Source organism: Kribbella sp. NPDC023855, from assembly GCF_040639475.1.
In the GTDB taxonomy this organism is placed as follows: domain Bacteria; phylum Actinomycetota; class Actinomycetes; order Propionibacteriales; family Kribbellaceae; genus Kribbella.
On sequence record NZ_JBFAAA010000021.1, the window covers coordinates 1 to 54,305 of the forward strand.

The 54,305-nt window shown below is 68.3% G+C and carries 63 protein-coding genes and 1 pseudogene (1 of these 64 running past the window's edge); 32 read left to right on the forward strand and 32 right to left on the reverse strand.

Features of this window, described 5'->3' with window-relative positions:
* Positions 1-40 precede the first annotated feature (40 nt).
* The gene (locus AB0F51_RS38115; protein ID WP_360288453.1) at positions 41-580 is read left to right on the forward strand and encodes a dienelactone hydrolase family protein; all 540 of its coding nucleotides are present in this window, start codon (positions 41-43) and stop codon (positions 578-580) included.
* A gap of 3 nt (positions 581-583) precedes the next feature.
* Here the strand turns inward: AB0F51_RS38115 and AB0F51_RS38120 are convergent, their stop codons facing one another.
* Positions 584-1,525 carry an AraC family transcriptional regulator gene (locus AB0F51_RS38120; RefSeq protein ID WP_360288455.1) on the reverse strand — a complete coding sequence of 314 codons (942 nt, stop codon included), beginning with the start codon at positions 1,523-1,525 and terminating at the stop codon, positions 584-586.
* A gap of 92 nt (positions 1,526-1,617) precedes the next feature.
* On the opposite strand from AB0F51_RS38120, the gene AB0F51_RS38125 reads away from it, so the two are divergent.
* The 4 genes from AB0F51_RS38125 to AB0F51_RS38140 all read left to right on the forward strand — a co-directional run bounded on the left by AB0F51_RS38125 (position 1,618) and on the right by AB0F51_RS38140 (position 4,820).
* Positions 1,618-2,466, forward strand: a complete 849-nt coding sequence (locus AB0F51_RS38125; protein WP_360288457.1) for an NAD(P)H-binding protein — start codon at positions 1,618-1,620, stop codon at positions 2,464-2,466.
* Complete coding sequence (locus tag AB0F51_RS38130) at positions 2,463-2,948, forward strand: anthrone oxygenase family protein (RefSeq protein ID WP_360288459.1); 486 nt, start codon at positions 2,463-2,465, stop codon at positions 2,946-2,948. The genes AB0F51_RS38125 and AB0F51_RS38130 overlap by 4 nt, the downstream gene beginning before the upstream one ends.
* A gap of 32 nt (positions 2,949-2,980) precedes the next feature.
* Positions 2,981-3,418: an SRPBCC family protein gene (locus AB0F51_RS38135; RefSeq protein WP_360288461.1), complete on the forward strand. Its 438-nt coding sequence runs from the start codon at positions 2,981-2,983 to the stop codon at positions 3,416-3,418.
* 97 nt (positions 3,419-3,515) lie between these two features.
* Positions 3,516-4,820, forward strand: coding sequence for an erythromycin esterase family protein (locus tag AB0F51_RS38140; RefSeq protein WP_360288463.1), 1,305 nt, complete (start codon positions 3,516-3,518; stop codon positions 4,818-4,820).
* A gap of 48 nt (positions 4,821-4,868) precedes the next feature.
* Here AB0F51_RS38140 and AB0F51_RS38145 read toward each other — a convergent pair whose 3' ends face one another.
* A complete protein-coding gene (locus AB0F51_RS38145) occupies positions 4,869-5,681 on the reverse strand; it encodes an ABC transporter permease (protein WP_360288465.1) in 813 nt (270 codons plus the stop codon).
* Positions 5,678-6,652: an ATP-binding cassette domain-containing protein gene (locus AB0F51_RS38150; RefSeq protein WP_360288467.1), complete on the reverse strand. Its 975-nt coding sequence runs from the start codon at positions 6,650-6,652 to the stop codon at positions 5,678-5,680. Before AB0F51_RS38150 ends, AB0F51_RS38145 begins: the two co-directional genes overlap by 4 nt.
* Before the next feature lie 90 nt (positions 6,653-6,742).
* Between AB0F51_RS38150 and AB0F51_RS38155 the strand changes: the two genes are divergently transcribed.
* Positions 6,743-7,714 carry a YafY family protein gene (locus AB0F51_RS38155; protein WP_360288469.1) on the forward strand — a complete coding sequence of 324 codons (972 nt, stop codon included), beginning with the start codon at positions 6,743-6,745 and terminating at the stop codon, positions 7,712-7,714.
* 363 nt (positions 7,715-8,077) lie between these two features.
* A complete protein-coding gene (locus AB0F51_RS38160; protein ID WP_360288471.1) occupies positions 8,078-9,748 on the forward strand; it encodes a heparinase II/III family protein in 1,671 nt (556 codons plus the stop codon).
* Positions 9,749-9,777: 29 nt separating this feature from the next.
* Here AB0F51_RS38160 and pip read toward each other — a convergent pair whose 3' ends face one another.
* On the reverse strand, positions 9,778-10,734 hold the full coding sequence (gene pip / locus AB0F51_RS38165; protein WP_360288473.1) for a prolyl aminopeptidase: 957 nt from the start codon (positions 10,732-10,734) through the stop codon (positions 9,778-9,780).
* Between the two features lie 49 nt (positions 10,735-10,783).
* Between pip and AB0F51_RS38170 the strand changes: the two genes are divergently transcribed.
* On the forward strand, positions 10,784-11,272 hold the full coding sequence (locus AB0F51_RS38170; RefSeq protein WP_360288475.1) for a MarR family transcriptional regulator: 489 nt from the start codon (positions 10,784-10,786) through the stop codon (positions 11,270-11,272).
* On the opposite strand, the gene AB0F51_RS38175 is transcribed toward AB0F51_RS38170, so the two are convergent.
* The 3 genes from AB0F51_RS38175 to AB0F51_RS38185 are packed head-to-tail and all read right to left on the reverse strand — an operon-like array spanning position 11,225 to position 13,787.
* Positions 11,225-11,896, reverse strand: coding sequence for a 2OG-Fe(II) oxygenase (locus tag AB0F51_RS38175; RefSeq protein ID WP_360288477.1), 672 nt, complete (start codon positions 11,894-11,896; stop codon positions 11,225-11,227). The two genes, AB0F51_RS38170 and AB0F51_RS38175, sit on opposite strands and share 48 nt — an antisense overlap.
* 34 nt (positions 11,897-11,930) lie before the next feature.
* Positions 11,931-12,851: a UbiA family prenyltransferase gene (locus tag AB0F51_RS38180; protein ID WP_360288479.1), complete on the reverse strand. Its 921-nt coding sequence runs from the start codon at positions 12,849-12,851 to the stop codon at positions 11,931-11,933.
* Between the two features lie 57 nt (positions 12,852-12,908).
* Entirely contained in the window at positions 12,909-13,787 is an 879-nt protein-coding gene (locus AB0F51_RS38185; RefSeq protein WP_360288481.1) for a virginiamycin B lyase, read from the reverse strand.
* Positions 13,788-13,916: 129 nt separating this feature from the next.
* On the opposite strand from AB0F51_RS38185, the gene AB0F51_RS38190 reads away from it, so the two are divergent.
* Together AB0F51_RS38190 and AB0F51_RS38195 are read left to right on the forward strand one after the other, a co-directional pair.
* Positions 13,917-14,675 carry an NAD(P)H-binding protein gene (locus tag AB0F51_RS38190; protein WP_360288483.1) on the forward strand — a complete coding sequence of 253 codons (759 nt, stop codon included), beginning with the start codon at positions 13,917-13,919 and terminating at the stop codon, positions 14,673-14,675.
* A 402-nt stretch (positions 14,676-15,077) separates the two neighbouring features.
* Positions 15,078-15,950: a DUF3152 domain-containing protein gene (locus tag AB0F51_RS38195; RefSeq protein WP_360288484.1), complete on the forward strand. Its 873-nt coding sequence runs from the start codon at positions 15,078-15,080 to the stop codon at positions 15,948-15,950.
* Here AB0F51_RS38195 and AB0F51_RS38200 read toward each other — a convergent pair.
* On the reverse strand, positions 15,947-16,498 hold the full coding sequence (locus tag AB0F51_RS38200) for a MarR family transcriptional regulator (RefSeq protein ID WP_360288486.1): 552 nt from the start codon (positions 16,496-16,498) through the stop codon (positions 15,947-15,949). The two genes, AB0F51_RS38195 and AB0F51_RS38200, sit on opposite strands and share 4 nt — an antisense overlap.
* Before the next feature lie 256 nt (positions 16,499-16,754).
* Between AB0F51_RS38200 and AB0F51_RS38205 the strand changes: the two genes are divergently transcribed.
* From AB0F51_RS38205 to AB0F51_RS38215, 3 genes are all read left to right on the forward strand, one after another.
* Positions 16,755-16,985, forward strand: coding sequence for a hypothetical protein (locus tag AB0F51_RS38205; RefSeq protein WP_012924486.1), 231 nt, complete (start codon positions 16,755-16,757; stop codon positions 16,983-16,985).
* Between the two features lie 414 nt (positions 16,986-17,399).
* Positions 17,400-17,765, forward strand: coding sequence for a VOC family protein (locus AB0F51_RS38210; protein WP_360288489.1), 366 nt, complete (start codon positions 17,400-17,402; stop codon positions 17,763-17,765).
* Positions 17,766-17,893: 128 nt separating this feature from the next.
* Complete coding sequence (locus AB0F51_RS38215) at positions 17,894-19,018, forward strand: epoxide hydrolase family protein (protein WP_360288491.1); 1,125 nt, start codon at positions 17,894-17,896, stop codon at positions 19,016-19,018.
* On the opposite strand, the gene AB0F51_RS38220 is transcribed toward AB0F51_RS38215, so the two are convergent.
* The 3 genes from AB0F51_RS38220 to AB0F51_RS38230 form a co-directional block, all read right to left on the reverse strand.
* On the reverse strand, positions 19,015-19,656 hold the full coding sequence (locus AB0F51_RS38220) for a M23 family metallopeptidase (RefSeq protein ID WP_360288640.1): 642 nt from the start codon (positions 19,654-19,656) through the stop codon (positions 19,015-19,017). The two genes, AB0F51_RS38215 and AB0F51_RS38220, sit on opposite strands and share 4 nt — an antisense overlap.
* Before the next feature lie 131 nt (positions 19,657-19,787).
* Entirely contained in the window at positions 19,788-20,453 is a 666-nt protein-coding gene (locus tag AB0F51_RS38225) for an excalibur calcium-binding domain-containing protein (RefSeq protein ID WP_360288493.1), read from the reverse strand.
* An 83-nt stretch (positions 20,454-20,536) separates the two neighbouring features.
* Entirely contained in the window at positions 20,537-22,801 is a 2,265-nt protein-coding gene (locus tag AB0F51_RS38230; protein ID WP_360288495.1) for an ATP-binding domain-containing protein, read from the reverse strand.
* A gap of 165 nt (positions 22,802-22,966) precedes the next feature.
* On the opposite strand from AB0F51_RS38230, the gene AB0F51_RS38235 reads away from it, so the two are divergent.
* A complete protein-coding gene (locus AB0F51_RS38235; protein ID WP_360288497.1) occupies positions 22,967-23,500 on the forward strand; it encodes an NAD(P)H-dependent oxidoreductase in 534 nt (177 codons plus the stop codon).
* A 10-nt stretch (positions 23,501-23,510) separates the two neighbouring features.
* Here the strand turns inward: AB0F51_RS38235 and AB0F51_RS38240 are convergent, their stop codons facing one another.
* The 7 genes from AB0F51_RS38240 to AB0F51_RS38270 form a co-directional block, all read right to left on the reverse strand.
* The gene (locus AB0F51_RS38240; RefSeq protein ID WP_360288499.1) at positions 23,511-24,389 is read right to left on the reverse strand and encodes an alpha/beta fold hydrolase; all 879 of its coding nucleotides are present in this window, start codon (positions 24,387-24,389) and stop codon (positions 23,511-23,513) included.
* Entirely contained in the window at positions 24,386-24,889 is a 504-nt protein-coding gene (locus tag AB0F51_RS38245) for a nuclear transport factor 2 family protein (protein ID WP_360288501.1), read from the reverse strand. Before AB0F51_RS38245 ends, AB0F51_RS38240 begins: the two co-directional genes overlap by 4 nt.
* Positions 24,886-25,290, reverse strand: a complete 405-nt coding sequence (locus tag AB0F51_RS38250; RefSeq protein ID WP_360288503.1) for a nuclear transport factor 2 family protein — start codon at positions 25,288-25,290, stop codon at positions 24,886-24,888. The genes AB0F51_RS38245 and AB0F51_RS38250 overlap by 4 nt, the downstream gene beginning before the upstream one ends.
* Positions 25,291-25,370: 80 nt before the next feature.
* On the reverse strand, positions 25,371-26,282 hold the full coding sequence (locus AB0F51_RS38255) for a hypothetical protein (RefSeq protein ID WP_360288505.1): 912 nt from the start codon (positions 26,280-26,282) through the stop codon (positions 25,371-25,373).
* An 18-nt stretch (positions 26,283-26,300) separates the two neighbouring features.
* Entirely contained in the window at positions 26,301-27,827 is a 1,527-nt protein-coding gene (locus AB0F51_RS38260; protein ID WP_360288507.1) for a carotenoid oxygenase family protein, read from the reverse strand.
* Between the two features lie 27 nt (positions 27,828-27,854).
* Complete coding sequence (locus AB0F51_RS38265) at positions 27,855-29,222, reverse strand: FtsX-like permease family protein (protein WP_360288509.1); 1,368 nt, start codon at positions 29,220-29,222, stop codon at positions 27,855-27,857.
* Positions 29,219-29,986, reverse strand: coding sequence for an ABC transporter ATP-binding protein (locus tag AB0F51_RS38270; protein ID WP_360288511.1), 768 nt, complete (start codon positions 29,984-29,986; stop codon positions 29,219-29,221). Before AB0F51_RS38270 ends, AB0F51_RS38265 begins: the two co-directional genes overlap by 4 nt.
* Before the next feature lie 165 nt (positions 29,987-30,151).
* Here AB0F51_RS38270 and AB0F51_RS38275 point away from each other — a divergent pair, with 165 nt between their 5' ends.
* From AB0F51_RS38275 to AB0F51_RS38295, 5 genes are read left to right on the forward strand one after another with little or no spacing between them, the layout of a single operon-like run.
* Positions 30,152-31,363 carry a histidine kinase gene (locus tag AB0F51_RS38275; RefSeq protein ID WP_360288513.1) on the forward strand — a complete coding sequence of 404 codons (1,212 nt, stop codon included), beginning with the start codon at positions 30,152-30,154 and terminating at the stop codon, positions 31,361-31,363.
* A gap of 20 nt (positions 31,364-31,383) precedes the next feature.
* Positions 31,384-32,040 (forward strand): response regulator transcription factor, encoded by a 657-nt coding sequence (locus AB0F51_RS38280; protein WP_360288515.1) that lies wholly within the window; start codon positions 31,384-31,386, stop codon positions 32,038-32,040.
* Positions 32,041-32,072: 32 nt separating this feature from the next.
* On the forward strand, positions 32,073-32,936 hold the full coding sequence (locus tag AB0F51_RS38285; RefSeq protein ID WP_360288517.1) for a GNAT family N-acetyltransferase: 864 nt from the start codon (positions 32,073-32,075) through the stop codon (positions 32,934-32,936).
* 29 nt (positions 32,937-32,965) lie between these two features.
* Positions 32,966-33,985, forward strand: coding sequence for an LLM class flavin-dependent oxidoreductase (locus AB0F51_RS38290; RefSeq protein ID WP_360288519.1), 1,020 nt, complete (start codon positions 32,966-32,968; stop codon positions 33,983-33,985).
* Positions 33,986-34,030: 45 nt separating this feature from the next.
* The gene (locus AB0F51_RS38295) at positions 34,031-34,753 is read left to right on the forward strand and encodes a DUF899 family protein (RefSeq protein WP_360288521.1); all 723 of its coding nucleotides are present in this window, start codon (positions 34,031-34,033) and stop codon (positions 34,751-34,753) included.
* A 14-nt stretch (positions 34,754-34,767) separates the two neighbouring features.
* Here the strand turns inward: AB0F51_RS38295 and AB0F51_RS38300 are convergent, their stop codons facing one another.
* Positions 34,768-35,265, reverse strand: a complete 498-nt coding sequence (locus AB0F51_RS38300; protein ID WP_360288523.1) for an Lrp/AsnC family transcriptional regulator — start codon at positions 35,263-35,265, stop codon at positions 34,768-34,770.
* Between the two features lie 128 nt (positions 35,266-35,393).
* Between AB0F51_RS38300 and AB0F51_RS38305 the strand changes: the two genes are divergently transcribed.
* Positions 35,394-36,548, forward strand: coding sequence for a PLP-dependent aspartate aminotransferase family protein (locus AB0F51_RS38305; protein ID WP_360288525.1), 1,155 nt, complete (start codon positions 35,394-35,396; stop codon positions 36,546-36,548).
* Between the two features lie 122 nt (positions 36,549-36,670).
* Here the strand turns inward: AB0F51_RS38305 and AB0F51_RS38310 are convergent, their stop codons facing one another.
* On the reverse strand, positions 36,671-37,249 hold the full coding sequence (locus AB0F51_RS38310; RefSeq protein WP_360288527.1) for an ATP-dependent Clp protease proteolytic subunit: 579 nt from the start codon (positions 37,247-37,249) through the stop codon (positions 36,671-36,673).
* Between the two features lie 132 nt (positions 37,250-37,381).
* On the opposite strand from AB0F51_RS38310, the gene AB0F51_RS38315 reads away from it, so the two are divergent.
* Genes AB0F51_RS38315 through AB0F51_RS38325 form a run of 3 tightly spaced genes read left to right on the forward strand, consistent with a single transcriptional unit; the run spans position 37,382 to position 39,117 of the window.
* A complete protein-coding gene (locus AB0F51_RS38315) occupies positions 37,382-37,738 on the forward strand; it encodes a helix-turn-helix transcriptional regulator (protein WP_360288529.1) in 357 nt (118 codons plus the stop codon).
* 3 nt (positions 37,739-37,741) lie between these two features.
* Complete coding sequence (locus tag AB0F51_RS38320; RefSeq protein WP_360288531.1) at positions 37,742-38,725, forward strand: pyridoxal-phosphate dependent enzyme; 984 nt, start codon at positions 37,742-37,744, stop codon at positions 38,723-38,725.
* Positions 38,722-39,117, forward strand: a complete 396-nt coding sequence (locus AB0F51_RS38325; RefSeq protein ID WP_360288533.1) for a GNAT family N-acetyltransferase — start codon at positions 38,722-38,724, stop codon at positions 39,115-39,117. The genes AB0F51_RS38320 and AB0F51_RS38325 overlap by 4 nt, the downstream gene beginning before the upstream one ends.
* Here the strand turns inward: AB0F51_RS38325 and AB0F51_RS38330 are convergent.
* Positions 39,104-39,985, reverse strand: a complete 882-nt coding sequence (locus AB0F51_RS38330; protein ID WP_360288535.1) for a hypothetical protein — start codon at positions 39,983-39,985, stop codon at positions 39,104-39,106. The two genes, AB0F51_RS38325 and AB0F51_RS38330, sit on opposite strands and share 14 nt — an antisense overlap.
* A 71-nt stretch (positions 39,986-40,056) precedes the next feature.
* On the opposite strand from AB0F51_RS38330, the gene AB0F51_RS38335 reads away from it, so the two are divergent.
* Positions 40,057-40,629, forward strand: coding sequence for a DUF4865 family protein (locus AB0F51_RS38335; protein ID WP_360288537.1), 573 nt, complete (start codon positions 40,057-40,059; stop codon positions 40,627-40,629).
* A gap of 5 nt (positions 40,630-40,634) precedes the next feature.
* On the opposite strand, the gene AB0F51_RS38340 is transcribed toward AB0F51_RS38335, so the two are convergent.
* From AB0F51_RS38340 to AB0F51_RS38355, 4 genes are all read right to left on the reverse strand, one after another.
* The gene (locus AB0F51_RS38340; RefSeq protein WP_360288539.1) at positions 40,635-41,471 is read right to left on the reverse strand and encodes an NAD(P)H-binding protein; all 837 of its coding nucleotides are present in this window, start codon (positions 41,469-41,471) and stop codon (positions 40,635-40,637) included.
* Entirely contained in the window at positions 41,468-42,622 is a 1,155-nt protein-coding gene (locus AB0F51_RS38345) for an FAD-dependent oxidoreductase (protein WP_360288541.1), read from the reverse strand. Before AB0F51_RS38345 ends, AB0F51_RS38340 begins: the two co-directional genes overlap by 4 nt.
* A gap of 57 nt (positions 42,623-42,679) precedes the next feature.
* Positions 42,680-43,579 carry an NAD(P)-dependent oxidoreductase gene (locus AB0F51_RS38350; protein WP_360288543.1) on the reverse strand — a complete coding sequence of 300 codons (900 nt, stop codon included), beginning with the start codon at positions 43,577-43,579 and terminating at the stop codon, positions 42,680-42,682.
* Between the two features lie 208 nt (positions 43,580-43,787).
* Positions 43,788-44,705, reverse strand: a complete 918-nt coding sequence (locus tag AB0F51_RS38355) for a LysR family transcriptional regulator (RefSeq protein WP_360288545.1) — start codon at positions 44,703-44,705, stop codon at positions 43,788-43,790.
* Positions 44,706-44,923: 218 nt separating this feature from the next.
* On the opposite strand from AB0F51_RS38355, the gene AB0F51_RS38360 reads away from it, so the two are divergent.
* Positions 44,924-46,096 carry an MFS transporter gene (locus AB0F51_RS38360; RefSeq protein WP_360288547.1) on the forward strand — a complete coding sequence of 391 codons (1,173 nt, stop codon included), beginning with the start codon at positions 44,924-44,926 and terminating at the stop codon, positions 46,094-46,096.
* On the opposite strand, the gene AB0F51_RS38365 is transcribed toward AB0F51_RS38360, so the two are convergent.
* Both AB0F51_RS38365 and AB0F51_RS38370 read right to left on the reverse strand, forming a co-directional pair.
* A complete protein-coding gene (locus tag AB0F51_RS38365) occupies positions 46,067-46,879 on the reverse strand; it encodes a hypothetical protein (protein WP_360288549.1) in 813 nt (270 codons plus the stop codon). The two genes, AB0F51_RS38360 and AB0F51_RS38365, sit on opposite strands and share 30 nt — an antisense overlap.
* Before the next feature lie 36 nt (positions 46,880-46,915).
* Positions 46,916-47,617: a TetR/AcrR family transcriptional regulator C-terminal domain-containing protein gene (locus AB0F51_RS38370; protein WP_360288551.1), complete on the reverse strand. Its 702-nt coding sequence runs from the start codon at positions 47,615-47,617 to the stop codon at positions 46,916-46,918.
* A gap of 52 nt (positions 47,618-47,669) precedes the next feature.
* Between AB0F51_RS38370 and AB0F51_RS38375 the strand changes: the two genes are divergently transcribed.
* Positions 47,670-48,587 carry an SDR family oxidoreductase gene (locus tag AB0F51_RS38375; protein WP_360288553.1) on the forward strand — a complete coding sequence of 306 codons (918 nt, stop codon included), beginning with the start codon at positions 47,670-47,672 and terminating at the stop codon, positions 48,585-48,587.
* On the opposite strand, the gene AB0F51_RS38380 is transcribed toward AB0F51_RS38375, so the two are convergent.
* Positions 48,584-49,390 carry an MBL fold metallo-hydrolase gene (locus tag AB0F51_RS38380; RefSeq protein WP_360288555.1) on the reverse strand — a complete coding sequence of 269 codons (807 nt, stop codon included), beginning with the start codon at positions 49,388-49,390 and terminating at the stop codon, positions 48,584-48,586. The two genes, AB0F51_RS38375 and AB0F51_RS38380, sit on opposite strands and share 4 nt — an antisense overlap.
* A 9-nt stretch (positions 49,391-49,399) precedes the next feature.
* Complete coding sequence (locus AB0F51_RS38385) at positions 49,400-50,002, reverse strand: LysE/ArgO family amino acid transporter (RefSeq protein ID WP_360288556.1); 603 nt, start codon at positions 50,000-50,002, stop codon at positions 49,400-49,402.
* Between the two features lie 82 nt (positions 50,003-50,084).
* Here AB0F51_RS38385 and AB0F51_RS38390 point away from each other — a divergent pair, with 82 nt between their 5' ends.
* On the forward strand, positions 50,085-50,972 hold the full coding sequence (locus AB0F51_RS38390; RefSeq protein WP_360288558.1) for a LysR family transcriptional regulator ArgP: 888 nt from the start codon (positions 50,085-50,087) through the stop codon (positions 50,970-50,972).
* Between the two features lie 100 nt (positions 50,973-51,072).
* Positions 51,073-51,126, forward strand: a pseudogene (locus AB0F51_RS38395) (hypothetical protein); the annotation flags it as partial.
* Positions 51,127-51,146: 20 nt separating this feature from the next.
* Here AB0F51_RS38395 and AB0F51_RS38400 read toward each other — a convergent pair.
* Positions 51,147-51,341: a hypothetical protein gene (locus tag AB0F51_RS38400; RefSeq protein WP_360288646.1), complete on the reverse strand. Its 195-nt coding sequence runs from the start codon at positions 51,339-51,341 to the stop codon at positions 51,147-51,149.
* A 30-nt stretch (positions 51,342-51,371) separates the two neighbouring features.
* Between AB0F51_RS38400 and AB0F51_RS38405 the strand changes: the two genes are divergently transcribed.
* Positions 51,372-51,611 (forward strand): hypothetical protein, encoded by a 240-nt coding sequence (locus tag AB0F51_RS38405; protein WP_360288648.1) that lies wholly within the window; start codon positions 51,372-51,374, stop codon positions 51,609-51,611.
* Position 51,612: 1 nt separating this feature from the next.
* Entirely contained in the window at positions 51,613-51,807 is a 195-nt protein-coding gene (locus tag AB0F51_RS38410; protein ID WP_360288560.1) for a hypothetical protein, read from the forward strand.
* Here the strand turns inward: AB0F51_RS38410 and AB0F51_RS38415 are convergent.
* On the reverse strand, positions 51,779-52,672 hold the full coding sequence (locus AB0F51_RS38415; RefSeq protein WP_360288562.1) for a hypothetical protein: 894 nt from the start codon (positions 52,670-52,672) through the stop codon (positions 51,779-51,781). The two genes, AB0F51_RS38410 and AB0F51_RS38415, sit on opposite strands and share 29 nt — an antisense overlap.
* A 48-nt stretch (positions 52,673-52,720) precedes the next feature.
* Here AB0F51_RS38415 and AB0F51_RS38420 point away from each other — a divergent pair, with 48 nt between their 5' ends.
* The gene (locus tag AB0F51_RS38420) at positions 52,721-53,116 is read left to right on the forward strand and encodes a VOC family protein (RefSeq protein WP_360288563.1); all 396 of its coding nucleotides are present in this window, start codon (positions 52,721-52,723) and stop codon (positions 53,114-53,116) included.
* On the opposite strand, the gene AB0F51_RS38425 is transcribed toward AB0F51_RS38420, so the two are convergent.
* Positions 53,113-53,610, reverse strand: coding sequence for a GNAT family N-acetyltransferase (locus tag AB0F51_RS38425; protein ID WP_360288565.1), 498 nt, complete (start codon positions 53,608-53,610; stop codon positions 53,113-53,115). The genes AB0F51_RS38420 and AB0F51_RS38425 overlap by 4 nt on opposite strands.
* A gap of 22 nt (positions 53,611-53,632) precedes the next feature.
* Here AB0F51_RS38425 and AB0F51_RS38430 point away from each other — a divergent pair, with 22 nt between their 5' ends.
* Positions 53,633-54,305, forward strand: the 5' portion of a protein-coding gene (locus tag AB0F51_RS38430) for an ionic transporter y4hA (protein WP_360288567.1). 452 nt of this gene lie beyond the right edge of the window; the window shows 673 of its 1,125 coding nt (coding positions 1-673); its start codon is at positions 53,633-53,635; the stop codon falls past the right edge of the window.

Here is a 54,305-nt window from a genome sequence, read left to right on the forward strand (position 1 = left end):
TGCTCGATGCTGCGCATCGAGCACGCTTCTCCGCCTTGCGATGCACGCACCTGGACACCGGAGCTGCTGCAGCAACTTCCGACTCAGGACACTAGGCGAGCTGGTCGGGAAGCTGGACGACGACACGGCGCTCACTGAGCAGGCTGCGTTGCTCGAGCACCTGGTCGGTGAGCTCGGCTGCACCAAGGTAGGCGTGATCGGATGGTGCCTCGGCGGCCGGTTCGCCTTGTTGCTGGCGGCAAGGGAACACCGGCTGGCGAACGTGGTCGTGTACCACCCGACGGTGCCGTCGGAGCTCCGGCCGAACCACTCGTACGACGCCATCGCGGACTCCGTCGGGATCACCGCGCCGGTGATGGTGATCTACCCGAGCGCCGACGCCGCAGTACCGGTTGCTGACTTCGAAGCGCTGCAGACCGCGTTGCAGAGCAGGGACACCGGCGCGACCGTCACGCAGTTCTATCCGGGCGCCGACCACGGCTTCTCGGATCGGGCCCGGCACGACAAGGCGGTCAACGCCGACGCCTTCCGGGTGTCCTGGCCGCAGGCGCTCGCGTTCATCGAGGTCACCACCGCCTGAGCGTCAGGCAGCCGTGCTCGCTCGCCGGTGAGCGGTCGGGCTGGTACCGCGGACACGTTTGAACGCGACGCTCAGTGCGAACGCGTTGGCGTAGCCGACCTTGCGGGCGATCGACTCGACCGTGTCCGTTGTCTCGCGCAACAAGTCCGCGGCGAGCGTGATCCGCCAGCCGGTCAGGTAGGCCATCGGCGCCTCGCCGACCAGACCGGTGAACCGCCTGGCCAGGCTGGCCCGGGAGACGCCAGTGCGATTGGCGAGCTCGACGACGCTCCACGGATACGCGGGCTCCTCGTGCAGTAGACGCAGCGCGAGGCCGACGACCGGATCGCTTTGCGCCTGGTACCAGCCCGGTGCGTGCGACTCGGGCCGGGCGAACCAGGCGCGCAAGGTGGTGATCAGCGCGAGATCGAGCCACCGGTCCAGCACCGATTGCTGACCAGGCTCGTCGCGCTGGATCTCGCCGAGCACCAGGTCCATCACGTGACCGGCGACGTCCGCGGCCGGAACCACCAGGACCGGCGGGAGCGCGGTGAGCAGCCGGCGACTGACATCTCCTTCGAGCTGATAGGTGCCGCTGACAACCATCGCCTCGCCCTCCGGACGGGCGCCGTAGGTCCGTACGCCGAGCCGCGCGCTGTAGTCGACAGGGGCTCCAGGCAAGGGTTCGCAGATGCCGCCGGGGTGGATCCGCAGGTTGGGCACGGTGTCGGGCTGGTCGGCGACGACGTACGGATCGGTGCCGGACAGGACGGCGACGTCGCCCTCCTCCATCCGCACTGGTTCGTGGCCGTCCCGCATGATCCAGGCCGAGCCCTTGACCAGCGTCGCCAGCGCGAGCGGTGCCTCGTCGACGATGTGCAGACCCCAGGGCGCATCGAGGATGGTCAGGTTGAACACACCGCCCCGCGCACGGGTGCCGGCCAGCAGGTCATCGAGGACGTCCATGGCCAGCAGCCTACCTCGGTTTGAGACTCTCAGACATGAAACTGCGTCGGACAACCATGGTTTGTCTCACTCGGACGCGATGAACTTAAGCCATGACAACGACACCAAACTTCCTCATCATCGGCGGCAAGGGCAAGACCGGCCGCCGCGTGGCAGCACAACTCGACGCCCGTGGAATCGCCTACCGGCTGGCCTCCCGCTCGAGCGAGCAGCGCTTCGACTGGTACGACGAGAGCAGCTGGGCAGGAGCCGTGGCCGGCATCGACACGGCGTACCTGGCTCCGCCGGTCGGTCCGACCGGGCTGGCGCTGGCCGGCAAGTTCATCCAGCAGGCAGCGGCCGAGGGGCTGCGCCGGGTGGTGCTGCTGTCCGGCCGTGGCGTCGGCAGCCCGGGCCGCGACTTCGCGGTCTACGAGAGCAGCGTCGAACTGGAGAACGCGGTCAGGGCGAGCGGCGCCGACTGGACCATCGTCCGGCCGGCCTGGTTCGCGCAGAACTTCAGCGAGGACTTCCTGTACGACTACGTCATGGGCGGCGAGATCCGCGTCGCGGCCGGCGACGGCGGCGAGGCGTGGATCGACACCAACGACATCGGTGACGTGATGACGGAGGTCATGCTCGACGAGCGGCACACAGGCGAGACCTACTCGCTGTCCGGGCCGCGCACGCTGACGATGGCCGAGGTCGCTGACGAGCTGTCGACGGCCACCGGCCGGCCGATCCGCTACGTCGACCTCGAGCCCGAGCAGTTCGTCGCCGAGCTGGTCAGCTACGGCCAGACGGTTGAGGACTCGGAGGCGGTTCGCGATCTCTTCGCGGTGATCCGCAACCACCGGTCGGAGTACGTGTCCGAAGGAGTCCAGCAGGTGCTCGGTCGCGAGCCGCGCGACTTCGCCGACTGGGCCCGGGAGACGGCGAAGACCGGGGTGTGGTCGGCATGAACCTCACCCGTGTCCTCACCTTCGCGGCCCTGGTCGGCAGCGCGCTGATGGCCGGCCTGTTCTTCGCCTTCGGTACGGCGGTGATGGGCTCGCTGCAGCGAATGCCGGCCGGCCAGGGCGCGGTCGCGATGAACCTGATCAACGTCCGCATCCAGAACCCGCTGTTCCTGCTGGTCTTGATGGTCACCGCACTGATCTGTCTGGCGCTCCCGATCCTCGGGTTCGTCCAGGACAGCCCGGGCAAGTGGTGGCTGCTCACCGGCTCGGCTCTCTACCTGGTCGGCATCATGGTCATCAGCTTCGCCATCAACATCCCCCTCAACGACCAGCTCGCCGCGGTCGACCCCCACTCGGCCGCCGGCGCCGCCGAATGGCTGAACTACCTGGCCAAATGGAACCCCGCCAACAACGCCCGAGCCTTCACCGGCACCCTCGCAGTCATCTCCTTCGCGCTGGCCCTGCACACCAACCGCGCTGCATAAGTTCGGTTGCGGTGGGCGGTAGCGTGGCGAGGGTGATCACCATTGAGCGCGTTGTCACCGTGGGCAAGTCCGTCGAGAGTGTCTTCGCCTATCTGTCCGACTTCGAGACGACGACCGAGTGGGATCCCGGCACAGTCAGCACGGTCAAGGTGGACGGCGACGGCGGCCCCGGTACGACGTACCGGAACACCTCGTCGTTCGCCGGCCGGGAGACCGAGCTCGAGTACGTCGTCCAGCAGCGGGAGGCCAATCGCGTCTTCCAGCTCCGCGGCGAGAACAAGACGGTCAGCGCGCTCGACACGATGACGTTCCGCAGTACCGGCGAGGGCACCGAGGTCACCTACCGGGCCGAGTTCGAGTTCAAGGGCGTCACCCGCCTGATCGAGCCGCTCTTCAAGAGCCAGTTCAAGAAGCTCGGCGACGAGGCCGAAGAAGGCATGCGCACCGCGCTGGAGAAGCTCGGAAGGTAGAGCCTGCGCTACCTCGATCGGGGTGGCAGCGGGATGGGGTGGGCGGGCCGATCCGGAAAGAGTTGGGTATCCGATCCCCAGCCTCCCGGAGGACTTGATGAAACGGCTTCTGGCAGCCCCGGCTTTACTGGTCGCGGCGGCGCTACCCCTGTCCACGGTGACCGCGACGGCAGCGCCGACCGACCCGGTGCCTGCGCTGACCCGGGCGGCGCACCCGATTCGCAGTACCGACGCTAGCGGCAGTCTGCATGACCTGAAGCCGCTGGCCAGGATGGTCGGAAGCGCCCGGGTCGTCGGTGTCGGCGAGGCGACCCACAGTTCGAGTGAGTTCTTCACGCTCAAGCACCGGATCTTCCGCTCGCTCGTGCAGGAGAAGGGCTTCACGACCTTCGCCCTGGAAGCCAGTTGGAGCACCGGGCTCGAGCTCGACCGGTACGTCGTCAGCGGCGTCGGCGATCCGCGCGAGATCATGCGGCGCGAGTTCCAGGACGCCTACAAGTTCTGGAACGCCGACGAGTACCTCGCACTGATCGAGTGGATGCGTTCCTACAACCGCACCCATGCCCGCAAGCTCCACTTCGTCGGCGACGACGTCGGCTACGCCGGCCCTGCCCTGCTCGACCGGGTCATCGACTACGTCGGCAAGACCAGCCCGGCACAGCTCCCCGAGATCAAGAGCCTGTACGCCGGAATCCGTTCCGACGCGGAGTACAAGGCCTGGAGCAACGCGTACTTCGGGAAGCCGCTGGCCGAGCGGGTCAAGATCGAGGCCGCCGCCCGGCGGGCCGTCGTACTGGTCGAGTCGTTGCCCGCTGGTCCCGAGCGGACTTGGGCGGTGCAGCATGCCCGGGCGATCTGGCAGGTCGCGAAGCTCTACTCCTTCGACGTCGCGAACCCGCAGGAGACCCCGAAGGCGATGTACTTCCGCGACGAGGCGATGGCGGCCAACACGGCCTGGTGGGCTCGTACGACGAGGGCGAAGGTGATGGTGTCGGCGCACAACGGCCACATCGCGCTCGAGTCGAACTCGCCGAAGGACTACCCGAAGATCCAGGGCCAGTTCCTGCGGGAGCAGCTCGGGCGGGATTACCTGGCCGTCGGCTTCTCCTTCGACCACGGCTCGTTCAACGCCCATGACACCTCCACTGGCGAGCTCCGTGTCTTCACCGTGCCGCCGGCCGCGCCGGGCAGCAACGAGCACACCCTCGACAAGGTCCCGTACCGCAACTACTTCGTCGACCTGCGCCGAGTGCCCGCCGCGACCCGCGCCTGGCTCGACGTACCGCGGCTGACCCGCGACATCGGCACCGCCTACCCGTGGCCGGAGCTGCCGACCCGGTTGTCTCACAGCTATGACGTGCTCATTCACCTCAACGAGGTCTCCGCAGCGCACCTCCGCTGACATACAAGGAACCCCGGGGCAACGGCCCCGGGGTCCTTTGCGTTGGAGTCAGTCAGCCGACCGCAGCATGGTGCGGATGCCGACGGTCAGACCGAGCGCGACGGTGACGAGGCCGGCGACCCAGCCCCACAGAACGGCGGTCGAGGTGACGTCGCCGGCGAACAGCGTCCGCTCGGCCTCGACCAGGTAGGACAGCGGGTTCACCTTCGACGCCGCGCGCATCCACGCAGGCCCGCTCTCCAGCGGCAGCAGCATCCCGGACAGGATCATCAGCGGGAACAGGAACGTCTGCTGCACCACCCAGAACATCCAGTCCTGCTTGCGCACCGCGATCGCCAGCGCGTAGCTGAACGAGCCCAGCCCGATGCCGAACACGGCCAGCAACGCGAGGCCGACGATCGCGCCGCCCAGGTGCAGGTCGAAAGTGAACGGGGTCATCACCGCGATCACGATCACCGCCTGCCCGAACAGCGGCACCATCTCCTTCAGCGCGCGACCGATCAGCAGCGACGACCGGGACAGCGGCGTCACCAGCATCCGCTCGTGCGCGCCGGTCTGGAACTCCGCCAGCAGGTTCGCCCCGGTCGCGGACGTACCGAACAAGGTCGTCATCACCAGGATGGACGGTACGAACCACTGCCAGACGCCGCCGTCGAGTGAGCCGCCGAGCGACCCCGCGAGCAGCGGGCCGAACAGGGCCAGGAAGACCAGGGGCTGGATCATCCCGAACAGCAACGTGAACGGGTCGCGCAGGACAGGCTTGAGCTCGCGCCGCATCACGATCGAGATGTCGCGGAACAGGTTCCGGTCCGCGGGAACGGTGGTCCGGCGGGTGCTGGTGGGAACGGTGAGGGTGGTCATGCTGCGGCCTTTCCGGTGGAGTCGGCCTCGCGCAGGCTGCGGCCGGTGAGATTGAGGAAAACGTCGTCGAGCGTCGGCCGGCGTACCTGAGCAGTGGCAATCGGTACTGCGGAACGCTGGCTGGCCGCGATGAGTTCGGGCAACGCGGCCGGGCCGTCCGCGACGCGTAGGGTCAACTGGTCGCCATCGGCAACAACATCCTTTGCGCCGGGCAACTGCTTCGCCAGCTCGGCGACCCGGGTACGGTTGCCAGGAGCAACGGTCAGGATCAGCTGGTCACCCGCCAGCTCGGCCTTCAGCGCGTCGGCCGTGTCGTCGGCGATCACCTCGCCGTGGTCGACCACGACCACCCGCTCGGCCATCGAGTCGGCCTCGTCCAGGTAGTGCGTGGTGAGCATGATCGTCATCGAGTACTGCTCCCGCATTCGCAGGATGTGGTCCCACAGGTTGGCCCGGTTCTGCGGGTCCAGGCCGGTCGACGGCTCGTCCAGGAACAGCAACCCGGGAGCATGCACCAGACCCATCGCGACATCCAGCCGGCGGCGCTGACCGCCCGACAGGTCGGACACCTTGCGGTTGGCCAGGTCGGCGAGTTCGAGCGACTCGAGCAGTTCCCCGGCCCGCTTCTTCGCCGAGCGGGAGTCGAGGCCGTAGATCACGCCCTGGCCGACGAGCTCGTCGCGGACCCGTTGCGAGTGGCCTGCGCCGTTGCCCTGACCGACGTACCCGATCTGCCGGCGGACCAGACTCGGGTCGGAGGTGACGTCGTACCCGGCGACCTTCGCGGTGCCGGAGGTCGGTGCGATCAAGGTGGTGAGCATCCGCAGGGTGGTCGTCTTGCCGGCGCCGTTCGGGCCGAGGACGGCGACCAGCTCGCCCGGTTCGACGTCCAGGCTGATGCCGCGGACCGCGTGCACGGTCTCAGTGCGGTTCACCACGAAGTCCTTGGTGAGCTCTCGGGTGCTGATCACGATGTCTCCTTGTGGTTTTGGTTCTGACATCGACGACATTTCCAGGAGTAGCGGACAGCTCCTGGCCTGTACTCGTGGCAATCTGACGTCATGTCCGAAACCTCCGCTCGACTTCTCGCGCTGCTGTCCTTGCTGCAGGCCCGTCGTGACTGGCCGGGCTCGCTACTGGCCGAACGGCTGGAGGTGAGCCCGCGAACGGTCCGCCGCGATGTGGACCGGCTGCGAGACCTCGGCTACCCGGTCCGCGCCAGCAAGGGACCGGACGGGGGCTATCGGCTCGACGCCGGCGCCGACCTGCCCCCGCTGCTGTTCGACGACGACCAGGCGATCGCCGTCGCGGTCGCGCTGCAGACCGCGACGACCTCAGTGACCGGTATCGAGGAGGGCGCCTTGCGCGCACTCGCCACGGTCCGGCAGGTGATGCCCGCGCGCCTGCGGCAACGCGTCGACGCACTCCAGGTGACCACCGTCGACCGGTACGCCGATTCGCGGCGGATCAAGGTCGACTCGGAGCATCTGATCGCGATCGGCTCCGCGCTGCGCGCCCGCGAGGTACTGCGCTTCGACTACGCCTCGCCGGGCGCGAACGAGGAGGAGTGGGTGCCGCCGCGCAAGGTCGAGCCGCACCACCTGGTGACGTGGGGCGGCCGCTGGTACCTGGTCGGCTGGGATCTGGACCGCAACGACTGGCGCACCTTCCGGGTCGACCGGATGTTGCCCAAGACACCGACCGGCCCGCGCTTCACCCCGCGCGAGTTGCCGGCGCAGGACGTGTCGACGTACATCTCGAGTCGCTTCACGGGCCGTAATCAATGGCCTTGCCGCGGTACGGCGATCCTTCAGGCGAAGGCTGCCGACATCGCCCGCTGGGCCGGCCGCGACGCCTTGGTCGAAGAGGTCACCGACACCAGTTGCCGCCTGACCTTGAACGGCTGGTCGTGGACCGGCCTGGCAGCCACCTTCGGCATGTTCGAAACCGATGTCGAGTTCATCAACCCGCCCGAACTCAAACAAGCAGCCCGAGACCTAGCCACCCGCTACCTCGCCGCCACCGGCTCCTAACCCCGAGCGAAGCCGGTCGGTCGCGCGAGCGCGAGGTCGGAGACGTATCTGGAGTTGGCAAGATCAGTTCTGCCTCCGATACAACAAATGGCGCCCTTCCGGCCGTCTTGTGGGAGATACACACCCCGTGGCGGAAAAGGTGAGGCGTGCGTGCCGACACATCGGAAACGGCCAGTCTGGAAGGCCGCTGGCGTCGTTGTCGCGTGGGCGTTGGTGTGTGCTGCCAGCATCGTCGGCGGGTTCACTCTGATGACAGGCGGTGCCGGCTCGACGTCACAAGACATCGCTACCACGGTCCCGCCGTCGACGAGCCCGAACCGGTCGGCGTATCCGTGTCCGGGCTTCAGTGGAATCGAATCCCGTGTGCCGGTCGAGATGCTGTTGCGTGACACCTATGTGTGGGGTGACGATCCGCCTTACCAGGTGGGTAATGGGTCTGGTGACATCGACTGGCATTCGGATCCGTACAAGAGGCCCAGTTGGTACATGTGGCTGCACTCGCTGCGCTGGCTGGGGCAGGGCGTTCGCGCGGCCGCTACCGGAGACCGTCAGGCGCTGACTCGGGTGATGGCCATCATCGGTGACTGGGTGCGCGATCATCCGTACTCGTGGAAAGGTGATGTGGGGGCGTGGGAGTCGACGATGCATCGCGCGAACGTGCTGATCTGTGCCCGTCAGGCGGTGTTGTCCGGTCTTGGCGTCCAGCGGCTCCCGCGTGAGTACGAATGGCTGGACCGGGCGTTGCTCGACCACTCCAGGTTCTTGATCGAGAACTGGAGTGGACCGTGGAACCACGGTACCGACGAGAGCATCGCGTTGCTCGGGATCGGCTGCGTGCTGGGGCGGAGCGAGCTGACGGACCACGCCGCCAAGCGCTTGACCGAGGCAATTACTGTCTCGATCGACCCGCAGGGGTCGACCAACGAGCAGTCCATCGGGTACGCAATGTTCAGCTATCAGATGTGGGGCCGGGCAGTGACCGCGCTCCGGCGCTGCGGATTCGACCCGGCGCCCGTGATCGAGGTACGCCGACGTGCCGCGGCGGAGTGGATCGCGCTGGCGACGACGTCTGCTGGGGAGTTGCCCCAGGTCGGGGACTCGATCCGGCAGCGACCCCAGGCGGTGGCCGGGACACCGTTGGAGTACGCCGCCACGCTCGGGCGACGTGGTACCCGGCCGGCGCGGCGGACGGCTGTGTTCGATGCGGGGTACGTGTTCGGGCGGACCGGCTGGGGCGAGACCCGGCCCTTCACGCAGGAGTCGACGTACAGCATCCGGTTCGGTCCGGCCCGGCAGCTGCACGGCCACGAGGACCACACTTCGATCACCTACACCTCGCGTGGACGCGATATTCTGATCGACCCCGGCCATTCGGGCTACCAGCGTGACCAGTGGCAGACCTTTGTCAGGAGTCAGGCCGCGCACAACGTGATGACGATTCCGACCGCCGAGGTTGTCCGGGCGGAGACCAAGCTGACCCAGTCACTGATCGGTCCACGGTCGGAGTACTACCAGTTCGCCGACAAGCCCGCCAAGGGCGTCGACCGTACCCGCGACGTCTTGGTGCTGAAGGATCCCGACCTCATCGTCACCTTGGACCGCGGGCGATCGGACACCGACCAGCGCTACGAAACCCTGTGGCACCTACCGCCGGACCAGAACGTGACGGTGCAGTCGGCCACCACAGCGGTCGCGGCCAAGCCGGGCGATCGTTCGAAGACCTACGTGCTCCAGGTCCCCTATCAGGATTCCCAGGGCGGCGACGCGATCACCGTGCAGAAGGGGAAGACCGACCCGGTGCAGGGCTGGTACTTCAGCGGCAGGACCCCTCGCGAACCCGCGCCGGTGGTCACCTTCGGCCGCAGCGGTAGGACCGCCTCCATCCTGTCCGTCATCGCGCCCGTCGGCGCGACAGAAACCGTTGCCTACAGCACTCGAACCCAGGGATCCCACTTCTTCCTGGACCTCACCGTGGGCAGCCGGAAGACGACCATCCGGGTCGCATCGGACGGCCGCCTCACCCGCCTGTCCTGAGTGCTCGGGGCCGCCCCCGTACGTTGCGGTTAGGGCGCCGTCGAGGCGAAGCGGTCGGTGGCGGCGAGGACGAGGTCGGAGACGCTGGTCTTGCCGGCGCCGTGGCCGGCGTCTCCGACGATGTGCAGCTCGGCGTCCGGCCAGGCCTGTGCCATTCGCCAGGCGGTCACCGGTGGGCTGCTGATGTCTAGCCGACCGGTGACGAGAACGCCGGGAATCCCGGCCAGCTTGCCCGCGTCGCGGAGCAGCGCGCCGTCCTCGATCCAGCCGAAGTGACCCCAGTAGTGCGACACCAGTCGCGCGAACCGCAGCCGGAAAACCGGGTCGTCGTACCGCGGGTCGGGCCGGTAGCCGTGGTACGTCGCCACGTGCGTGTCCTCCCATTCGCACCAAGCCCGAGCCGCCCGGTCCCGCACCGCCGGATCGGGATCGTGCAGCAGCCGGCTGTAGGCGAGCGCCAGATTCCCGTCCCGCTCCTCCACCGGTACGACGTCCCGGAAGCGCGTCCACTCCGCCGGAAAGATCCGGCCCATCTCGCGAGTGACCCACTCGACCTCACTCGGCGTCGTACTCGTCACGCTGAACAGCACGATCTCGGAGACCGCCGACGGATGCGTCTCGGCGTACGCAAAGCCGAGGGTCGCGCCCCACGAAGCGCCGAGGACAAGCCACTTCTCGATGCCGAGGTGTTCGCGCAACCGCTCGATGTCGGCCACGAGATGCCAGGTCGTGTTGGTGCTGAGGTCCGCGTCCGGCAAGGCGGCGTCCGGCGTACTGCGACCGCATCCGCGCTGGTCGAACAGCACCACCCGGTGCTTCGCCGGATCGAAGAACCGTCGCCAGAACGGCCCGGCTCCCGATCCCGGCCCGCCGTGCAACACCACTGCGGGCTTGCCCTCGGGATTCCCGCAGACCTCCCAATACACCAGCTGCCCGTCGCCGACGTCGAGCATCCCGTGGTCGTGCGGATCAGTTTCCGGATACATCCAGGGCCTCCGTCGGCGAGCGATATAACAGCGCTGTTAGATTACTCCCATGGAAGGCGCGATCGGTACCCGATTACGGCACGTGCTCGAACTGCTCGACGGCGACGTGGCGAAGGTGTACGTCGACCTCGGGGTGCCGGAGTACCGGCCGCGGTTCTCGCCGATCGTCCGGACACTGGTTGCCGACGGCCCGTTGTCGATCCGGGCGCTAGCCACCGCAGTCGGCGTGACCCACTCGGCCGCCAGCCAGACAGTTGCCCAGCTCAACCGTTCGGGCTTCGTCACGCTCGAGCGGGGCGCCGACGCGCGGCAACGAATCGTGCACCTCACCGAGAAGACGCGCGACCTCCTTCCGGTCATCGAAGCCGAGTGGCAAGCCACCACCGCCGCGCTCGCCGAGCTGGACGAGGAGCTCTCGGTGCCGCTCGGCCAACTCCTCGACGAAGTCGTCGCGGCCGTCGAGCGCCGCCCCTTCCACCAACGAATCGGCTCAAGCGGCATCGTGAAAGACAAGACCGAGGGTGTGGCGAACCCCTGATTTGACCGTACTCACCCCGTGCCGGACCGGCGCGGCCGACCAACCTCGCGTCGACTTCACCGGCCGATCGCGCGTGGTGAAGATCAACCCTTGCCCCTGAGGAAGCATCGTGACGGTACCTCGCGACTGCGCGCGCGGCCGCTGCTCGACCAGCAGGAACTCGCCGCCCTCATGATCGACACCCGGCTTGTTCAGGCCGATCACGATCTGCAGAGGGAACACGAGATCGCCGTACAGGTCACGGTGCAAGGCGTTCCAGTCGCCCGCTTGGTACTTGAGCAAGATCGGGGTGGGCTTCGTCTGACCCGCGCGATGGCAGTCGTCCAACCACTCCTCCAGCGTGTCCGGCCACGGCGCCGGCCGGTTGAGCTTGGTGGCCCATTCGCGAGCGACCGGGAGGAGTTGCGGATAGAACCGCTCCCGCAATTCGGCGACGACGGTGGGGAGTGGGTGGTCGAAGTACCGGTACTGGCCTGAGCCGAAGCGGTAGCGGGCCATGTCGATCGTGGAGCGGAAGCGGTGTACTTCGTCGTACAGGGCGGTGAGCTCGTCGCACTGTGCGGGGGTGAGGAGCGGTGGGGTCAGCGCGCAGCCGTGTTCGTCGAGTTCTTCTCTCCAGTCCATGCAGAGGGAACGGCTAGTGAGACGGTTGTGTGAGTCAGAGGACGCCGGTGTAGGTGAGGGCGAAGGTGGCGCAGGGGAGGAGGAAGAGGGTGGCGAGGATGACGACGCCTCTGAAGGTCATGCCGGGGCCGATGAAGCGGCGGTATGCGGCGATGAGGACCGGGACCATCACGATCTCCAAGGGGAGCATGCTCCGCGGGATGACCGTGTCGAGGGCGGCCAGTACGACGGACAGCCCGGCCGCCGCGATCCAGAACGCGAACCCCAGCCGGTACGTCGCGCTCGCACCGAGCCGCACCGCGATCGTCCGGTACCCGGCGGCCCGGTCGGCCGTCAGGTCGGCGAGTGTTGTCGGCAGGTAGAGCCCGATCGCGGCCAGCGTCCCCTGCAACGCCATCAGCCACGGAAACCCGCTGAGATCGGGGTCGACCGCGGCCCACCCCGCCAGCGGCCCAAAGGTGCCCAAGGCAAGTGAATTGGCCGCGACGTCGAACCCGGCGCGGGTCTTCAACCGAACCGGCGGCACGCTGTAAGCCCAGCCGAGCACCAGTGCAAAGACCACGCCGAGGGTGAAGACCGCGCCGACCAGCAGGCTCACCGCGATCGAGGCCAGACCCGCGACCACGGCGAGCCGCTTGGCTTCCTGGAGCGTCACGCGTCCGTCCAGCAGCGGCGACTTCGACTTGCGCGGATTCAGCAGGTCACCCGGCAGGTCGTACGCGTCGTTGATCGCCAGCACCGCCAACCAGAGCAGCGGACCCATCACGACCGCGCCGATCGCCAGTCGCGGCCAGTCCGCCGGATCGGGTACCAAGCGATGGGTGGCGAGCAGGATGCCCACGTAGTACGGCACTACCGAAACAACCCAGAACGCGGGCCGCCCGACGGCCACCACATCCAGCAACCGCCGGCCCAGCCCGCGGACTTCTGCTCTCGGCCTCACCAGTGTGGTCACGCAATCCACACTGCTCCTGCAACCTCCTAGCGGCGTCCCTCCAACGGGTGAATCGGCTCACTCGCCAGCGTGGATGTGCGCAAGAACACCGGTCTCGAGAGCCACCCAAACCTCGCCATCAGGGGTCAGCGCGAGCCCGTGCGGCTCGGACCCCTCGCCGAGCGCGACCTCCTCGACGACAGCGCCCTCGGAGTCCAGCCGGATCACCGAACCCGATCCCCACAACGTCACCCAGCAGCCACCGTCAGGCGTCGTCACCACAGCGTGCGGCTTGGACTCGCGATCGGGCAGCGGGAACTCCTCGATCTTGCCGTCGGCATCGATCCGCCCGACCTGCCCGGCCATCAACTCGGTGAACCACGCGCCACCCGGCGCCGCGCTGATCCCCACCGGTCCGGCCGCCGCCGTCGGCAACGGGAAGAGCTGCACCTCGCCGTCGACCGTCATCCGCGCGATCGAGTTCCCCTGGTTCAGCGGGAGCCACAGCCCGTCGTCGTCCGCCGTGATCATCGACGGGAACCCACCGGTCGTCCCGATCTCGAACTCGGTCACCTCACCCTCGACGCTGACCCGGCCGATCTGGTCGGTGTTCATCAAGGTGGACCACAGCGCACCGTCCGGCCCCACACACAGCCCGTACGGCGCTGTGCCCGCCGCCATCTCGACCGAGGACACCGTCCCATCGGCCGCGATCCGGCCGATCCGGTCGTCACCGTTCCGGGTGAACCACACGCCACCGTCCGGTCCCGGCACGATCACGCTCGGCCGGCTCCCGGGTGCGTCGAGCCCGAAGCGCTCGACCTGCCCGTCGGCGCCGACCCGCGCCACCACACCGGCGTGCACCAGCGTCGTCCACACCTCGCCGGGCCGGCCACCCAGCGCCACGCCGTACGGGCCCTCCGTGCTGTCGGTCACCGGGAATTCTGTGCTCTGCAAGGCTCTTCTCCTTCGTCACGAGAGTCGCGCTCCAGTCAAGCAGGACCGCGGTCCACCGCTTTGTCACATTCCCGGCCCGGCCGGAGTCGGACAAGTGAAACCGCAGAGAAACGACTTTAGGAGCGCACCATGACCGCAACCGTTCTCGTCACCGGCGGCACCGGAACCCTCGGCCGCCTCACCACCCCGCTGCTGCGCGACGCCGGATTCAAGGTGCGCGTGCTCAGCCGCAGCAGCCGCGAGTCCGCGGACGGCATCGAGTACGTCGTCGGCGACCTGACCACCGGCGAAGGCATCGACGCCGCGGTGGCCGGCGTTGACAAGATCGTCCACCTCGCCGGGGACGCCAAGGGCGACGACGACAAGGCCCGCACCCTCGTCAAGGCGGCGACCAAGGCCGGTCAACCGCACATCATCTACATCTCCGTCGTCGGCGCCGACCAGGAATCCTTCGCGTACTTCGGGTTCAAGCGCGGCGCCGAGCAGGTGATCGCCGACTCCGGTCTACCGTGGACGACGGTCCGCGCGACGCAGTTCAACGACTTGGTGCTGACCGTCGCCAAGGCGATCACGAAGCTGCCGATCGCCTTGGTGCCCAGCGGCTTCCGGGTCCAGCCCATCGACGCCCGCGATGTCGCGGCCCGCCTGGTGGAGCTCACCCAGGGCGAGCCAGCCGGCCTCGTTCCTGACATCGCCGGTCCGAAGATCTACACGCTGAAAGAGATCGTCAGCTCCTACCTCGCAGCCACCGGCCGCCGCCGCCCGATGGTTCCTCTGCACCTGCCCGGCAAGGCCGCCCGCACCTTCCGTACCGGCATCAACCTCGCCCCCACCCACGCCACCGGCACCCACACGTGGGAAGCCTTCCTGGCCGAGCGGGCAAGCTAGTGCTTCCACCAGCTATTGGTGGACCGGGTGTCGCGGAGCGCGTTGGGTGCGCAGTGCACCTCGCCGCCGAGGTGGGCCCAGAAGAAGTCCTTGCCTGGAGCAATCCAAGTCCGGCTGCCGCTCGAACGGCACCGGCAGGCGGACCAGTTCGCCCGGCTTCAAACCTGTTGCCTTCAGCAAGATTCAGCGTCGCGGGCCAGCGGTTCATCAGCACTGTCTGTAGTGGTACGTCCGTGTTGTTTCGTCAAACTAACGCGCTGGTGTGAAATCCGGCAGGAGGAGATTTCGGGTTCACCCGTGGATGGAGGCCCGGGATGGGTACCACCGAGAAGGGGTTCCGCCGGTTCAGGCAAGTACTGGATGAGACGTGCTCCGCCGGAGCGCGGGGTAAGGAGCTGGGTGATGCGCAAGACCAGAATCGCCGCACTGGGGATCGTGGCGGCGGTCGTGGCCGGAGTTTTGTTTCAGCTGCCGGCCAGTCCTTTCGCTCGCCACGGTTACCCAGAGCGACCAGCTTCAGCAATCACCGTCGCGTCGGCGGACGTGGATGCTGCGGCCGAGGAGAAGGCAGCGACTGGCCCCGCTCGCAGGATGAAGATCGGGGCGCCGGGTGACCCGGAGACGCCCGGAGTACCGGAGCCTCGGGTATCCGACCCGGCACCTGGTCAAGGCGATCCGGCGATCACCTATCCGGTCCGCGGTACGGGTGCGTTGTCGGTCCTCCCGGGCGACCCCGCGCCGATCGGCAGGGCCGGCAAGCTGTTCACCTTCCAGCTCGCGATCGAGGGTGGCATCACAGGCATCGATCGCGCGGCCTTCGCGTCGTTCGTCCGCGCGACCTACGGTGCACCCCAAGGCTGGACCGCGGGCGGCGTCTACCGGTTCCGCCAGGTCGGCCCTGGCGAGCGCGCCGCCTTCCAGTTGATGCTCGTCACGCCCGCGACGCGCGACGCGATCTGCGGTGGTGGGTTCGACCAGTACACGAGTTGCCGCATCGGTGATCGGGTCGTGCTCAACGTCGCGCGCTGGGCCAAGGGAGTGCCGCACTACGGCGCCGACCTCACGGCGTACCGGCAGTACATGATCAATCACGAGACCGGTCATCGCCTCGGCCACGGCCACGAGCTGTGTCCGGGTCCTGGCAAGCCGGCACCCGTGATGGAGCAGCAGACCCTCGGCCTGCACGGCTGTACGGCGTACTCGTGGCCGTATCGCAACGGCGCCCGCTACGAGGCGCGGCTCGGCCAGTACAACGACAAGCCACCCGCCAGCTAGGAGTTCAGGATCGGCTGGGGGAGTTGGTCCGAGACGTTGGCGGTGATCGCTGCGGACTCGAGGCCGTCGGCGACGGTGTGCAGCAGGCGGATCAGGTGTGCGGCGTCGGTCGGGCCGAGAATGCCGGTGACCACGTCGAGCACCCGGACGGTCAGACCGTCCAGCTGGGACAAGCGGGCCTGGCCCATGCCGGTCACGCCCAGGGACGGCGACGTGCGCACCAGGCCGAGGCCTTCGAGCTCGGCGATCGCCAGCTCGGCCTCACCGGTGGTGGTGCCGACCTGCGTGGCGACGGCCTCGGCGCTGTCGCGCCCGTTGGAGATCGCGCTCAGCACCAGCGCGGCCGGCATCTTGATACCGACGGCGTCCTGCAGCCCCAGGATGAGTGGGTGCGCGTGTCCGCGGACCCGCTCGACGGCGTCCAGCAGGCGGAGTGCGTCGCTGATGTCTCCGATCAGGTGTTCGGTCTGGACAGTGGCGATCCCGGTCGGCATGACGACCTGGTCGGGAACCGCCAGTGCCTTGGTCCCAGCGTCTTCGATGGTCACTCGTCCAGCCTACGGAGGCGCTCCGACAGCTTCGGCGTGTCGTTCCTGAGGAAACGCTGTGAATTCGGCCTGCCGAGGTAATCGAACAAGGCTTCGAGGGACGCGGAAAGCTCCTGGACGATTGCCCAGATTTTCTGCGTGACCTTCCGTTCCCGTCGTCCGTTGGATCTGACGTGACGGTGAACACACGGCGCACCGGCACCGCGCTCGCTCCGCGTACGAAGGCCGACCACCCCTGGAACTGCATGGAGGACAAGTGACAACCGCCACCGCCACCCAGACGTCTGAGCGCCGACGCGTACGAGTCTGGTTCGGTGAGCACGTGATCGCCGACTACAACGCCGAGCCGGCGTTGGCCGAGCGGTACGCCCACGCCATGAGCCGTCGTTTCGCCGGGCTCCGGGTCACCAACGACCCGATGCCCGCCGTCGACCGGCTCCCCGACCCCCTGCCCGGCGAACGCATGTGGGACGTAGCCCCCCGCTGAACCACTGATCGGCGGCAGGCGAGAGCGGACGATCTGTCCCTCGCCTGCCGCCCTGAGTGTCCTGCGTCCGAAGTTCTTTGGCGCTTGCGGCGCCCAGGCACGCACCTCACGGCACTTGACGAGCATCCACGATGCTCCGCATCGAGGACCCTCCTCAAGCACCGCGATGCACGCACCTGACCACCGCAATCACTCAAACAACTTCGGACGCAGGACACTGATCTCTGGTTTCGATGCGCCTGATCGATCCACCCAAAGAAGTAGTAGCGCCTGAAAACATTCACCGTCCGCACCGTGACCGCGAGGTCCGCCGGTGCGGACGTTTTCTGTCTCGGCCGCGATGTCGAGCCCCTCGCCGCGACTCCGACGTACCGGTAGCGAGCCGATCCCCGGCTCGGAGGAGAAGGAGAGATCATGGCCCGGCCCGTCCTGAACAGCATGCTGCTCGGCAGCACCGACCCCGACCGTCTCAAGGCGTGGTACCGCGACGGCTTCCACGCCGAGACCGACGGCTACGGGAACCTGGACCTCGGGGGTTTCGGCCTGATCGTCGAGCAGCGTGACGACGTCGACGCCAAGACGATCGAGCCGGGACGGCACATCGTCAACTTCGCCGTCGACGACATCGAGCAGGCCGCCGCCCACCTGCGCACGCTGAACGTCGAGTGGCTGGTCGAACCCGAAGACCGCGGCATCGGCTTCTTCGCCACCGTGATCGACCCGGACGGCAACTACGTCCAGCTCATCCAGATGAAGCCGGAGTACTACGCCAAGAAGTAACCGGTCCGGCCGTCCACAGTTGGTCCCGGCCGCGGTATCCGCCGCGGCCGGTTCGGTGGACCGGTAGGTGGCATTCTTGAACCTTGTCGCCCGACCACCAACAAACCTGCCCACGACTTGGACGGCCTGTGCTGAACCCTTTTCGGATCGACGTTCCGCAGGAGGCGATCGACGACCTCCACCACCGCCTCCGCGCGACCCGCTGGCCACGGGAGTTGCCCGGCGACTGGCAACGCGGAGTACCGGTCGGGTATCTGCGTGGGGTGGTCGATCGGTGGTTGGAGTTCGACTGGCGAGCCTGGGAGACGCGGCTCAACGCGATACCGCAGTACACGACGATCGTTGATGGGCAGACGGTGCACTTCCTGCATGCGCGCTCACCCGAGCCGACGGCAATGCCGCTCGTGCTGACCCATGGCTGGCCGGGTTCGGTCGCCGAGTTCGTCGACGTACTCGGGCCACTCACCGACCCGCGTGCGCATGGTGGCGACGCCGCGGACGCCTTCCATGTGGTCGCTCCGTCGGTTCCCGGACACGGGTTCTCGGTGCCGCTGGAAGGGTCCGGCTGGGATCATGTCCGGATCGCCCAGGCGTGGATCACGTTGATGGATCGCCTTGGATATGACCGGTACGGCGCTCAGGGCGGCGACACCGGATCGGTGGTGTCGCCTCTCGTCGGGCGGTTGGCGCCGGAGCGGGTCATCGGCGTACACATCAACGGCGGGCTGGCGTTTCCGGCGGCTCGGGCCGGTGACCTCGATGATTTGAGTGCGACGGATCAGGCCAAGCTGGCGATGGCGGAGCACATCCGCGCGACCGGCACCGGGTACGCCGTACTGCAGTCGACCAAACCGCAGACGGTCTCGTTCGCTTTGAGTGACTCACCGGTCGGGCAGCTGGCCTGGATCCTGGAGAAGTTCCACGACTGGACCGACCCGGCTCGGGACCTGCCGGAGGACGCGGTCGCGCTGGATCACCTGCTGGCGAACGTCTCCATCTACTGGTTCACCAACACCAGCGCCACCTCCGCCAACCTGTACTACGCAGGCGCGGCCGCCGAACCGGGAAAGCCGAGTGACGTGCCGACCGGGGTCGCGGTCTTCCCGACCGACCCGGCGATGCGCCACATCCTCGAACGCGAGCACCGCATCACGCACTGGGCGGAGTACGAGCGGGGCGGTCATTTCGCCGCGCTGGAAGCGCCCGACTTGTTGGTGGAAGACATCCGCACGTTCTTCCGCCCTTTGCGCTAGCAGTAGGCGCGGCAACCGTTGTCGGCGCCGTACGCTCGCTTGGCCTTCGCCACCGCGGCGACCGGCGACAGTTGCCGCCCGTCGTGCCATGCATTGAGGAACGCCTGCGGCGCGACCGCACCCCGACGCACCCACCAATGCCCAGCCGGCGTAGGCCAACTGATCCCAAAATGCAGATGAGAGGGCGTCTGCTGAGCACTCCCCGTCTTCCCAACCAACCCCAGCGACTGCCCGGCTCGCACCATCACACCCGGCCGGATATTCACCCCAACCGCCGACAGATGCGACCCGTAGTACCGAACCCCATCCACCCCAACCACCGACACCGACAACCCACCCCGGTCCCGCCCGACGTTGGTCTTCTTGTCCCAGCTGTCCACCAACGTCACCTCATCCACCCGTCCATCAACCGGCGAGACAAACAGACACCCTTTATCCGCAAAGATGTCCGAAGCCGGATAGTCATGATGACTCTGCGAAGCATCCGCCCGACAACCACCCACAGGAAACACGTACTGCGTGGCGGCTTTGGGTCTTGGCGCAGGAGGTGCTGTCGACGGTGTCGGCTGCTCGGGCGTGGCAGCAACGGTCGGCTCGACCGGAACAACCACTGTCTTTGTTCGCGTGCCGCTGCTCATCGGGGTCGGCGTCGGCCGCGAGGAGACTTTGGCATCAGGTCGATCGAACACACCGGTGGCGGTGAGTACGATCAGCCCACTGCCCACGACCACCAGAGCCGCGGACAGGCAGACCACCCAGAGAGACCGTCTCACTGGAACCAAAAGTTGTTGACCATGGCAACTGAGTAGACCGTCTCGCAGGGGATGCCGTTCTTGTCGGCATCCATCCGCTGGGGCATGTCGTAGTACCACCAGTAGGCGACCGCTTGCGCGTACGTCGCACCCCGGGCGGCGAGATCGCGGCAGAGCAGGCCGGACGCCGGCGGCGCGGCGCCACCGACCTCACGCCCGTTCCAGTACTGGCCGATGTCGCTGCGTGGGTAGACGGTCTCGCAGGGGATGCCGTTCTTGTCGGCGTCCATCTGGTTCGGCTGACCGTTCAGCCGCCAGTAGTCGATCGCCGCCACGTAGCTGTACCCCTTGGCCTTCAGGTCCCGGCAGAAGAGTCCCGCCGGGAGCGATCGGACATCGCCGATCACCTTCGGGGGGACCGGCGCCGGCGCCTTCTTGGTGCCTTTGACCGACGGAGTGACGGTCAGCGTCTTCACCGTAACGGGTCCGTCGGTCGACTGCGGCGCCGACGCGGCTTCCTGCGGTGAATCCTGCCGACTCATCAAGACGACGAGCCAGACGAGCAGTACGACGACCACTCCGACCGCGACGCCTGCCAGGGCAGCCAGCGTTCCGTTGCCGCTGTCCTTGCCCCGGCGAGTGGTGCCGCAACTTTCCGTGACTGTATCCCGTTCTCCATTCATGTTTCCCCCCGAGCCTCATTGAAGACCCGTCGCTCTGCGTTGTCCATGGCGGGGGAGCGATCGCGAGCAACAACAGGCGTAGGTCAGTGGGGTGAAACAGTGCGGTCGGCCCAGGCTGGTGAGTTCTGGAGGAGGTCGGGGAGGGGGCCGATGACGCCTAGGCGTTGGGTGCAGCGGGTGAGGGCTACGTAGAGGTCGCGGAGGCCGCGGGGGGACTCGATCAGGATGCCGTCGGGGTCGACGACCAGGACGGAGTCGAACTCGAGGCCCTTCGCGCCGGCCACGGTCAGGACGGTGACGTTCGGTACGTCGGCGATGGCCTCCTGCACCAACTCCAGGCGGTGCCGCGAGGTGATGACGCCGACCTGCCCGTACTGCGTTTCCTCGTGGGCCACCTTGCTCACGTACGCCGCCTGCTCCGCCGGCTGGACATCCACGTGCCACGGCTTGACCCCGGTGGAGCGCACTGAGCGAGGAGCCTGCGCTGTCGGGTCGACCTCGCGCAGTACCTCCGCTGCAAGCTCCATCACCTCGGCCGGCGTGCGGTAGTTCATCGTCAGCTCCGCCAGCCGCCAGCGGTCGCCGAAGGAAGGCTCCAGCGCCTGCTGCCAACTGGTGCCGCCACCCGCGGCACCTGTCTGCGCCACATCGCCGACCAGCGTCATCGACCGCAACGGACAGCGCCGCGCAATCGCCCGCCACGCCATCGGGGACAACTCCTGCGCCTCGTCGACGATCACGTGCCCATAAGTCCACCGCCGATCGACCGAGGCCCGCTCGGCCAATGAGCGATCGTCATCCGCCTCATACCGAGCAGCGAGAGCTTCGGCATCGAGAATGTCCTTCGCCGACAGGACTTCCGCCTCGTCGTCCTCGTCGAAGTCGGTCGAACCCGACCCGGACAGCACATCCAGCGAACCCTGCGCATACGCGATCGCCCGGGCGCGCTCGGCCCGCTCCCGAGCCAGGTCGCGCCCATCATCACCTAGCAACTCCGCGGCCTCGTCGAGCAGCGGTACGTCGGCCGGGCTCCAGTCATCGCCGTACCGGAGCAGGTGTTCACGGTCGAGCGCACTGAGCTGAGGAGCCGCGGACGCGAGCCGCTGCTCGTCGCCGTACAGGTCGATCAGCAATTGCTGCGGGCTGAGCACCGGCCAGAGCCGATCGAGCAACGCCCGTACTGCGGGGTCTGCCACCACCTCGTTGCGCAGCTCGGCCAGGTCGTACTCGTCCAGCAGGTTGTCGCCGCCGAGCGGGTCCGCCCCGATGATGTCGGCGTACAGGTCGACCAGGTGGTCGATGATGTCCTTGGTGAAGAACGGCTGCGCCTGGTTGTGCGTCAGTTGGCGGGCCCGAGCACTGGCGCGGGCCTGTTCGACGACGGACGGTTCCAGCCGCAGTACGGTCCGGTCGACGGTCAGCTCGATCGGCTCGGTGGGCAGCCACTGCCGGTCGGCGACGGCGGTCTCGATCACCTCGGCCATCACCGCGCGGCCCTTGACCTCGGCCACCTCGGCGGGCTCGGGCCGGGTCGCGGTCAGGCCGGGGTACAACTCGGCGACCGTGACGAGCCGAACGCCGTCCTCACCGAGTGACGGCAGCACCTGACCGATGAATCGCAGGAAAGTCGCATTGGGGCCGACGACCAGAATTCCGCGCTTTTCCAGCTGAGCACGGTGTGTGTACAAAAGGAATGCGGCCCGGTGCAGCGCGATCGCGGTCTTGCCGGTGCCCGGCCCGCCCTGGACTACGAGGACGCCGGGCAGCTCGGACCGGATGATCCGGTCCTGGTCGGCCTGGATCGTCCGCACGATCGACTCCATCGTGCCGGTACGCCGAGCCTCCAGTGCGCTCAGCAGGACCGCCTCGCCGACGACACCCGTGCCGGGCTGGGATGCGCCGGCCGCGGTCCGGTCGAGGTCGAGCTGCTCGTCCTGGACGTCGATCACGCGGCGAAGCCGGGTCTGGATGTGCCGTCGGCGGACGATGCCCTCGTTCGCCACCGCGGTGGCGATGTAGAACGGGCGCGCCGCGGGGGCCCGCCAGTCGACCAGCAACGGTTCGTAGTCCTCGTCGTGCAACCCGATCCGGCCGATGTGCAGGACCTCGCCGTTCTCGTCGTCGAGCCGCCCGAACGCGAGACCCTCCTCGGCCGCGTTCAGCCGGGACAACCGGGCGTTCAGGTCACGGACCCGGCCGTCGCGCTGGTGCAGGGCCTGCGCGTTCCGCGTCCCGGCGACCTGCTCGTCGCGCCGGCGCTCCTCCGTCCGCTCCCGCTCCCGATCGAGCGTGGCATAGAAAGTCGTCAGGTGAACCTGTTCGGCCTGGACCGGATTCAGCAATTCCAACCCCTCGTGATAAAATGCAGCGCAATGGTTCCCGGCCGCCTTTGTTCTGGCGCTTTCCGGTGGCAGCCACAAATACCTGAGTTTATCCCGAGGGCCGCTAATTCGGCGAGGCGTGTGCCACTCTCCCTTGACCTCAAGTCGTGTTGAGGTCCTAGCGTCGGCCAGGTGATCGATCCTCCGCTCCGCCTGGCGCTGCTCGTCCGCAACCGCGAACCGGGCCGCTTCGGCACCGTCGTGGCCGACTGGTTCGGGCGTGAGGTCGAGCAACGTGACGACTTCAAACTCGACCTGATCGACCTGGCCCGGACGCCGCTGACCGACCTGCCCGCCCGGATCGACGAGGCGGACGCGATCGTGATCGTCTGCCCGGAGTACAACCATGGCTATCCCGGCGACCTGAAGACGGCGATCGACGCAGTACGACGGCCCTGGTACGCGAAGCCGGTCGCGTTCGTGGTGTACGGCGGCCGCTCGGGTGGGCTGCGCGCCGCGGAACAACTCCGCCAGGTCTTCGGCGAACTCCACGCCGTCACGATCCGCGACACCCTCAGCTTCCACCAAGCGACCGAACCGTTCACTGCGGCCGGGAGCCCCGCAGACCCCACCACGACCATCGCGGCCGCCACCCTGCTCGATCAGTTGGCGTGGTGGTCCCACCCCCTGCGCGAGGCCCGGACCACCACCCCTTACCCCAGTTGACCCGCTACTGTCAGCGCAGCGTGCGGCCGAAGTGCGCGGCGACGGTGTCGACCGACAGAGTCACCTGAGGTTCGGCGTCGTAGAAGTCGAACTGGGTGCCTTGGGTCCACAAAATGTCCTTGGGCCCGGCCAGCCCGACGTGGAAGCGAAGAGCGCCCTCGGGGATTGCGGCTTCCTCGCTGTGCACGAGCAGCGTGGGCTGGGTGATCTGCGGGGCCAGGGCGATGGCGTCGTACGTAAGCCAGTCCGGCCAGGCCATCACCGCGAAGCGGTTCGGCCAGGCGGGGATGCCGCCGCGGGCCGGGTTGAGGTAGAAGTCGATGTCGTACGGCATGGCGGCGCGCGGGTCGGTGGTGCTCACGACCGGTACGTAGTCGATCTCACCGGTCTCGTCGTACCGCGACCGCGCCTCGCGGCCGAGCTTGATCTTCTCGGCCACCGCGTCGGCGCCTCCGTAGGCGGCCTCGCAGATCGCGGCGTCGTGCAGCCAGGGAGCGACCAGGGCGAGGGACTTCACCCGTGGGTCGTGCGCGGCGTTGTCGGACATGTACATCGCCGCCGCGCAGATGCCCAGGGCACCGAGTTGCTCGCCGTCCACGGCCGGGTGGTTCTGCAGGAAGCTGACCGCGTGGTGGATGTCGCGGACCTTGCGGGCCGGGTTCTCCACGTCGCGGGGCTCTCCGCCGGACTCGCCGAAACCGGTGAAGTCGAAGGACAGCGCGGCGTACCCGCGGTCGGCGAGGCGCTCGGCGTAGCGGTCCGCCATCAGTTCCTTGACGCTGGTCCAGGTGCCGGCGACGACAACACCGGGGGCCCGTTCCTTGCCTTCGGGGAGGTAGAGGTTGCCGGTCAGGGTGGTGCCGTCGCTGTCGAAGGTGACCTTGTTCATGCGTACTCCAAAGTGGCTTTGGTGATCGTTCCGTCGGTGATGTCGAAGTGGTAGTTGGCGCGGAAGCCGCCCGTACCGCCGGGCTGGAAGCGGACGAGCAGGGTGACTCCGCCCTGCCTGGGCTTGTGTTCGAGCAGCGTGTAGACGCCGCCGATGACCTCGTTCTCCGCCCACTGCCGGATCGCGTCGCGGCCGCGGATCTCGCGGCCGACGTCGATGACGAGTCCGTCGGGGGCGAAGGCGCTGGCCACCGCATCGGCGTTCTTGGCCGCGACGGCGTCGAGGTACCGCTGGGCGGCCGGATCGAGCACGCCGCGCGAGGCGGCGCCCGCGGAGGGCTGCGGCTGCGCCGGTGAAGACTGCGCCGTTGAGGACTGCGGCTGGGTGGGGCTGGAGGAAGCAGTTGGTCGAGCGGTGGACCGATGGTTGCCGACGGCTACTACTATTCCGCCGGCCACCACGACGAGCACCGCCAGTACTGCGACGGTGCGCGCTCTCATCGGGTCCCGTCGCTCCAGACCGTGCTCATCACCACACCGCTGATGCGCCAGCCGTCGCCGGTTCGCACCAGGTCGAAGCGGTAGGTGCCGCCCAGCGTCCACAAGGAGTCGTCGGGCTTGCGGTGGGTCGCCTGGAAGGACGCAGTACAGACAGCGCTGTCACCGTCGACGGTGACAAGGTGATTGCCGACCAGGTGCTGAGTCGCGGCGTACACGCCCAGTCCTTCCTGCCAGCCGGCAATGATCTGCTCGGGGGTGAGAACGACGGGCTCGCCGCCGTTGAGGCTGGTGTAGTCGAGGGTCACCTGGTCGGCGAACACCTCGGCGAGTCGGGGCCACTCCCGGTGGTCGGCGTACCAGGCCATCCGGGTGCAGGTGTCGATGATGTCGAAGCGATCCATGCGCACCAGCATCTCGCCTGCGGACAAGCGGCGGGAGCTGGAGAAGTTGCACGTCGGCGTGCAGGAAACTGCAGCCGAGTTCACAGCCAGCCCCGCTCCTTCGCCAACAGGGCCGCCTGGAACCTGGTGTCGGCGCCCAGATGGGCCATGATGTCGGCGACATGCGCCCGGAACTTGCGGACCGACACGTTGACCGACCGGGCCGCCGCCTCGTCGGTGCCGTAGCGGGTCAGGGCATGCAGGACCTGCTGCTCGATCGGGGACAGCGGTACGTCGTCCAGGTCGCGCGCCCGGCCCCACATGCCGTCGAACACATCGGCGAGCGTGGCCACCACACCGGGCTGCCGGATCTGCAACGCCCCGGCCTGTGGGTCGGTCAGGTCGGCCTGCACGAAGGCAACCGAGCGGTTGACGACGGCCAGGTGGCGGATCGGCTCGATGGTCACCCGATGCAGGTCGCCCAAGGCGTGCTGGCTGCGGGCATAGGGGCCTTGGTCGGGGTCCTGCAGGGCGCGGGTGGAGAAGAGCGTACGGCTTCTCAGCCCGCGGGCGAGGAGGCGGGTGAAGAGCGAAAGCTCGTATCCGTTCTGTGAGTAGTAGGCACGCTCCTTCAGGTGCATGAACTCGCCGGGCTCGTCCGCCAGCAGGGCGCGCATGCGGTTGGTGACGGCCGTTCCGTCGACGAGATGTTCGACCAGCTTGACGGGCCTGCCACTGCGGTGCTCCTCGCTGAGTTCGGTGAGCACGTCCCACGCGAGGCTCAGCTCCGTCAGTTGACGCTGCGTCTGCTCGAGCCGTCGGCGGACCAACAGATCGACCGCTGCCGCCGGCGGCACCGCGGTGAGGGTGTCGTCCACAAGACCGAGCGCCCGCAACTCGGCGAGCGTGGCGCCGCCGACACCGGCCAGGTCCTCCGACCCGGGCCGGCGGCGCAACAAGTGCCGGTACAGACCCTCCTGCTCGTCAGTCAGCCCCAGACTGGTGAGACTCATTCGTTCCTTCCTCTTGGATCAGCTGGAAACAGCATCGGGGACCCAGTTGCCGTGGAAGCCGAGGGGGACCCGCGCCGGGAGATGCACCCGGGCCACGGGTTTACCACCAAAGTCCTGCGCGGCCAGGATCACCAGATCAGAGGCGTTGCGGTCCGGGTTGTGCACGTACGCCAGGACATAGCCGTCGTCCTCGGCGATCCGACGACCGGCCGCGCCGTGACCGGAGGCCGGGACGAAGACCGGCTCGCTCGCGGCCGCGCCCTTGGCGAAGCGGTGCACTTCCGACGAACCGCGGACCAGGTCGTGCTTGATCAGCGCGTTGTGGAACGCGCGGTCCGGGACCGCACCGTCCACGGTCAGGTACGCCTGGAACATCTCGGCCGCGGACGCGGAGTAGCCGTACCGATGCCGGTGGGCGACCAGAGCGTCGTTGATCCGCGGGTACTCCTGGGGCCGGTCGTCGATCCTGATCGTCCGGAGCCGGCCGTGCGCCAGGTCGATCGTCCAGCGATCCAGCGACGGTGTGCCGGTGGCTCCCGGCCCGCCGGATCCGCGGCCGCCCGCGTAGAACGGCGCCGGGAACGTGGTCACGTCGACGACGACCGAGTGGCCGTGGTCGTACGCGTTCAGGGTGTGCGAGAAGACCACCGCCCGAGGAGCGTCGAACCACCGGACCTGCCCGCCGGATCGGGGCAGTACTCCGACCCGAGGGGGATGCTTGTCGTTCCACACATACGGCACCGGATCACCTGCCGCCGCGGCTTCGGGATCGAACGTGACCGGTACGTCGAAGAGCACCACGTGGCGCTGCGTCAGGGCGAAGTCGTGCATCATCGGACTGCCGGCCACGGGGATCATCCTCGTCCGGGTCACTCGCCCCTCGGCATCGACGACCAGATGGCGGACGTGGTCCCACAACGGGCTGTAGCTGATCGCGTGCAACTCGTTGACCTGGGCATCGAACTTGGTGTGCGCGGTGAACGCGCCGTCCAGGGTCCCACCGAAGTCGTACGGTCCGAGGGTGTTCAGTTCACCGTCGAGCTCGTACGGCGGTGGGCCGCTCTCCAGCAGGGTCAGGATCCGGCCGTTGTGCGCGATGACGTGGGTGTTGCAGGCGTAGTCCTGCTCCGGCACCGGCCACGGGTACGGTTCGCCGAGCTTCCTGGCGACCGAGGACGACCGGACCCACCGGTTGCGGTACCACTCGGCGCGACCGTCCCGCAGCCGTACGCCGTGCACCATTCCCTCGCCGAGCATCCAGTGATGGGCCCGGGGATCCTCCAGGCCGAGCACGTTGGGGCCGATACGGAGGTAGCGCCCGTTCAGCTCCCGCGGAATCCGGCCGGTGACGGGCAGGTCGAACTCCGTCACCTCCTCCCGGACCGGAGCGAAAGCGCCTTCCAGGAAGGGAAAGCGGGGGTTGCCTTTGAGGGGCGCTGCAGCTGAGGGGCCGCCCAGCGCCAGTGCGCCGTACCCGATGGCGATGGCGCCGCCCGTCAGCGCGGCTGCTGAGCGCAGTACGGTGCGCCGGCAGTACTTGGACATATGTTGCTCCTCACATGGTTGGGGTGGTCACTCGCGGGCCGGGCCAGTGGCGTCGACCATGGGAATGGCCAGCGACCGGCGCGCGGCGGTCAAGCTCGCGATCCAGGTCAGGGCCAGAACGAAGGCGACGATCGCCAGGTACGGACCGCTGTCGACGCCTGGCCGCAGCGAGCCGGTGCGGCCGTAGACGAAGCCGGTGATGCCGATCGCGGCGGCGACAGTGCCGAGAGCCAGTCCGGTCGCGGCCGCGAAGGTTGTCTCCCAGGCGACAGCGCGCAGTACCTGGCCAGGCGTCGCGCCGATCTTGCGGGCGAGGCCGAACTCCTGGCTTCGGGCCAGCAGGCTCGCGACGCAGTTGTTGACCAGGACGACCGCCGCGAACAGGCTGATCATGCCGATGATGATCAGGTTCAGCGTCTGGACTCCCTTGTCCTCGACACTGACGGCGATCCCCGCGGCGGCGTTCGTGTCGTCGTAGATCTGCTGGATGCAGAAGGTGCCGACGGCCAGGCCGGTCAGGACGACCACCGGCATGGTGACGGTCGCCGCCTGCCGCGTGCGCTCCCGGAGGGCCGATACGGCCAGGTACGCCGTACCGGATCCTCTGGTCATGGGGGCGACAAGGTGGGCGAGTGCTCGCAACGCCAGCGGGGACAGCAGCGCGAGTCCCATCGCGCAGGCGATGCACGCCTGGCCCGCCACGCTCAGGGTGGTGAAGCCCTCGTCCTTGAGTACGGTCGCGGTCGTGAATGCGCAACCGACGCCGGCGACGAGCAGCCCGAGCCCGGTGATCACCCTGCCTTTGCCGATCGGCCCGGCATCGACGGCGGCCTGGCTCAGCGCCTCCTTGGCGCTGACCCGTCCGGCCGAGCGGGCCGCGATCGCGGTGGCGCCGACCGTGGCGAGCAGGGTCGCCGACAGTCCTGCGACCAGCGCGATCGGTCCGAAGCGGTAGGGGACAGCGGGCGTGACCTGGTCGGCGTGGCGGAGCGCTTCGAGCACCGCTCGGCCGGTCAGGAACGCGGGGGCGATCGCCAGCGCGGCCGCCACGACAGCGACTCCGACGCCTTCGCCCGTGATCAGGCGGCCGAGCTGCCCGGGTGTGGCGCCGATTGCCTTCAGCAGTGCCATCTCGGCCTGCCGTTGCCGGATCGCCAAGCTGGTCGTCGAGGCGACACCGAACCCGACGATGACCAGACCCCAGCCACCGACCGCTCCGGCGATCGTCCGCAACGTCGAGGCGTCGGTCGCGGAGACGCCGCTCTGGCCGGCCGTATCGAGGAGCGAGGCGAACGCCATCAGGACCAGCGCTCCGACGAACACGTTGACGAAGGTCGCGACGAACGCTTCCCGGCGAAAGCGCAGTGACGCGATCGCGATGGTGAGGATCGTCATTGCGGGCCACCGCCTTGGCGCGCTGCGTCGAGTCGCAACATCTGCTCGGCGACCGTGGCCGCGGTGGGCGCCTGCAAGGTGCCGACGATCTGTCCGTCGGCGAGGAAGACGACCGAGTCGGCGAAGCCGGCCGCGATCGGATCGTGGGTGACCATCACGATGGTCTGGCCGTGGTCGTCGACAGCCTGCCGCAGCAAGGCAAGGACGGCCGCCGCGCCCGCACTGTCGAGCGCGCCGGTCGGTTCGTCGGCGAACACAATCGACGGCTTGGCCGCCAGTGCCCGCGCGATCGCGACACGTTGCTGCTGCCCGCCGGACAGCTCAGTCGGCCTGCGGTCGGCGTGGCTGCCCAGGCCGACCTGGTCGAGGAGCGTCAGGCAGTGCCGACGGTCGACCCGCTTGCCGGCCAGCACCATCGGCAGCATCACGTTCTGCAAAACCGTGAGGGTCGGCATCAGGTTGTACTGCTGGAAGACGAAACCGATCCGGGTACGCCGGAAGCGGGTCGCCTCCGCCTCGCTTCCGGAGGGGAACTCCCGACCGTCGACGTACACGGCTCCCGCCGTCGGCCGGTCGAGTCCGGAGGCACACTGCAGCAGCGTGGTCTTGCCCGAGCCCGACGGGCCCATCACCGCGGTGAACGTGCCGGCCGCGAAGGACGTGCTCACCCCTGCCAAGGCGACCACCTTGCCGCCGGACCGTCCGTACGTCCGGGTGAGTCCGACGACCTGCAAGGGGTCGCGGGTGAGATTCGAGCTGGTCACGCTGTGCCGTCCGATCGATCGCGGGGTCGAGGTCGACTCGAGTCTCGGCGCGCCGGCGCGATCGCCACACCGCCCCGGGCAGGGTGAATCCACCCGACCTGCGAAGGGTCCGGATACCTACCAAAGAAGGTTGGTACGACGGAGCTCGCTGGCTAATCTCGGCACGTGACAAGTCCACCGGCCGCGCGTACCCCTGGTCGTTGGCACCTGCTCGTGTACTCGACCGTGGCCGGATCCGGCGACCGCCTCGGCCCGATCAGCCGTCAGTTGCTGGTGGACACGGTCCTGGGACTCACCGCGGTCGGGTTCGGCGGCTTCATCCTGCTCCCGATCGCCGAGACCCACAGCCGCGCGGGCCTGATTGCCGATGTGCTCCTCGGCGCGGTCGCCTGTGGGTCGCTGGTGTGGCGTCGCAGCCACCCGTCGGTGGTTGCGGGACTGACCATCGCCGCCTCCGCGGTCGCCGCATCCGCCGCCGGAGCTTCCATGGTCGCGTTGCTGACCGCAACGATCCGGGTACGGCCGCGGCTGGTCGCAGTACTGACCGCGGCGCAGTTGGCGGCGACGTTCTGTTTCCCGTTGCTGTATCCGCATGCTGCCGGTTACAGCTACCAGACGCAGGTCACCATGGGTGGCTTGATGAACCTGGCCGTCGTGGGCTGGGGGCTGATGATCCGTGCTCAGCGTGGCCATCTGCGCACGGTCCTTGAGCGCGCCCGCGACCTGGAGGCCCGGCAGACGTTGCTTGCAGCAACCATTCGGGACCAGGAACGCCGCCGGATCGCCCGGGAGATGCACGACACGCTCGCGCACCGGCTGTCACTGCTGAGTGTGCACGCCGGAGCGCTCGAGTTCCGGCCGGATCTCTCGCCGGAGCAGACCCGGTCGATGGCCGCGGTCGTCCGGCAGGCCAGCCACGAGGCGGTCGGCGATCTGCAGAAGGTGATCGGGATCCTGCGCGACGGCTCGGCAGAGAGTCCACTCGAACCTCAGGTGACGCTGGACGATCTGCCCGTTCTCGTCGACGAAGCTCGGCGGGGCGGCACCCAGGTGCACCTCGAGCAGCGCGGTGCCGAGCTCAGCCCACCGCCGAACGTGGCGGAAACGGCGTACCGGATCGTCCAGGAAGGGCTGACCAATGCGCGCAAGCACGCTCCGGGATCGCCGGTCCGGATCATGATCCAATCGGACGACACGGGGGAGCTGACCGTGAGAGTCCGTACGCCGCTCGACGCCCGGACGGCTCCGGAGCCGGACATCCCCGGCACGCGGACCGGCCTGATCGGTCTGCGGGAACGTGTGTCGCTGCTCGGTGGCAGCTTCAGCTCGGGACGGGACGGCGACGAGTTCGTCATCAGCGCGAGGTTGCCGTGGTAGACCCGGAGGAGCCGACGCGGGTGGCGCTCGTCGACGACGATCCGCTGGTGCGGATGGGGTTGCGGGCCATGCTCGACGGAGTGTACGGGATCCGGATCGTGGCCGAGGCGGCGGACGGTTCCGAAGTACCGGCGATGCTCGACGCGCACCGGCCGCAGGTGGTGCTGATGGACCTGCGGATGAAGACCGTCGACGGCATCACCGCGACCGAACGCCTCCGCGATCGCCGCGATGCGCCGGCGGTGATCGTGCTGACGACGTTCGACGACCAGGATCTCGTCACCAAGGCCATTCGCGCGGGGGCCATCGGTTATCTGCTGAAGCATGCACCGCCGGAGGACATCGTCCGGGCGGTGCGATCGGCGCACAGCGGAGGCAGCGTGCTGTCGCCGGAGGTCGCCCGCCGGCTCATCGACACGGTGGCCGCCAACCCTGGCCACGACACCGACCAGCGCGCGGCCCGAGAACGCCTGCGGTTCCTGAGTGCCCGCGAGTCGCAGGTCGCGACGGCCGTTGCCGACGGCAAGTCGAACGCGGAGATCGCGGCTGGGCTCCACCTCACCGTCCCCACTGTCAAGGGCTACATCAGCACCATCCTCACCAAGACCGCGACGCAGAACCGGGTGCAACTGGCGCTTCTCGTCCAAACGGCATCTCGCGGGGCGGGACCACGGTGATGCTCGACGGAGGCGGCTGCCAGAATGCCGCGGTGATCAACGGTCTTCCTGCCGGACTCGTCGCCCGGCATCCCAACGCTGACGATCACCCGCGGGTGCTCGCCGTCCTGGACGAGTGGTGGGGCGGACTCAAAGGCGAAGCGGGTGCGGTCGAGCGGGCGTTGCTGCTGCCCCGGCTGTACTTCCAGCACTTCGCCACGACCAGCTACGTGGTCGAAGATGCTGACGGGAAGCTGGCCGCTTTCCTGGTCGGGTTCCTGTCACAGAGCGAGCCGGAGACCGCCTACATCCATTTCGTCGGCGTCGATCCTGCGCTCCAGGGCAAAGGCGTCGGTCAGGCGCTCTACCAGGCCTTCTTCGCGCTGGCCGAGCAGCAAGGGCGGCGGGTTGTCCGCTGCATCACCAGCCCGGAGAACGCCGGCTCGCAGGCCTTTCACGCGCGGCTCGGCTTCACCGCCTCCGAAATCCTGCCGGACTACGACGGTCCCGGCCTTGCCCGCGTGGCGTTCACCCGGCCGCTTGCCGGTCGGCCGGCTCGGCGGCTGCGGGTCCTGGACCAGGTGCTTGCTCTCGAACACCATGCCCAGTTGAGCGAGCCCGCTGATGATGACTGGGTGGCCTTGGTGCGCGCGCCTGAGGGGCTGACGGTGATCCGCACCGCTGGTGAGTCGGTGCCGGGCAGCGACCGATGGATCGGCCTGTACGACGCCGATCCGGATCACGGTCTCGACGAGCCGGGCCTGCTGGCCGCAGTACTGACACCGCTGGCCCGCGCGGGTCTCCCGGTCTTCACCGCTTCGACCTACCACGCGGACCTGGTCCTGGTTCCCGAGGAACGCAGGGAGCTGGCTCTGTCGGCTCTGCGCTCAGCCGGCTTCACCATCGGCTCGGAATAGCCTGGGGCGGGTAGTGGTTGGCGTTGTACGTGACTGCTGAGCCGATGCCCCTGTCCGTGCTTGACCTTTCGCCGGTGCCGTCGGGGAGTCGTCCGTCGCAGGCGCTCCACGAGACGCTCGCGTTGGCGCGCAGTACCGAGGCCGCCGGCTACCACCGGTACTGGCTGGCTGAGCACCACAACATCCCGAGCGTGGTCAGCACCAGCCCCGAGGTGATGATCGCGGCCGTCGCCGCAGCCACCTCCGCGATCCGCGTCGGCTCCGGCGGCATCATGCTGCCGAACCACTCGCCGCTCAAGGTCGCCGAAACGTTCCGCGTCCTCGGCGGTCTGTACCCCGACCGCATCGACCTCGGCATCGGCCGGGCGCCCGGCACCGACCAGCGCACCGCCCTGGCCCTCCGCCGCAGCCGCGAGGCGCTCTCCGCCGACGACTTCCTCGACCAGTACGCCGAACTGCGCGCGTACGCCGAGGGCTTCCCCGCCGGCCACCCCTTCGCCCCCATCTCGGCACAGCCCGCCGACGTCCCGCTCCCGCCGGTCTGGATCCTCGGCTCGAGCGCGTACGGCGGTCAGGCGGCCGCATCCCTGGGAGCCGGGTTCGCGTACGCGGGCCACTTCGGCACCCTCGACCCGGCCGGCGTGATCAGCTCCTATCGCGAGCAGTTCCAGCCGTCACCCGAGCAGGCCGAGCCCCACGCCATCCTGGCCCTCGCCGCGATCGTGGCGGAAACCGAGGAGCGCGCCCAGGCTCTGAGCCTCGCCAACCAACTCTCGATGCTCCGCCTCCGGTCCGGCCGCCCCACCCCGCTCCCGTCACCCGAGGAAGCCGCCGCCTACCCGTGGTCCGACGGCGAACGCGCCGCGGTCGAGGAGTGGGCCGGCCTGGTCTCCGTCGGCACCCCCGACCAGGTCGCCGAAGACCTCGCCCGCCGGGCCCGGTCAGCCGGCGCCGACGAGCTCATCATCACCACGAACATCCACGACCCGGCCGAACGCCGCCACTCCTTCGACCTCCTCGCCACCGCCTGGGGCCTGAAACCCCGCTAGCCGGCGAAATGTCGAGTACGTCGTACCGGCTCCGACGTGCCGGGTATGACGAACGAAATACCAGCCCTGCCCCCGATCCTCGACCGGAAGACGTTCGAGGCTGAACTGCAGGTGATCCGTGCTCGCGAGAAGGCGCATACCCGGGAAGGCGACGCGATCGCCGCTGCCCGCCGCCGGCTCCCGATGGTCGAGGTGGACGCGACGCTGGAACTGACCGGCGCCCAGGGTTCGACCACTCTCCTCGACGCCTTCGAGGGCCGTCGGCAACTGATCGCCTACTACTTCATGTGGCATCACGGCCACCCTGCCGCCGGGCAGTGCCAAGGCTGCACCTGGTGCACGACGCAGGTTGCCGAGCTGTCCTACCTGCACTCCCGGGACATCACCTACGCGGTCTTTGCCCAGGGCCCGTACTCCGAGTCCAGTCGCTATCGCGACTTCATGGGCTGGGAGATGCCGTGGTACTCGGCCCTGCCGTCGCTCGAGACCCTGCTCGTCGGCCGCCGCGTCGGCTCGATGCACCTGGTCTGTTACCTCCGCGACCGCGACCGGGTCTTCGAGACCTACTGGACCACCCTGCGCGGCGTGGAGGCGATGGACTACAGCTACGCGCTGATGGACCTGACCGTCTACGGGCGCCGTGAGCAGTGGGAGGACTCACCGGCGGGCTGGCCGAAGGAATGGCCGGCCGACTATCCCAAGGTGCTGAACGGGCGCCCGATCGCGCAGTGGTCCCGGATCGAAGCCGGCCGCTCCGATCAGCTCTAGTCAGGTCTTCCGAGTCAGGTCGGGGTGCCGCGGACGTGTTCGAAGATCAGGCTGGTCTCGGCGTGGATGACGGCGGGATCCGCCGTCAGGTAGTCGAGGACGAAATCGCGGAGGGCGTCGGGTGACTCGGCGGCCACGTGCAGCAGGTAGTCGTTCGCGCCACTGACGTGGAACAGCGACAGTACGCCGGGCAGCCGCGGCGCCGCCGCCCGGAAGCGGTCGATCTCGTCTCGCGAGTGCGCCCCGATCCTGATCGCCACCAGGGCCTGCAGCGGCTGACCGAGCGCCGCCAGGTCCACATCAGCGTGGAAGCCGCGGATCACCCCTCGATCGCGGAGTGACCGGACCCTGGTGAGACAGGTCGAGGGCGCGATGCCGGTCGCCTCGGCGAGCGCGTTGTTCGGCATCCGCCCGTCGGCCGTCAGCAGCCGGACCAGCTCCTGGTCGACCTCGTCGAGCGCAGCAGGGACCGGCCGCGGGGCCGGTCCAGGCGTCCGACGATCCTTCGGCATACCCCCACTGTAAGTGTCATGCACAGAATCCACAGCGTGTGGACAAGCCTGTGGACGAATTTTCTTCGGAACTCTTGCGCTCAATCTGCAGAAGATTCCATCCTCACCGCATCACCGAGGAGGCGACCATGACCCAGCTGGACACCCGCTCCGTGCACGCCGGCCGCGACGACCTGACCGCGCTCGGCGTCCACGTCCCCCCGATCGACCTCTCCACGACCTACCCGCTGCCCGGTGTGGCCAGCGGCGGAGCGTCGTACGACGCCCTGGCGCTCGGCAACGGCCCCGACGGCGGCAGCCTCGTCTACCAGCGCCTGTGGAACCCGAATGTCGCCCGCTTCGAGCAGGCCCTGGCCGAGCTCGAGTGCTGCGAGGGCGCAGTCGCTTTCGGCTCCGGCATGGCGGCCCTCTCCGCAGCCCTGCTCGCCACGGTCGCCGCAGGCAAGCCGCACTTGGTCGCCGTCCGGCCGATCTACGGCGGCTCGGACCACCTGTTATCCACAGGCCTCCTCGGTACGACGGTCACCTGGGTGACCGCCGGCGGTATCGCCGACGCGATCCGCCCCGACACCGGACTGGTCATCGTGGAGACCCCGGCCAACCCGACGGTGGAGCTGGTGGACATCGCCGCGGCCGTGCGTCAGGCCAACGGCGTACCGGTGCTGGTGGACAACACGTTTGCGACGCCGGTGCTCCAGCAGCCCGCGCAGCACGGCGCGACGCTGGTGCTGCACTCGGCGACGAAGTACCTGGGCGGGCACGGCGATGTGATGGGCGGTGTAGTCGCGGCTGATACCGAATGGACCGCCAGGCTTCGGCAGGTCCGTGCGCTCACCGGCGGCCTCCTGCACCCGCTGGCGGCGTACGAGCTGCACCGCGGACTGCAGACGCTCCCTGTCCGCATCCGGGCGCAGCAGTCGGCGGCGGAGAAGGTCGCGGACTGGCTCAGCACCCACCCGGCTGTGGACTACGTCTACTACCCGGGTCTGCCCGAGTGCGACCCGCTAGGCCTGGTCGGACGGCAGTTGGCGGGCCCGGGCGCAGTACTGGCCTTCACCACCGCAGGCGGCTACGAGGCAGCCGCCCACGTAGCAGCCTCACTCAAGCTCATCACCCACGCCGTCTCCCTCGGCGGAGTAGACACCCTCATCCAGCACCCCGCAGGCCTAACCCACCGCCTGGTCCCCGAAGAAGCCAAACCCCAAGCCAACCTCCTCCGCCTAAGCATCGGCCTCGAATCCCCCGAAGACCTCACCGCCGACCTAGCCCAAGCCCTGAGCTAGCCAACCGCGCTTGAGCCGCCACGGGGGCCGGCTCAAGCGCAACCCCGGCCCTCAGCGCGCCGGGCACCACGCCTTGGCCCACCGCCCGCTCTGCGGGCCCGCTCCACGGCCTGGGAGGCGGCTTAGACCGGCACTGCGACTGGGTGTTCCAGAACCTTGTCGATGATTCCGTAGTCCTTCGCTTGTTCTGGGGTGAACCAGCGGTCGCGGTCGGAGTCTGCTTCGATGCGTTCGACGGGCTGGCCGGTGCGTTGGCTCAGTAGGCGGGCCAGGTCTTTCTTCGCCAGGATCGCCTGCTCCGCCTGGGTCTTGATGTCCGACGCCGTGCCACCCATCCCGCCGGTCGGCTGGTGCATCATGATCCGGGCGTGCGGCAGTGAGTAGCGCTTGCCTTCCGCGCCACACGCCAGCAGCACCTGTCCCATCGACGCGACCAGCCCCATCGCGTACGTCGCCACATCGTTGCTGATGAAGTTCATCGTGTCGTAGATCGCCAGCCCGGCCGAGACCGAACCCCCGGGCGAGTTGATGTACAGCGAGATGTCCGCCTTCGGGTCCTCGGCGTTCAGCAGGATCAGCTGGGCGCACAGGGCGTTCGCGTTCTCGTCCTTGATCTCCTCGCCGAGGACGACGATGCGCTGCCACAGCAGTCGCTGGTAGATGTGGTTGTCGAGGGCATTCGGTGCGGTCGTCTCGGTCATGTCTCCCAGCGTGGCCGCACCCCGCCCGCCAGTCCCGGGAATCTGCCCATGGCAGATCTGCCCACCGCAGACCCGGCCGGGGTGGCACACTCGGTACAGGACCACGGACGACCTACCGGGGAGGACCCAGACGTGTTGCTACGCCAGGTGATCGGAAACGTCTTCCGCCGGCTGCGGCGCGAGCGGGGTATCACCCTGCGCGAGCTCGCCGAGCTGGCCCAGGTCTCCGTGCCGTACCTGTCCGAGATCGAGCGCGGCCGCAAGGAGCCCTCCTCGGAGATCCTCGCCGCGATCTGCCGGGCGCTCGACCTGGAGCTGGCCGACCTGCTGGCCGAGGTGCAGTTCGACCTCGCCACCGCGGTCCGCTCCACGCTGCCGGTGCGCCTGCAGACCTCGGCCATCCGCGTCACCGAGTCCGCCCCGCAGCGGGTGGTCTCCTCGCCGAACGCGTACTCCGGCACGGCTCAGGCGTTCGCCCTGGTCGCCTAGGCGGTGCTCTGGCACAGCAACCCAGGTGCAAGAGCCTGGCGTACTACGGCTGCGCCCGCAGAGGTGCTCGCCTTCCACCAGTCCCTTCCCGGATATGCGCCGACCCCGCTGACCGCAGTACCGGCGCTGGCGGCTGAGCTGGCGGTCGGGCGGGTCCTGGTGAAGGACGAGTCGCAGCGGCTCGGTCTGCCTGCTTTCAAGGCACTCGGCGCGTGGTGGGCCATCCACAGCGCTCTGCAGGATCACCCGCGCACCGCGGAGCTCGTCACGGCGACCGACGGCAACCACGGCCGTGCAGTCGCGCGTATGGCGCGCATGCGTGGTCTCAAGGCCCACGTGTTCATCCCGGCCGTCGTCAGCGAGCGCGCCGTCGAGGCGATCCGCTCCGAGGGCGCGCTGGTGACAATCATCGACGACTCGTACGACGCTGCCGTGGCTGCTGCCGCCGATGCGGCCAGCGGCAACAGCCTGCTGGTCCAGGACTCGGCCTGGCCTGGGTACGAGGTCATCCCGCAGTACGTGGTCGACGGCTACTCGACGCTCTTCCGCGAAATCGACGTCGAGCCCGACCTGGTCGTAGTACCGATGGGTGTCGGCTCCATCGCCCAGGCTGCTGTCACTTACTACCGCAGTGGTCCTGTGGCTCCGGCTGTCCTCGGTGTCGAGCCTGCTAGCGCTGCTTGTGTCACTGCCAGTCTCCAGGCCGGAGAGCTGGTCACTGTGCCCACAGACCAGACAGTGATGGCTGGCCTGAACTGCGGCACCCCCTCAAGCCTCGCCTGGCCCGTACTGCGCGCTGGGCTGGACGCAGCGGTCACAGTGGAGGACTCCGAGGCGCTACTCGCAGTCGACGACCTTGCAGCGGCCGGTATCTCTTCCGGCCCGAGCGGAGCCGCGACGCTGGCCGGCCTGCGGGCGGCACGCGACCGGTTGCCGCTGAGCGCCACCAGCACGATCATTTTGATCAGTACGGAGGCTGCCTCGTGATTGACTACCGAATCCGCTTCCCGGTCGACGACATCGCGCTGTCCGGCCTGCACGCGCTCGCTTTCGGCTCTCCGGTCGAGGTGCAGCCGTGGGCGGCGCGGCTGGAACGGCACGCACTCACCTGGGTCGGTGCCTTCAGCGACAACCTGTTCGTCGGCTTCGTCCAGGTCTGCTGGGACGGCGGCGCGCATGCATTCGTGCTCGACACGGCCGTGCACCCGGAGTACGGGCGGCAAGGTATCGGCAAGCGACTGGTCCGAGCTGCTGCCGCGGAGGCGAAGGCAGCGGGTTGTGAGTGGCTGCACGTCGACTACGAGCCGCATCTCGCCGACTTCTACGTGAAGGCCTGCGGCTTCTCACCGACCGAAGCGGCCCTGCTCAAGCTCCGCTGAGTACTGCGGTCAGCCGTTCGGTCGACACGCACGAGATCAGGCATCGCTCCTTGGCGTCACCAAGCAGCTCAGCAGTCCACCGCGTGAACCCGCCATCGCCCAACTCGGAGCCACCCACGCCGATGCCGAGCGCAGTACCGGCGTAGTAGTTCGATCCCTTGTCCCGCACGGGATCCTCGGTGAACGGCACCTTCAGCGCAGGCCGAACGGTGTCCTCGATCCGCTCCCGTACTGCGGTCGGCGCGAAAGTCGTGAACGTCAACTCCACCTCGTCACCCAGCACGTCGTGCCAGAACCGCAGATGATCCACGAGCATCTCGGCCTCGGTCCGCCCCGAACCGCTGTCCCGCGCACTCGACACCAGCGCGAACAACTGGAAATGCGCGAACATCCCCGGCGCGTCGACCGCCTGAGCACGTACCACTCGCTGGCAGGCCGCGAGATCGACCCGCGACTGGCCGGCCCGTCGGCGTACCGCGGCCTCGATCGCGAGCACGTTGGTGGGATCGCTCGCCACCTCGGTGCCCCGCATCGTGCTGACGATCTTGTTCTGGTCGACGGTCGCCACTGCCGAACATGTGCCCAACGGCGCCAGCGGCGACAGTTCAATCCCCGCGAACCGCTCGGGCAGCCGCTCCCACAGCATCGCCTGCGTCTTGACCAGCGCCCGCGGATCGACCTCCGACGGTCGCACGAACCGATCCTCCTGCCACCGCCGCACCACCCGAGCCGGCGTCACCGCACCCGCCCGGACCCGACTGATCTCCAGCAACGCGGTCTGCAACTCCGACGCACTCAACCCGCGCCCGAGCGCCTCCCGCGCCCCGTCCGGTACCTTCCGCCACACCCGCTCGCCCACCTGACCCATGCCCTCCACCCTGCCGGATCGAGTCCGGAAACGCTTCCCGATTTCGCTCTGTACCAACTAGTCTGTACGGCATGGATGCGATGCAGTACGAGGTGAATCTGCCGGCGGACTACGACATGGGGATCATTCGGAGACGGGTGGAGACGCTGGGTTCGAAGACGGACGACTTCGACGGGCTCGGCGTGAAGGCCTATCTCGTGCAGGACCAGGCGAACGGGGCGGCGGTGAACCAGTACGCGCCGTTCTACCTGTGGAACGACACGGCCGGGATGAGCCGGTTCCTCTGGGGTGGCGGGTTCTTCACCGGCATCTGCAAGTCGTTCGGGCGTCCGAGCGTGCGGCACTGGACAGGTGCAGGGGTGGTCCCTGGAGCTGATGTCGACCAACCGGCGGTCGGCGCGACCAAGAACGTGCAGCTGCTGCCGCCGGACGTCGACCCGGCGGTGCCGGTCGCCGAGGCGATGGAGGCGTTGCACCGGACGGCCGCCATGCCCGGTGTCCACAGCTCGGCGCTCGCCGTGGACCCGGCACGATGGGAGCTCGTCCATTTCACCTTGTGGAGCGGCGAACCGGGCATCGTGCCCGGCACGCGCTACCAGGTCCTCCACTTGTCCACACCCGGGACAAAGGTTCTGTTCGGGTAGTACGCTCAGCCTCCGAATGCGGCGGCGTGGTCGCGAGCCCAGTCGGCGAAGGTGAGCGCTGGACGGCCCAGCAAGGCCTCCACAGTTCTGGTGGTGGGACCCGGCCGGATGGCGTAGTCGGCCAGGGAGCCGAGGAGACGGGCCGGGACCTCCTCGGGCAGCCCTTGCGCGAGCATCCCCTGCCGGAGCTGCTCGGGAGCAATCTCCTGGAACGACAAGGGCCGGCCGATCGCGGCTCCGATCAGTTGCACCTTCTCGGACTGGTCCAGCGACTGCGGCCCGGTCAAGGTCAGAGTCGAACCGGCATGGGCCCCGCCCACGAGAGCCTGTACGGCGACAGCCGCGATGTCCGTTTCGTGGATCGGTGAGGTGGTGGCGCCGCCGTACGCGCCGCGCACCACGTCACCGCTCCTGATCTGCGGTGCCCAGGCGAGGGCGTTGGCGGCGAAGTCGGCCAGGCGCAGGATGGTCCAGTCCAGGCCGGAGTCCTTGACGAGTTCCTCGGCGGCCTGGAACTGAGCTGCGAACCGGGGTTCCCCCGCTGGATACTCCACGGTGGTTGCCGAGAGCAACACCGCGCGGCGGACGCCTTGCTTGAGCGCCAGTCGCAGCAGCTCGCCCAGGCCGGGTCCGGTGGCGCGTGGGCTGAGCTGGATCGCTTCAACGCCTTCGAGCGTGCCTTCCAGCCAGTGCGGACTGAACAGATCGCCGTCGGCGACACGGACGGCGTCGGGGAAGTGGGTCTCACCGCGGGTGACCGCGGTGACGGCTCGGCCGTCGTTCAGCAGCAGCCGCGTCACCTCACGCCCGACAATCCCGCCGGCTCCGGTGAGAAGGATCATGAGACGACCACCAATGCTGCCGGCGTCGCAGAGTCGAGGCGGTTGCGGCGTCCGCCGGTCCGCTTGGTCATCGCGGAGGGGATGGCCGTCTTCGAGCGGTAGAACTTGAGTGGACTCGAGCTGACCGCCTCCTTGTAGGCGATGGCGGCCCGGCCCTTGAGGTACCAACGGCTCGGGGTGTCGTCCGGATTGGTGAACTGGATGACGGCGTCCTTGCGGCCCAACGACACCGGCTGGTGGATGTACCCGAAGCGGAACGGGCGAGGGTCTTTGCCGCGCAAGATCCGGGCGATCGACTCGGCCGTGTGCGCGCCCGCGGGGATGCCGCTCTGGCAGGTCCCGTGGATGACGCCGTACGCCTGGCGGATCGCGGCCGCATCGCCGATCGCGAACACCTCTGGATGGGAGACCGAGCGCAGCGCGTCGTCCACGATGACCCGGCCGGCGTCGTCGACGGTGAGGCCGGCTTCTGCCGCGAGGCGGGCGTGGACGACGCCGGTCGTCCACAGCGCCACATCGGCCGCGATGCGCACGCCGCCGTCGAGTTCGACCGCGCCGGGCAGGACGCGGGTGACCGTCACGCCGGTTCGGACTTCTACGCCGAGACGGTCGAGGGCGTTCATCAGGTAGGCGCGCGCCTTCGACCCCATCATCTTTCCGGGCTCGTCACGGTTGAGCAGATGCACCCGCAGGCGGGGGTACGCCTCGGCAGCCTCGGCGGCTGCTTCGATGCCGGTGAGGCCCGCGCCGCAGACGGCGAGGACGCCCTCGGCGTTGTTCCGCAGGGCTTCTGCGAACGCCGGGTCGTCGATCGTGAAGGCGTGCTCGACGCGCGGGGTGGTGCTGCCGATCGCATAGACCAGGTAGTCGTAGGTGAGATCGCGGCCGTCGTCGAGGACGACGCGGCGGTCGGCGGCATCGATCCGGGCCGCGCGGCCCTCGACGAAGTCGACGCCTGCTGGGACGAGATCGGGGATGCGGTGGGCTCCGAGGTCCTGGCCGACCGCAGCCTGGTGCTGGCGGAGGCGCTCGTTGAAGACGCCGGTCGGGTTGACGACGGTGATCTCGGCAGCCTTGGTACGCCGGGCGATGCCGTGGGTGGCCATCATGCCGGTGTACCCGGCGCCGAGGACGATGACGCGGTGCTTCATGTGGGTGTCCGTTCGTTCGTGCTGGAGCTCAGGGGATGCGGTTCGTCTGCGGCGTCCTCAGACCCGGATCGCGGCGATGCCTTCGCGGTACGTCGGGTTTGCCGGGGTCCAACCGAGTTCGGCCTTGGCCTTGGCGTTCGACAGGCGGTAGGACCCGGTGATGACGGCATGGAGAAGTGGGATCGGCCGGAGGATCCAGCCGGGCAACGACTTCGGCGGGGGAGCGCCGAGGTGCGCGGCGGCGGTACGGATGAAGTCGCTGAAGGGGGCGGGCTCGTCGTCGACGACGTTGTATGCCTCCCCGCCCCGGCCGTGCTCGAGGGCCAGGACGGTCGCGGCGGCGGCGTCCTCGACGTGGATGAAGGAGATCGGCCCACCCCTCAGCGCCGGCAGCTTTCCCTGTTCGATCATCTCGATGAGGGGATCGCCCGGGGCGCCGTAGAAGGCGCCATACCGAAGGGCGATCCCGTCGATGCCCTCGGCATTGAACGTCTGCTCCTCGGTGGACCGGAGCGCGGCGATGTGCTGGTCGAACCGCCCGTACCCGCCCTGCCCGAACGTGTCCTTCTCGGTGAGGAAATGGTCGCCGAGATTCCCGTAGCCGTAGCCGAAGAGGTTCGACTGGGTGACGAAGCGCCGGGCGCCCACGACGCGAGCGGCGGCGAGCAGGTTTGCGGTGCCTTCGATGCGGAGGCGGTTGGTCGGAGCCATGCCACTATGCCGCATCGGGGCCTTCTTCAGTGCGGTGAGTTGGTGCATGACCGCGTCGACCTTCAGGCCGCGGACAGCCGCCAGCAGGCCGTCGCGGTCGAGTGCGTCCGCGACCAGTTCGGTGGTGCCGGCGGGCGCGCCGCCGCAGCGGCGGGTGAGGGCCACCACTTCGTGCCCGGATTCGAGAAGCGCCCGGGTAAGCGGCGTTCCAACAGCGCCGGTGCCTCCGGCCAGTAGGACTCTCATGCGTTGTTCCTCCGTGTCAGTAGCCCATGAATGCGAACCCGGCGGCCGCTGAAACGGGCGGCGAACGACCTGGCGGATTCACTGTGGAGTCGGGCGAACTGCAGCGGCAACGGCGATGTGCTCAACGAACTGTTCAGCACGAATGAAGACCCGCGTGAGCGCCGTTTCGGCGTTCAGCGGGTCTCAAGGATTGTTTCGCAGTTCGGGCCTAGGCGACGGCCGGAGGCCAGTCCAGCGTCACGGGTCCGTGGGCCTCGGCGAGCCGGGCGAAGTCCCGGATGAGTTCGGTCTCGCGGGCCGCCGACCAGACCAGCGCCGACGCGACGCTCGGTGCGTTCTCCAGCGGCACGTAGGCCATTCCCGGATGCTGGTTGTACTGCGCGAACTGCGCGATGATCGGGCCGATCCCCTTGCCGGCCAGGACCAGTGCGACGCCGGCCTGCAGGCTCTCGACGCGGTACGTGCGCTCGATCGGCCGTCCCGACGGCGTCCGCCGCGGCACGAAATAGTCGATCCAGTAGTCCTCCGGGTCACCGCCGGAGACGATCACCGGGTTGTCCGCGAGGTCCTCCAGCGTCCCGTAACCGCGGCGCGCGATCGGGTGTCCCTCGGGTATCGCCATCAGCAGGCGCTCGCGCAGGACGACCGGTCCGACGACCATGCCTTCCTCGCGGACGGGCAGGGGGATGGCGAGCACGTCGACCCGATCCTCCCGCAGCGGCCGTAGGTGGTCGCCGATCTCGGCTTCCATCACGAGGCGCGGTTCGGCACAGGGCTGGCGGGACTCGAACAGCTGGGCGAGCTCCACCAGGTGCCGGCCGTTCGCCGTACCGAGGAAGCCCAGCCGCAGCTCGCCGTCGAGCCCTTTGGCCGCCTGGATGGTTCGCTGGACGATCTTCTCGACCGCCTCGTGCGCGGGCGCGAGGTCGCGGTGGAACTGCCGGCCCAGGTCGGTGAGCGTCACACCACGCGTGGTCCGCTCGAACAGGGCCGCGCCGATCCGGCGTTCGGTCTTCTGGATGAGCTGGGTGACCCGGGCCGGGGAGAGGCGGAGGCGCTTGGCGGTGCGGCCGAAATGCAGCTCTTCGCACAGCACGAGGAACGTCTCGATCTCCTGGCGCTCCACGCACTCACCTCAAGTATTCACTCACGCTGAAGGATCGCTCAGCCGTCCTGAACGCCGAGTATAAGTTCTGTCCGGGCCGTGCGTTCGCGGATATCTTTTAAGGCATGACGTACTCGAGCCCGCACCTTTGACGCCCTGACCGACCACGACCCAGCGCGGTACCGCGCAGCCTGTCCGTTCGCATCGTCGCTTACGAGGCGCTGCAGGACTTCATCCCGTTGTATCCGTTGTACGGCTTGCTGTTCGCCGACCACGGACTGTCGGCGGCCCAGATCTCGACGCTGTTCATCATCTGGTCCACGACCGCGTTTCTGTTCGAGGTGCCTTCGGGTGCCCTGGCGGATGTCTTCTCCCGGCGCAAACTGCTGGTGCTCGGCGCCCTCATCGGAGGCTCGGGCTATGCGGCCTGGATCGCCCTGCCCTCGTACGCCGGGTTCGCCGCCGGTTTCGTGTTGTGGGGAATCAGCTCCGCGCTGATCTCCGGCACCTTCGAAGCCTTCGTGTACGACGAACTCGCCGCGCGCGGAGCCTCCGACCGGTACGCCGGACTGATCGGCAGGGCGAAGTCTTCCGCCCTGGTCATGAATCTGGCGGCTACCGCATTGGCAGCGCCGCTGTATCAGCTTGGTGGCTATCCGTTGGCGGGTGCCGTCAGTGTTTGCAGCTGCCTGGCCCAGGCGGCTGTTGCCCTGTCCTTGCCGGAGGCGCCGCCTGTCGCCACGACCGACGAAACAGAGGAGGTGGAACCGGGAGCCGGAGGTGGCCCACTCGGACGGTATCTGGCGATGCTGCGCTCGGGACTGAGCGAGGCAGCGACCAGTCACGTCGTCCGCAAGGCCGTCGCGCTGGTGGCTCTGTTGGGTGGATTCCTGGCCTTCGACGAGTATTTCCCCTTGCTGGCAAGGGAGATCGGCGCCTCGACGTCACTCGTCCCGGTGCTGATCGCCGGTACGGTCGCTGCCCAGGCGATCGGCGGTGCGCTCGCAGGTCCGGCGTACCGGCTGCGGGGTCGGCTGCTCGCGGCTGGGCTGGGAGTGTCGGCCGGGTTGCTGGCGTGGGGTGCGTTGAGTGGGACGGCTCATGGGTTCGTACCGATCGCGATCGGCTACGGCGTGATGCAACTCGTCATCATCGTCGCCGAAGCGCGGCTGCAGGACGCCATCACGGGTCCGGCACGCGCAACGGTGACGTCGGTGTCGGGCCTGTTCGCCGAGGTCTTCGCTGTCGCGGTCTACGCGGGCTTCGCGTTGGGGTCGTTCTGGTTCGCACTTCCGGCCTTGGTGGCGGGGCTGACCGTCCCGCTGTTCCTGACCGCTCTGATCACGCCGTCGGCGCTGCCACCGCCGGCGCCGCATGAATCCTCAGTGAGAGAGGAGGGCGTTGACGGATGAGACCAGGCGGGTGACGAAGGCGGCGCGCTGGACGTCCTTGGTGGACGCCAGGGAGAGGAAGGGGTTGAGGTCTTCGAGCTCCACCAGGAGAAGGTCGCCGTCGCGGGTGCGGCAGGCGTCGACGCGCTGGATGCCGTGGTCGATGGCGTTCCAGTCGATGAAGCGCTGGGCGAAGGCGAGGTCGTCCTCGGTCGGCTGGTAGGGCTGCAGCTCCCAGCGGAGGTCGGGATCGGGGGCGTACAGCGCGTACTGGAAGTCGTGGTCGACGAAGTAGAAGGAGACCTCGTACCAGAAGTCGATCAACGGCTGCGCGAGCAGGCCGTCGAGAGGAAGGGTGGTGAGTTCGGCACGGGAGACTTTGCGCAGTCCGATCGAGTCGGAGCCCAGCTTCGGCTTGACGAGATACGCGGCTGACTCGGGCAACGCGGACGGGTCGCTGTCGGTGGTCGGGATGACCGGGTAGCCGGCGTCGCTCAGCTCCACCAGGTACTGCTTGCCGACCATGTCGGCCTTGCCGGTGAGCTGGTTGTACACGCGAGTTCCCCGGGCGACCGCGGCTGCCCGGAACTCGTCGTACTCAACCTGGAAATGCAGCACCGGCCCGCTGTTGCGTACGACCACGGCGTCGAAGCTGTCCATCAAGGCCACCGCATCGAGCGGATGACACAACGCCAGATCAAAGTGGTCCCGCAGTTCTCGAGTGAGAAAGATGTCCTCGTCGCAGTACCGCCGGCCACGAGCCGGATAGGTGAGATCACTGACGTACAAGATCTTCGAACGCATGGTGGAGCCTCCGGCGGTGAGAGTTGCGGTCTGGCGCTACAGGCCGAGCTGGGATTCGATGCCGGCGACTAGTACCGCGATGCCGGTGGTGAAGCCGTCATTGAAGTCGTAGGCGAGGCCTTCGGTGCCGAGTTCGGAGACTACGCGGACGAGGGTTGGGGCTTTGCCGGGTGGGAGGGTGGCTACGCGGGTGAGTAGGTCGGGGGCCAACTCGAAGGTGTCGGAACGGACTGATGCTTCGCCGAGGGTGAAGCCGTGGATGAAGTCGATGATGGTGTTCACCGCCTCGAAGATCTGCCGGGGCTTCGCGCCGGCCCGGTCGAGGGCGCGGTAGAACGGTTCGACGGTGACCACGACGACGTCCGAGACCGCCGACGTGTCGGAGAGGACCTGCAGGGCCAGGTTCGGATGGGCTCGCAGCGCGTCGCGGTACGCCGCGGCCGCGCCCTTCAACTCGTCCTGCCACCTGATGCTGTCGTCCGGTGGCGAGGACTCCAGTTCGGCGAAGACCAGCTCGGCCAGCCCGGCGAAGACGGCCGCCTTGTTCGGCAGGTGGTGGTAGATCGACATCGGGTTCACGCCGAGCGTCGACGCGAGCCGCCGCATCGTCATCGCCTCGATGCCTTCGGTGTCCACGATTCGCAATGCCGCCTCGAGGATCGTCTGCCGGCTGAGCCGCTCTTCCCCCGCCCGGGGTCGTCCAGTGCGTCCTGGACCCGGCTTGCCAGCATTAACCATACGACGTATGGTACAGAAATCATACAGCGTATGGCTACTGTGGGAGGCAGAAATGACCGGACAGCCGTTGGCGGGCAAGGTGGCGCTGGTGGCCGGCGGGACCCGGGCGGCCGGGCGGGGAATCGCGGTGCAGCTCGGCGCGGCCGGCGCGACCGTCTACGTGACAGGCCGCTCGACCCGGGCCCAACGGTCCGAGATGAACCGCCCCGAGACGATCGAGGAGACCGCCGAGCTGGTCGACGCCGCGGGCGGCCGCGGCATCGCAGTACAGGTTGATCACACCGATCCGGCTCAGGTGAAGGCGCTGGTCGAGCGGATCGAGACCGAGCAGGGTGCGCTGCACATCCTGGTGAACGACATCTGGGGACAGGCCGGCGAACCCGAGTGGGACAAGCCGGTCTGGGAGTCGTCGCTCGAGGAGGGCCTCAAGCTGTTCCGGCTCGGCGTCGACACGCACGCGATCACCAGCCACTTCGCGTTGCCGCTGCTGATCAAGTCGCCTGGCGGCCTGGTCATCGAGATGACCGACGGCACGAACGAGTACAACGCGACCAACTACCGCGTCTCGTTCTTCTACGACGTCGCCAAGGGCGCGGTCAGCCGGATGGCCTTCGCCCTGGCCCACGAGCTCAAGCCGCATGAAGCGACCGCGATCCTGCTCACCCCCGGTTGGCTCCGCTCCGAGGCGATGCTCGACGGCTTCGGCGTCACCGAGGAGAACTGGCGCGACGCCACCGAGAAGATCCCGCACTTCGCGATCTCCGAGAGCCCGTCGTACGTCGGCCGCGCGGTGGCCGCGTTGGCGGCCGACCCCGACGTGTCGCGCTACAACGGCAAGTCGTTGTCCAGCGGCGAACTGGCGCAGGTCTACGGCTTCACGGACCTGGACGGCAGCAAGCCCGACGCCTGGCGCTACATCGTCGAGGTCGAGTCGCAGGGCAAGCCTGCGGACACCACTGGCTACCGCTAGAGCCGGTGCAGCGGGCAGACCCCGCTGCTAGGACTCAAGGCGGGCAGCGGCGAGGCGGAGCCAGTGAGAGCGGTATGCGGATGGGCGGCAGCAATCGGTACTCCGGTCGCTGCCGCCAGCGCCAGTACGTCGCGCCGCGAGGTCACCGCGACCGTAGGGTCCTGCTCGTAGACATAGGTGAGCTCAGGCCACCGCGCCTGCGCCGGATGCACCAGTAGGTCGCCCCCGAGCACTGCCCGCTCAGTCACCACGCACTGATGCCCAGGCGTATGTCCCGGCGTCGGCAGCAGCCGTAGCCCGTCTGCCAGCACAGTCTCCCCATCCACTGCCCGCAACTGCCCCGCATCGACAAGGGGCTTGATCAGCCTCGCGTAGTTGGCCCCGCCGCGTGCGTGCTCCAACTCTGCCTGCTGCACCACATAGGTCGCGTTACCGAAGCGCGGCAACTCCTCGGCGACGTTCCAGCCGGCATGATCCGAGTGGATGTGCGTGAGCACCACCGTGTCGACCTCAGCCACCTTTACTCCGGCCGCCTCCAGCAACGCCGGCAGCCGACCGGCCGTCCCCAGCCACTCGGATGCGTCGCTCCCGGCCGGCCCGATGCCGGTGTCAACCAGTGTGACCCCGGCAGCCGAAGTCACCAGGAAGCTGTGGAAGTGCAGCCACCAACCACCATCGGCCGCAACATTCCCGGGCATCGAGGCCGCCGTCCACTCCTGATGCGCACTGGACCAGCCGGGCAGCGCTGTCTCGACAGGCTCCGGAAACACCGCCACCGCATCGCACAGCACCGTCACGTCCACCCCGGCAATCTAGTGCGCCGGCAGGACCATCCACACGGCCAAGCCGGTCATGATCAGGGCGATGCCGCCGTCGAGGATCTGCCAGGCGCGCGGGCGGGCGAAGACCGGGCCGAGCTTGCGGGCGAAGAAGCCGAGCGAGAAGAACCACCCGAAGCTCGCCGCGACCGAACCCAGGCCGTAGATCCAGCGGCCGTCCGGCCCGCGCTGGTTGGCCAGCGACCCGAGCAGGATCACCGTGTCCAGATACACGTGCGGGTTCAGGAATGTGAACCCGAGACAGGTCAGCACGACGCTCCGCAGCGCGGTCGGCGTGTGGTCTGCCGGGCTCATTGCCGCCGGGTTCAAGGCCCGGCGCGCCGCGATCACGGCGTACGTGAGGAGGAAGAGGGCGCCTCCGTAGCGGGCCAGGTTCAGTGCGAGAGGGCTGCTGGTCAGCAGTGCGCCGAGGCCGGCGATGCCGCTCGAGACGAGCAGGGCGTCGGACAGTGCGCAGATCAGAACTACTGGCAAGACGTGTTCGCGGCGCAGCCCCTGGCGCAGTACGAAGGCGTTCTGTGCTCCGATCGCGACGATCAGCGTCAAGGTCGTGGCAAAGCCGGCGAGGAGGGGCATGGTTCGACCGTAGAAGGCTGGCCAGCCACAAACCAGCTAAAGTTCTTTCACTACCATTAGCGATGCTTAAGCTAGGAAATGCATGCAGCTCGACTCGGCCCAACTGGACACCTTCGCGGCGGTGATCGACGAAGGCAGTTTCGACGCGGCGGCTCGCAAGTTGCAGATCACGCCGTCTGCCGTCAGCCAGCGGATCAAGGCGATGGAGAGTCGCCTCGGCCACGTCCTGGTGCAGCGAACCAAACCGGCCCGCGCCACCGAAGCAGGCGAAGCCGTACTGCGCCTCGCCCGGCAGGTGTCGTTGCTGGAGGTCGAGGCGATCGCCGCGGTGAAGGGCAAGCTGGAAGGCCTGCGGCTGCCGATCGCGGTGAACGCGGACTCGCTCAACAACTGGTTCCTGCCGGTGCTGTTCGCCGTACCGCCGGAGTTGGTGACTGCGTTCGACCTGCGGCAGGAGGATCAGGACCACTCGGCGGAGCTGCTGCGCAACGGGACGGTCCTGGCCGCGGTCACCGCCGATCCACAGCCGGTGCAGGGTTGCCGGGTGCAACCGCTCGGCAAGATGCGGTACCTGTCGATCGCGACGCCGGAGTTCGCCGACCGCTGGCTGACCGGGCGGCCGCTGCCGGAGGCGCTCGCGGACGCGCCGATGATCGTCTTCAACTCCAAGGACATGCTGCAGCACCGGCTGGTCCGCAAGGTGACGCGGCGCCGGCTCGACCCGCCGATCCACTCGATCCCCGCACCCGGGCCGTTCGTCCGGGCGATCCGGCTCGGTCTCGGTTGGGGCATGATCGAGGAGGAAATGGTCGAGGACGAGCTGGCCGGCGGCCGCCTGGTGGAAGTTGCCAAGGGCAAGTACGTCGACGTGCCGCTGTACTGGCAGCGGTGGAAGCTGGACTCCAGGGTGCTGGACGCCCTCACCGCTGCCGTTTTGGAGGCCGCCGCAGCCGGCCTGCGGCCCCGCTGACGCCTCAAACAGATGTGCAAGACGGACGTTCCAGACGTCCACTAGCATCAGCGCCATGGGAAACCGTGAGGCGCTGATCGAGGGCGCCAAGAGTTGCCTGATGGAGAACGGGTACAGCCGGACCACCGCGCGGGACATCGCGACGGCGGCCGGGGTGAGCCTGGCCGCGATCGGTTACCACTTCGGCTCCAAGGAAGCTCTGCTGAACGAGGCGATGCGGCAGGCGCTGGACGAGTGGGGTGCGCAGGTCGGCGAGACGATGAGCGCCGGATTGCCGCCGAACGTCGACGCCCGGGAGCGGTTCGTCGCGACCTGGGGACAGGCGGTCGAGACCTTGTCGTCGCCGGCGACGCGCGCGCTGTGGGTCACGCAGTACGAAGTACTGAGTCGGGCGCACATTTGCCGGAGCTGCTCGCGGAGCTGTCGAAGCAGCAGGTCGAGGCGCGCGAGGGTGTGGCGATGCTGTTCGGCTCCGCGGACGAGAACACGGACCCGGAGACGACCCAGCAGGTCGGCGCCTTCTACCAGGCGCTGCTGCTCGGCGTGATCGCCCTGTGGCTGTTCGACCCCGCAAAAGCGCCCAAGGGCGAAGACTTGGCCAAGGCCATCCAGCACGTCGCATCCACAATAGGATCGTGAGATGAAGAAGGCCATACCGCTTGCTCTGGGTTTGTTGCTGACCGTGCTCGGCGTGGTCTGGGCGTTGCAGGGGCTCGGCTACATCGGCGGCAGTTCGATGTCGGGCAAGCAGATCTGGGCTGTCATCGGCCCGGTGGTCGCGGCCTTCGGAGTCGCCCTGCTCTACGTCACTTTCCGGGGTCCGCAGAAGCGGTAGCGGTCGGCAGGTCTGCGGGGTCCCAGCGCATAGCCATCGGGTTGTCGGCTGGGACCAGCCCGGCGGCCATGATCGCGCCACTGATCGGCCGGACCAGGCGATCCAGTTCCTCGGCGTTGGAGTCGCCAAAGGCGGACCAGCCCTGCTCGGCCAACCTGTCGGTGGTCTCCTCGACCTGCTGCCGCAGTGCTCGCCCTGCCTCAGTCAGTACGCCGTCCGCGTCCAGCAGCCCGCGTACCCGGAGATCCTCCTCGGCTTCGGCCCACTCCTCGTCGCTCCAGCGCCTGTTGAGCTGGAACACCTCCTTGGACGGCCCGCCGGCGGCAGAGATGGTCACACACGCCTGGCACGGCGACAGTTGCGCCCCGACCAGTGCGGCGACATGCCCGTCGCCACGCGACTCTCTGAGGATCGTGCTGGCCTGCCACAACACCAGGTGCGGCTCATCCGGCCAGTCGAGCGCAGCGTTGGCCGCACCGAGTGGCCGGCCCGCTGTCGGCGCCAACTCGGCCGCCTGGCGAGCCAGCTCGGCGGCCCGGCGTACCGGAGTACCGGTGGCTGGGAAGCGGCGTACTGCGCTGTCGACCGCCTCCAGGCGAGCGGTGAGCAGCTGTGCGGGCGTGGCGAAGCCCCAGGCGTCAGGGATCGCGCGGGCGACCATGGACGGGTGGAAGTTGTAGAAGACCGCTGTGACGAGCCCCGGGCCCACTGGGCCTAGTGGAGCCGCACGGCAGGCGAAGTAGCTCATCCAGCCCCCGCGGAGGCCGAGTGCGTCGGTGGCCTTCCTCGTGTCGGGCGCGAAGTAGGTGATCGCGTGGTACGGCTCGAGAACTTTCCACAGGCGCCGGGCGCGCGACTCGGTCATGCTTCCGATCAAAGCAGATGAATCCCCTCGGATGAGAGGGTGTAGGCCATGAGTATTCGGGTGCAGTGTGTGATCTACGACGCGATCGACCCCGCCGCGCAGGCGCGCTTCTGGGCGGAGGTGCTCGGGTGGCGGATCACCCACGAGGTCGAGAAGGAGTCGGTGCTCGAGCCGCCGCAGGGCAGCCGGGAGGACGGCGTCGTACCGGACATCCTGTTCGTCAAGGTGCCGGCCGACGAGACGAAGACGATCAAGAACCGGCTTCACATGGACCTGCGTCCTGATGACCAGGCGGCCGAGGTCGAGCGGATCGAGCGGCTGGGCGGCAAGCGCGCCTCGGTCGGGCAGGACGACTCCGTCTCCTGGGTCGTGATGAACGACCCGGAAGGCAACGAGTTCTGCGTACTGCGTGCCTTCACTCCCGAGGAGTTGGCCACCCTCTAGAGCGCGCGGTGCATCACGTGCAGCCCGACGTAACCGTGGGTCGGGCTGAGGAAGGCTTCGGGCACTGTGCCGATGATGTCGAAGCCCAGTGACTGCCAGAGTTTGACGGCGGTGGTGTTGGACTCCACCACCGCGTTGAACTGGATCGCGCGGAACCCGCTGCGCCCGGCCCAGTCGATCATGTCCTGGCAGAGTGCCCGGCCGACGCCCTGACCGCGCGCCGCGGTGTCGACCATGAAGCTCGCGCTGGCCACGTGCGCGCCCGGTCCGGGGCGGTTCGGGTACATGTTGGCGCTGCCCAGAACCTTGCCCTCGGCATCGATCGCGACCGTGGTCCGGGCCGGCGGCGACGAGGACGGTGACATCCACATCGCTCGTGCCTGCTCGAAGCTCAGTTCCGGATCGTAGGTGTACGTCTCGCGAGCCGTGATGATCTCGTGGAAGAACGGCCAGATCGCGTCCCAGTCCGCTGCGGCGGCCTCTCGGATTTCCATGGGACCGATAGAATCACAGGGGATGACCAACTCTGTCGTTCATGGGCTGCCGCGCTGGAGTCTGGCCGTGCCCCCGCTCGCTCTCGTCGTCCTGGTGCTGTCCTGGGGCCGCAAACCCGGTGCAGTGCTGCTGATCCTCATCTGCGCCGGCCTCGGTGCCGCCGTGATCGCCGCCGTCCACCATGCGGAGGTCGTCGCGCATCGCGTCGGTGAACCGTTCGGGACGCTGATCCTGGCTCTCGCGGTGACCGTGATCGAAGTCGCCCTGATCGTGACGCTGATGGCGTCGGGTGGCGACAAGGCGGCGTCACTCGCCCGCGACACCGTGTTCGCCGCGGTGATGATCACCTGCAACGGCATCCTCGGCCTCGCCCTCGTGGTCGGCTCGTTGCGGCACAAGACGCAGGAGTTCCGGGTGCACGCGTCCGGCAGCGCACTGGCCGTGATGACCGCGCTGGTCACCCTCAGCCTGGTCCTGCCGACCTTCACGACCAGTACTCCGGGGGCCACCTTCAGCGGTCCGCAGCTCGCCTTCGCCGGGGTCGCGTCGCTGGTGATGTACGGCGTCTTCGTCTTCGTCCAGACGATCCGGCATCGCGACTACTTCCTGCCGGTCGTGGAGTCGGCGGATGCGGGAGCCGCCCCACTAGCCGTTGAGGAAGAAGATGAGGCGCATGCCGCGGCGCCCAGCGGCA

Coding starts and splice junctions, on each gene's coding strand:
- AB0F51_RS38255 (WP_360288505.1), bottom strand. CDS start 26,282: ATGAGTCTCACCAGTCTGGGGCTGACTGACGAGCAGGAGGGTCTGTAC.
- AB0F51_RS38345 (WP_360288541.1), bottom strand. CDS start 42,622: ATGAAGCACCGCGTCATCGTCCTCGGCGCCGGGTACACCGGCATGATG.
- AB0F51_RS38370 (WP_360288551.1), bottom strand. CDS start 47,617: ATGGTTAATGCTGGCAAGCCGGGTCCAGGACGCACTGGACGACCCCGG.
- AB0F51_RS38265 (WP_360288509.1), bottom strand. CDS start 29,222: ATGACGATCCTCACCATCGCGATCGCGTCACTGCGCTTTCGCCGGGAA.
- AB0F51_RS38220 (WP_360288640.1), bottom strand. CDS start 19,656: ATGAGCAGCGGCACGCGAACAAAGACAGTGGTTGTTCCGGTCGAGCCG.
- AB0F51_RS38155 (WP_360288469.1), top strand. CDS start 6,743: ATGTCCGAAACCTCCGCTCGACTTCTCGCGCTGCTGTCCTTGCTGCAG.
- pip (WP_360288473.1), bottom strand. CDS start 10,734: ATGTATCCGGAAACTGATCCGCACGACCACGGGATGCTCGACGTCGGC.
- AB0F51_RS38420 (WP_360288563.1), top strand. CDS start 52,721: ATGAGTATTCGGGTGCAGTGTGTGATCTACGACGCGATCGACCCCGCC.
- AB0F51_RS38365 (WP_360288549.1), bottom strand. CDS start 46,879: ATGCGTTCGAAGATCTTGTACGTCAGTGATCTCACCTATCCGGCTCGT.
- AB0F51_RS38170 (WP_360288475.1), top strand. CDS start 10,784: ATGGAAGGCGCGATCGGTACCCGATTACGGCACGTGCTCGAACTGCTC.
- AB0F51_RS38375 (WP_360288553.1), top strand. CDS start 47,670: ATGACCGGACAGCCGTTGGCGGGCAAGGTGGCGCTGGTGGCCGGCGGG.
- AB0F51_RS38260 (WP_360288507.1), bottom strand. CDS start 27,827: ATGTCCAAGTACTGCCGGCGCACCGTACTGCGCTCAGCAGCCGCGCTG.
- AB0F51_RS38175 (WP_360288477.1), bottom strand. CDS start 11,896: ATGGACTGGAGAGAAGAACTCGACGAACACGGCTGCGCGCTGACCCCA.
- AB0F51_RS38425 (WP_360288565.1), bottom strand. CDS start 53,610: ATGGAAATCCGAGAGGCCGCCGCAGCGGACTGGGACGCGATCTGGCCG.
- AB0F51_RS38250 (WP_360288503.1), bottom strand. CDS start 25,290: ATGGATCGCTTCGACATCATCGACACCTGCACCCGGATGGCCTGGTAC.
- AB0F51_RS38240 (WP_360288499.1), bottom strand. CDS start 24,389: ATGAACAAGGTCACCTTCGACAGCGACGGCACCACCCTGACCGGCAAC.
- AB0F51_RS38385 (WP_360288556.1), bottom strand. CDS start 50,002: ATGCCCCTCCTCGCCGGCTTTGCCACGACCTTGACGCTGATCGTCGCG.
- AB0F51_RS38410 (WP_360288560.1), top strand. CDS start 51,613: ATGAAGAAGGCCATACCGCTTGCTCTGGGTTTGTTGCTGACCGTGCTC.
- AB0F51_RS38310 (WP_360288527.1), bottom strand. CDS start 37,249: ATGACCGAGACGACCGCACCGAATGCCCTCGACAACCACATCTACCAG.
- AB0F51_RS38415 (WP_360288562.1), bottom strand. CDS start 52,672: ATGACCGAGTCGCGCGCCCGGCGCCTGTGGAAAGTTCTCGAGCCGTAC.
- AB0F51_RS38145 (WP_360288465.1), bottom strand. CDS start 5,681: ATGACCACCCTCACCGTTCCCACCAGCACCCGCCGGACCACCGTTCCC.
- AB0F51_RS38210 (WP_360288489.1), top strand. CDS start 17,400: ATGGCCCGGCCCGTCCTGAACAGCATGCTGCTCGGCAGCACCGACCCC.
- AB0F51_RS38390 (WP_360288558.1), top strand. CDS start 50,085: ATGCAGCTCGACTCGGCCCAACTGGACACCTTCGCGGCGGTGATCGAC.
- AB0F51_RS38335 (WP_360288537.1), top strand. CDS start 40,057: ATGGATGCGATGCAGTACGAGGTGAATCTGCCGGCGGACTACGACATG.
- AB0F51_RS38190 (WP_360288483.1), top strand. CDS start 13,917: ATGACCGCAACCGTTCTCGTCACCGGCGGCACCGGAACCCTCGGCCGC.
- AB0F51_RS38125 (WP_360288457.1), top strand. CDS start 1,618: ATGACAACGACACCAAACTTCCTCATCATCGGCGGCAAGGGCAAGACC.
- AB0F51_RS38300 (WP_360288523.1), bottom strand. CDS start 35,265: ATGCCGAAGGATCGTCGGACGCCTGGACCGGCCCCGCGGCCGGTCCCT.
- AB0F51_RS38340 (WP_360288539.1), bottom strand. CDS start 41,471: ATGATCCTTCTCACCGGAGCCGGCGGGATTGTCGGGCGTGAGGTGACG.
- AB0F51_RS38115 (WP_360288453.1), top strand. CDS start 41: ATGCACGCACCTGGACACCGGAGCTGCTGCAGCAACTTCCGACTCAGG.
- AB0F51_RS38130 (WP_360288459.1), top strand. CDS start 2,463: ATGAACCTCACCCGTGTCCTCACCTTCGCGGCCCTGGTCGGCAGCGCG.
- AB0F51_RS38245 (WP_360288501.1), bottom strand. CDS start 24,889: ATGAGAGCGCGCACCGTCGCAGTACTGGCGGTGCTCGTCGTGGTGGCC.
- AB0F51_RS38120 (WP_360288455.1), bottom strand. CDS start 1,525: ATGGACGTCCTCGATGACCTGCTGGCCGGCACCCGTGCGCGGGGCGGT.
- AB0F51_RS38225 (WP_360288493.1), bottom strand. CDS start 20,453: ATGAATGGAGAACGGGATACAGTCACGGAAAGTTGCGGCACCACTCGC.
- AB0F51_RS38295 (WP_360288521.1), top strand. CDS start 34,031: ATGACGAACGAAATACCAGCCCTGCCCCCGATCCTCGACCGGAAGACG.
- AB0F51_RS38305 (WP_360288525.1), top strand. CDS start 35,394: ATGACCCAGCTGGACACCCGCTCCGTGCACGCCGGCCGCGACGACCTG.
- AB0F51_RS38350 (WP_360288543.1), bottom strand. CDS start 43,579: ATGAGAGTCCTACTGGCCGGAGGCACCGGCGCTGTTGGAACGCCGCTT.
- AB0F51_RS38140 (WP_360288463.1), top strand. CDS start 3,516: ATGAAACGGCTTCTGGCAGCCCCGGCTTTACTGGTCGCGGCGGCGCTA.
- AB0F51_RS38195 (WP_360288484.1), top strand. CDS start 15,078: ATGCGCAAGACCAGAATCGCCGCACTGGGGATCGTGGCGGCGGTCGTG.
- AB0F51_RS38330 (WP_360288535.1), bottom strand. CDS start 39,985: ATGGGTCAGGTGGGCGAGCGGGTGTGGCGGAAGGTACCGGACGGGGCG.